Source organism: Streptomyces sp. NPDC006140, from assembly GCF_040628815.1.
Classification (GTDB): Bacteria; Actinomycetota; Actinomycetes; order Streptomycetales; family Streptomycetaceae; genus Streptomyces.
On the sequence record NZ_JBEXTS010000004.1, the window covers coordinates 519,045 to 574,922 of the forward strand.

General features: G+C 71.3%; 48 protein-coding genes, 2 pseudogenes and 1 riboswitch (2 of these 51 running past the window's edge). Of the genes and pseudogenes, 19 read left to right on the forward strand and 31 right to left on the reverse strand.

All coding sequences use genetic code 11. The annotated features are described in order from the left end of the window. From ABZ386_RS14915 to ABZ386_RS14925, 3 genes and pseudogenes are all read left to right on the forward strand, one after another. A pseudogene (locus tag ABZ386_RS14915) lies at positions 1–1,024 on the forward strand (RHS repeat-associated core domain-containing protein); its annotated part reaches 1,774 nt to the left of the window's first position; the annotation flags it as partial. Between the two features lie 51 nt (positions 1,025–1,075). After that, a pseudogene (locus tag ABZ386_RS14920) lies at positions 1,076–1,399 on the forward strand (polymorphic toxin type 30 domain-containing protein); the annotation flags it as partial. 20 nt (positions 1,400–1,419) lie between these two features. Beyond that, positions 1,420–1,740, forward strand: coding sequence for a hypothetical protein (locus ABZ386_RS14925; protein ID WP_356500047.1), 321 nt, complete (start codon positions 1,420–1,422; stop codon positions 1,738–1,740). Positions 1,741–2,123: 383 nt separating this feature from the next. Here ABZ386_RS14925 and ABZ386_RS14930 read toward each other — a convergent pair whose 3' ends face one another. From ABZ386_RS14930 to ABZ386_RS14940, 3 genes are all read right to left on the reverse strand, one after another. Then, positions 2,124–3,452 (reverse strand): class I SAM-dependent RNA methyltransferase, encoded by a 1,329-nt coding sequence (locus ABZ386_RS14930; RefSeq protein ID WP_355716743.1) that lies wholly within the window; start codon positions 3,450–3,452, stop codon positions 2,124–2,126. Positions 3,453–3,572: 120 nt separating this feature from the next. Beyond that, the gene (locus ABZ386_RS14935) at positions 3,573–5,624 is read right to left on the reverse strand and encodes an APC family permease (protein WP_351347705.1); all 2,052 of its coding nucleotides are present in this window, start codon (positions 5,622–5,624) and stop codon (positions 3,573–3,575) included. Between the two features lie 305 nt (positions 5,625–5,929). Further along, on the reverse strand, positions 5,930–6,658 hold the full coding sequence (locus tag ABZ386_RS14940; RefSeq protein ID WP_355716749.1) for a TetR/AcrR family transcriptional regulator: 729 nt from the start codon (positions 6,656–6,658) through the stop codon (positions 5,930–5,932). 349 nt (positions 6,659–7,007) lie between these two features. On the opposite strand from ABZ386_RS14940, the gene ABZ386_RS14945 reads away from it, so the two are divergent. The 3 genes from ABZ386_RS14945 to ABZ386_RS14955 all read left to right on the forward strand — a co-directional run bounded on the left by ABZ386_RS14945 (position 7,008) and on the right by ABZ386_RS14955 (position 9,998). Then, the gene (locus tag ABZ386_RS14945) at positions 7,008–8,402 is read left to right on the forward strand and encodes an MFS transporter (protein WP_358964907.1); all 1,395 of its coding nucleotides are present in this window, start codon (positions 7,008–7,010) and stop codon (positions 8,400–8,402) included. A 247-nt stretch (positions 8,403–8,649) separates the two neighbouring features. Next, positions 8,650–9,321 carry a TrkA family potassium uptake protein gene (locus ABZ386_RS14950; RefSeq protein WP_003993522.1) on the forward strand — a complete coding sequence of 224 codons (672 nt, stop codon included), beginning with the start codon at positions 8,650–8,652 and terminating at the stop codon, positions 9,319–9,321. Continuing rightward, the gene (locus ABZ386_RS14955) at positions 9,321–9,998 is read left to right on the forward strand and encodes a TrkA family potassium uptake protein (protein WP_010035052.1); all 678 of its coding nucleotides are present in this window, start codon (positions 9,321–9,323) and stop codon (positions 9,996–9,998) included. The genes ABZ386_RS14950 and ABZ386_RS14955 overlap by 1 nt, the downstream gene beginning before the upstream one ends. Positions 9,999–10,066: 68 nt before the next feature. On the opposite strand, the gene ABZ386_RS14960 is transcribed toward ABZ386_RS14955, so the two are convergent. The 8 genes from ABZ386_RS14960 to ABZ386_RS14995 all read right to left on the reverse strand — a co-directional run bounded on the left by ABZ386_RS14960 (position 10,067) and on the right by ABZ386_RS14995 (position 17,932). Continuing rightward, positions 10,067–10,795 carry a DUF3159 domain-containing protein gene (locus tag ABZ386_RS14960; protein WP_351347710.1) on the reverse strand — a complete coding sequence of 243 codons (729 nt, stop codon included), beginning with the start codon at positions 10,793–10,795 and terminating at the stop codon, positions 10,067–10,069. Between the two features lie 3 nt (positions 10,796–10,798). Then, entirely contained in the window at positions 10,799–11,197 is a 399-nt protein-coding gene (locus ABZ386_RS14965) for an OB-fold nucleic acid binding domain-containing protein (RefSeq protein ID WP_114255762.1), read from the reverse strand. Positions 11,198–11,251: 54 nt separating this feature from the next. Beyond that, on the reverse strand, positions 11,252–11,935 hold the full coding sequence (locus ABZ386_RS14970) for a response regulator (RefSeq protein ID WP_351347712.1): 684 nt from the start codon (positions 11,933–11,935) through the stop codon (positions 11,252–11,254). After that, a complete protein-coding gene (locus ABZ386_RS14975; protein ID WP_356500049.1) occupies positions 11,932–14,490 on the reverse strand; it encodes a sensor histidine kinase KdpD in 2,559 nt (852 codons plus the stop codon). Before ABZ386_RS14975 ends, ABZ386_RS14970 begins: the two co-directional genes overlap by 4 nt. Before the next feature lie 132 nt (positions 14,491–14,622). Beyond that, entirely contained in the window at positions 14,623–15,798 is a 1,176-nt protein-coding gene (locus ABZ386_RS14980) for an alginate lyase family protein (protein ID WP_358964863.1), read from the reverse strand. Positions 15,799–15,955: 157 nt separating this feature from the next. Beyond that, entirely contained in the window at positions 15,956–16,708 is a 753-nt protein-coding gene (locus ABZ386_RS14985) for a DUF3710 domain-containing protein (RefSeq protein WP_114255758.1), read from the reverse strand. A gap of 1 nt (position 16,709) precedes the next feature. Further along, positions 16,710–17,279 (reverse strand): dUTP diphosphatase, encoded by a 570-nt coding sequence (gene dut / locus ABZ386_RS14990; RefSeq protein WP_351347719.1) that lies wholly within the window; start codon positions 17,277–17,279, stop codon positions 16,710–16,712. Between the two features lie 68 nt (positions 17,280–17,347). Then, the gene (locus tag ABZ386_RS14995; protein WP_356500053.1) at positions 17,348–17,932 is read right to left on the reverse strand and encodes a PaaI family thioesterase; all 585 of its coding nucleotides are present in this window, start codon (positions 17,930–17,932) and stop codon (positions 17,348–17,350) included. 58 nt (positions 17,933–17,990) lie between these two features. On the opposite strand from ABZ386_RS14995, the gene ABZ386_RS15000 reads away from it, so the two are divergent. Next, the gene (locus ABZ386_RS15000) at positions 17,991–18,449 is read left to right on the forward strand and encodes a DUF3093 domain-containing protein (protein ID WP_114255755.1); all 459 of its coding nucleotides are present in this window, start codon (positions 17,991–17,993) and stop codon (positions 18,447–18,449) included. Between the two features lie 42 nt (positions 18,450–18,491). Here ABZ386_RS15000 and ABZ386_RS15005 read toward each other — a convergent pair whose 3' ends face one another. From ABZ386_RS15005 to ABZ386_RS15020, 4 genes are all read right to left on the reverse strand, one after another. After that, on the reverse strand, positions 18,492–19,490 hold the full coding sequence (locus tag ABZ386_RS15005; protein WP_358964864.1) for a hypothetical protein: 999 nt from the start codon (positions 19,488–19,490) through the stop codon (positions 18,492–18,494). A gap of 13 nt (positions 19,491–19,503) precedes the next feature. After that, complete coding sequence (locus ABZ386_RS15010) at positions 19,504–19,800, reverse strand: DUF4193 domain-containing protein (RefSeq protein ID WP_003993510.1); 297 nt, start codon at positions 19,798–19,800, stop codon at positions 19,504–19,506. 405 nt (positions 19,801–20,205) lie between these two features. Further along, positions 20,206–21,438, reverse strand: a complete 1,233-nt coding sequence (locus ABZ386_RS15015; protein WP_031116858.1) for a HAMP domain-containing sensor histidine kinase — start codon at positions 21,436–21,438, stop codon at positions 20,206–20,208. A gap of 6 nt (positions 21,439–21,444) precedes the next feature. Beyond that, positions 21,445–22,098, reverse strand: coding sequence for a response regulator transcription factor (locus ABZ386_RS15020; protein ID WP_003993508.1), 654 nt, complete (start codon positions 22,096–22,098; stop codon positions 21,445–21,447). A gap of 446 nt (positions 22,099–22,544) precedes the next feature. On the opposite strand from ABZ386_RS15020, the gene ABZ386_RS15025 reads away from it, so the two are divergent. Continuing rightward, positions 22,545–22,718: a hypothetical protein gene (locus tag ABZ386_RS15025; protein ID WP_010035018.1), complete on the forward strand. Its 174-nt coding sequence runs from the start codon at positions 22,545–22,547 to the stop codon at positions 22,716–22,718. 143 nt (positions 22,719–22,861) lie between these two features. Here the strand turns inward: ABZ386_RS15025 and ABZ386_RS15030 are convergent, their stop codons facing one another. Further along, positions 22,862–23,677 (reverse strand): inositol monophosphatase family protein, encoded by an 816-nt coding sequence (locus tag ABZ386_RS15030; protein ID WP_358964865.1) that lies wholly within the window; start codon positions 23,675–23,677, stop codon positions 22,862–22,864. Between the two features lie 8 nt (positions 23,678–23,685). Beyond that, positions 23,686–24,813: a ferrochelatase gene (locus ABZ386_RS15035; protein ID WP_351347729.1), complete on the reverse strand. Its 1,128-nt coding sequence runs from the start codon at positions 24,811–24,813 to the stop codon at positions 23,686–23,688. Between the two features lie 161 nt (positions 24,814–24,974). On the opposite strand from ABZ386_RS15035, the gene ABZ386_RS15040 reads away from it, so the two are divergent. From ABZ386_RS15040 to sepH, 3 genes are all read left to right on the forward strand, one after another. Continuing rightward, positions 24,975–26,213 carry an MFS transporter gene (locus tag ABZ386_RS15040; protein WP_351347731.1) on the forward strand — a complete coding sequence of 413 codons (1,239 nt, stop codon included), beginning with the start codon at positions 24,975–24,977 and terminating at the stop codon, positions 26,211–26,213. After that, entirely contained in the window at positions 26,173–27,492 is a 1,320-nt protein-coding gene (locus ABZ386_RS15045) for a D-arabinono-1,4-lactone oxidase (RefSeq protein WP_358964866.1), read from the forward strand. Before ABZ386_RS15040 ends, ABZ386_RS15045 begins: the two co-directional genes overlap by 41 nt. Before the next feature lie 730 nt (positions 27,493–28,222). Further along, positions 28,223–29,260 carry a septation protein SepH gene (gene sepH, locus ABZ386_RS15050; RefSeq protein ID WP_358964867.1) on the forward strand — a complete coding sequence of 346 codons (1,038 nt, stop codon included), beginning with the start codon at positions 28,223–28,225 and terminating at the stop codon, positions 29,258–29,260. A gap of 162 nt (positions 29,261–29,422) precedes the next feature. Here sepH and ABZ386_RS15055 read toward each other — a convergent pair whose 3' ends face one another. Beyond that, the gene (locus tag ABZ386_RS15055; RefSeq protein ID WP_351347737.1) at positions 29,423–30,274 is read right to left on the reverse strand and encodes a sulfurtransferase; all 852 of its coding nucleotides are present in this window, start codon (positions 30,272–30,274) and stop codon (positions 29,423–29,425) included. A 289-nt stretch (positions 30,275–30,563) separates the two neighbouring features. On the opposite strand from ABZ386_RS15055, the gene ABZ386_RS15060 reads away from it, so the two are divergent. After that, complete coding sequence (locus tag ABZ386_RS15060) at positions 30,564–31,367, forward strand: VOC family protein (RefSeq protein ID WP_358964868.1); 804 nt, start codon at positions 30,564–30,566, stop codon at positions 31,365–31,367. Positions 31,368–31,386: 19 nt separating this feature from the next. Here the strand turns inward: ABZ386_RS15060 and ABZ386_RS15065 are convergent, their stop codons facing one another. The 4 genes from ABZ386_RS15065 to ABZ386_RS15080 form a co-directional block, all read right to left on the reverse strand. After that, a complete protein-coding gene (locus ABZ386_RS15065) occupies positions 31,387–32,037 on the reverse strand; it encodes a thymidine kinase (RefSeq protein WP_351347741.1) in 651 nt (216 codons plus the stop codon). Positions 32,038–32,081: 44 nt separating this feature from the next. Continuing rightward, complete coding sequence (locus tag ABZ386_RS15070; protein WP_351347743.1) at positions 32,082–33,278, reverse strand: nucleotide pyrophosphatase/phosphodiesterase family protein; 1,197 nt, start codon at positions 33,276–33,278, stop codon at positions 32,082–32,084. Next, on the reverse strand, positions 33,278–33,865 hold the full coding sequence (locus ABZ386_RS15075; RefSeq protein WP_031116868.1) for a DUF5998 family protein: 588 nt from the start codon (positions 33,863–33,865) through the stop codon (positions 33,278–33,280). Before ABZ386_RS15075 ends, ABZ386_RS15070 begins: the two co-directional genes overlap by 1 nt. A gap of 86 nt (positions 33,866–33,951) precedes the next feature. After that, the gene (locus ABZ386_RS15080; RefSeq protein WP_358964869.1) at positions 33,952–36,936 is read right to left on the reverse strand and encodes a GNAT family N-acetyltransferase; all 2,985 of its coding nucleotides are present in this window, start codon (positions 36,934–36,936) and stop codon (positions 33,952–33,954) included. Between the two features lie 174 nt (positions 36,937–37,110). Here ABZ386_RS15080 and ABZ386_RS15085 point away from each other — a divergent pair, with 174 nt between their 5' ends. After that, the gene (locus ABZ386_RS15085) at positions 37,111–37,392 is read left to right on the forward strand and encodes an HPr family phosphocarrier protein (protein WP_114255742.1); all 282 of its coding nucleotides are present in this window, start codon (positions 37,111–37,113) and stop codon (positions 37,390–37,392) included. 179 nt (positions 37,393–37,571) lie between these two features. Here ABZ386_RS15085 and ABZ386_RS15090 read toward each other — a convergent pair whose 3' ends face one another. From ABZ386_RS15090 to ABZ386_RS15105, 4 genes are all read right to left on the reverse strand, one after another. After that, positions 37,572–38,267 carry a GntR family transcriptional regulator gene (locus ABZ386_RS15090; protein WP_351347747.1) on the reverse strand — a complete coding sequence of 232 codons (696 nt, stop codon included), beginning with the start codon at positions 38,265–38,267 and terminating at the stop codon, positions 37,572–37,574. A gap of 185 nt (positions 38,268–38,452) precedes the next feature. Further along, a complete protein-coding gene (locus ABZ386_RS15095; RefSeq protein ID WP_114255740.1) occupies positions 38,453–39,241 on the reverse strand; it encodes a M23 family metallopeptidase in 789 nt (262 codons plus the stop codon). 13 nt (positions 39,242–39,254) lie between these two features. Further along, a riboswitch (cyclic di-AMP (ydaO/yuaA leader) is annotated at positions 39,255–39,419 on the reverse strand. A 192-nt stretch (positions 39,420–39,611) separates the two neighbouring features. After that, on the reverse strand, positions 39,612–41,000 hold the full coding sequence (locus tag ABZ386_RS15100) for a pitrilysin family protein (RefSeq protein WP_351347749.1): 1,389 nt from the start codon (positions 40,998–41,000) through the stop codon (positions 39,612–39,614). After that, a complete protein-coding gene (locus ABZ386_RS15105; RefSeq protein ID WP_351347829.1) occupies positions 40,997–42,367 on the reverse strand; it encodes a pitrilysin family protein in 1,371 nt (456 codons plus the stop codon). The genes ABZ386_RS15100 and ABZ386_RS15105 overlap by 4 nt, the downstream gene beginning before the upstream one ends. A gap of 244 nt (positions 42,368–42,611) precedes the next feature. On the opposite strand from ABZ386_RS15105, the gene ABZ386_RS15110 reads away from it, so the two are divergent. Then, positions 42,612–45,068 (forward strand): DNA topoisomerase IV subunit A, encoded by a 2,457-nt coding sequence (locus ABZ386_RS15110; RefSeq protein WP_356615516.1) that lies wholly within the window; start codon positions 42,612–42,614, stop codon positions 45,066–45,068. On the opposite strand, the gene ABZ386_RS15115 is transcribed toward ABZ386_RS15110, so the two are convergent. Then, positions 45,065–46,135, reverse strand: a complete 1,071-nt coding sequence (locus ABZ386_RS15115; RefSeq protein ID WP_351347753.1) for a GTP-binding protein — start codon at positions 46,133–46,135, stop codon at positions 45,065–45,067. The two genes, ABZ386_RS15110 and ABZ386_RS15115, sit on opposite strands and share 4 nt — an antisense overlap. A gap of 523 nt (positions 46,136–46,658) precedes the next feature. Between ABZ386_RS15115 and ABZ386_RS15120 the strand changes: the two genes are divergently transcribed. Then, entirely contained in the window at positions 46,659–46,862 is a 204-nt protein-coding gene (locus ABZ386_RS15120) for a DUF6082 family protein (RefSeq protein ID WP_356500068.1), read from the forward strand. Between the two features lie 862 nt (positions 46,863–47,724). Here the strand turns inward: ABZ386_RS15120 and ABZ386_RS15125 are convergent. Next, positions 47,725–48,906, reverse strand: a complete 1,182-nt coding sequence (locus tag ABZ386_RS15125) for a citrate synthase/methylcitrate synthase (protein WP_356500070.1) — start codon at positions 48,904–48,906, stop codon at positions 47,725–47,727. Positions 48,907–49,016: 110 nt separating this feature from the next. On the opposite strand from ABZ386_RS15125, the gene ABZ386_RS15130 reads away from it, so the two are divergent. The 4 genes from ABZ386_RS15130 to ABZ386_RS15145 all read left to right on the forward strand — a co-directional run bounded on the left by ABZ386_RS15130 (position 49,017) and on the right by ABZ386_RS15145 (position 53,765). Beyond that, positions 49,017–50,273, forward strand: a complete 1,257-nt coding sequence (locus ABZ386_RS15130; protein ID WP_356500071.1) for a citrate synthase family protein — start codon at positions 49,017–49,019, stop codon at positions 50,271–50,273. A 53-nt stretch (positions 50,274–50,326) separates the two neighbouring features. Further along, positions 50,327–51,271 (forward strand): sucrase ferredoxin, encoded by a 945-nt coding sequence (locus tag ABZ386_RS15135; RefSeq protein ID WP_351347761.1) that lies wholly within the window; start codon positions 50,327–50,329, stop codon positions 51,269–51,271. Positions 51,272–51,414: 143 nt separating this feature from the next. Further along, positions 51,415–53,085 (forward strand): sensor histidine kinase, encoded by a 1,671-nt coding sequence (locus ABZ386_RS15140; protein WP_356668772.1) that lies wholly within the window; start codon positions 51,415–51,417, stop codon positions 53,083–53,085. Continuing rightward, positions 53,085–53,765, forward strand: a complete 681-nt coding sequence (locus tag ABZ386_RS15145; protein WP_351347831.1) for a response regulator — start codon at positions 53,085–53,087, stop codon at positions 53,763–53,765. The genes ABZ386_RS15140 and ABZ386_RS15145 overlap by 1 nt, the downstream gene beginning before the upstream one ends. A gap of 27 nt (positions 53,766–53,792) precedes the next feature. Here the strand turns inward: ABZ386_RS15145 and ABZ386_RS15150 are convergent, their stop codons facing one another. The 3 genes in view from ABZ386_RS15150 to ABZ386_RS15160 are tightly spaced (at most 54 nt apart) and all read right to left on the reverse strand, a layout consistent with a single transcriptional unit that may run on beyond the window. Next, entirely contained in the window at positions 53,793–54,854 is a 1,062-nt protein-coding gene (locus ABZ386_RS15150; RefSeq protein WP_358964870.1) for an ABC transporter substrate-binding protein, read from the reverse strand. A 54-nt stretch (positions 54,855–54,908) separates the two neighbouring features. Next, positions 54,909–55,772 (reverse strand): ABC transporter permease, encoded by an 864-nt coding sequence (locus ABZ386_RS15155; protein WP_356500077.1) that lies wholly within the window; start codon positions 55,770–55,772, stop codon positions 54,909–54,911. After that, positions 55,762–55,878, reverse strand: the 3' end of a protein-coding gene (locus tag ABZ386_RS15160) for an ABC transporter ATP-binding protein (protein WP_351347769.1). Its footprint extends 699 nt past the window's final position; the window shows 117 of its 816 coding nt (coding positions 700–816); its start codon lies beyond the right edge, outside the window; its stop codon occupies positions 55,762–55,764. The genes ABZ386_RS15155 and ABZ386_RS15160 overlap by 11 nt, the downstream gene beginning before the upstream one ends.

Below are 55,878 nucleotides of genomic sequence, written 5' to 3' on the forward strand. Positions count from 1 at the left end.
GCGGCCGGCTCAACCGAAAGGCGGGGCGGCTGGCCGGCCAGCATCCGACCGCGCACGGCCGCACCCTCAACAGCCGGGCGTACTCCTACCGCGGCGACGGCCACCTCCTCGAGCTCGCCGATCAACTCTCGGGCACGCGCACCTTCGACATCGACCCGGTCGGCCGCGTCACCTCCGTGACCGCTGACGGCTGGAGCGAGCGGTACACCTACGACGGGAGCGGTAACCAGACAGAGGCGTACTGGTCGCCATCCCACCCGGGTCACGAGGCCACCGGTTCCCGGTCGTACATGGGCACCACCCTCACCCGCGCCGGCAACATCCGTTATGAACACGACGCTCTCGGTCGCGTGACGCTGCGCCGGCGGACTCGCCTGTCCCGCAAGGCGGACACGTGGCGCTACACATGGGACATCGCCGCGTGACCTCCGTCGTCACGCCCGACGGGACTCGGTGGCGGTACCGATACGACCCACTGGGCCGCCGCACCGCCAAGCAGCGCCTCGCCGCCGACGGCGAGACGGTCGTCGAGGAAGTCCTGTTCAGCTGGGACGGTGCGGCTCTGTGTGAAGAGACCATGGTGTCTCAGGACATGCTCCATCGGGTGGCCCTCACATGGGACCACCACGGCTTGGCGCCGGTGGCCCAGACCGAGCGCATCCTCTCCTCGGACGCCCCGCAGGAGGAGATGGACCGCCGCTTCTTCGCCATCGCCACCGACCTTGTCGGCGCCCCCACCGAACTGGTCGACGAGAACGGTGACATAGCCTGGCGCACCCGGAGCACGCTGTGGGGTACCACCGCATGGACGAACGCCAGCACTGCCTATACCCCGCTCCGGTTCCCCGGCCAGTACTACGATCCGGAGACCGGCCTCCACTACAACGTCTTCCGCCACTACGATCCCGCGACGGCCCGTTATCTCAGCACGGATCCACTGGGTCTGGAGTGCGCTCCCAATCCGACCGCGTATGTGGTCAACCCACATGTATGGGCCGACCCGCTGGGCCTGTCCCCCTATCCTTCCCGCGTCGAAGGGGGTGGCTGGGATGTGCGCGGTCACAACCCGCTCGACATCGTTCCCGACGGTGCCGATATGCGGGTACTGAAGCCGGACCCCCACGGTGGTGCGCAGAAGGGGGTGGAATACAAGTGGGAAGACCCCGAGACGGGCAATATGGTTCGCCTTCGAGTGCACGACAAGGACGGAACCGCCCCCGCTGGCTCCAACGCGGCAAACGGGGATATCTACCGCATATCGATCGGCGGGAAATACCAGGACGACGCGGGGAACCTGTATCACCGACAGGTCCACAACCCGAACAGTCCCCATTACAATCCGGACGCGGCCCATGCCACACACATCCCCTGGCCGGCTCGATTTCCACTTCCGTACTAGTGACGAACGGGTGTTTCGCATTGAAGTCTCACGACTTCATCGGTATCGCGCGAATGATTTCGGAAGCAGATGCGCAGGCACGAGAACGCGCGGCCGACGAAGTGACCGACCACCTGGGTGCGTACACACCCGCCCAGGCGTCGGCTCTGGCGACACTGCTGGCGGCAACCGCTGTCTGCGAAAAGGAAAACTCCGCCCTGGAAGCCGAACTGCACGCTCTCATCGAACTGACGTCCACCGGCCATGTCGGCCTTGAGCACATCGCACCTCTGCGGGAGATCGTTCTCGCCGACCTTCCTCCTCAACTCCGCGACTATGTCAGCGACCTACTGGAAGGATGAAGACCCAGGGCGGGCAGGCACAGCTACCGGCATGGACCTGGCCCAGCACGGCGCCGTAGTGGGCTGAAGCCTCACCGACGCCGCGCGCCCCCTGCCCACGGCTTTCGCCGCTCGACATCGCACCTGCGTCCGAGGCCACGCGTCAACTGCTCACCGAGCACCAACGAAATCGGTTGGCGCCGCTCTAGGCCGAGCAGGACGCAGGGCTTGCCGCTCGGCGACGTCATCTCCTTCACTCACGACGAGCCGGGCCGTGTCACCTTCAAGGATGCCGCCGGACGGACGAGGATGCCGCGAGCTGAAGTGCCAGCTCCATGTGATGTATTCCGGGAAACAGGTCGAGCCCACCTGGCAGTGCCTGAGCAACTCAGAAGAACCGCAGGTCAGAGTCCTTTCTCAGCAGGCTCCAAAATCGCCACACACTCCACATGCGACGTCATCGGAAACAGATCGAACGCCCGCAGCGTCCGCACCCGGTACCCCCCGTCCCGGAAGTACCCCAGATCCCGCGCCAGCGCCGCCGGATCACACGCCACGTACGCGATCCGCCGGGCCCCCAGCGACGACAGGTGCTCCACCGTCTTGCGGCCCGCTCCGGCGCGGGGCGGGTCCAGGACGATCAGGTCGACCTCCGTGATGCCCGTCCGCGGCAGCACGCTCTCGACCTTGCCCTGCTCGATGCGGACACGGTCGAAGTCGGCGAGGTTGTGGCGGGCGTCCTCCACCGCGCGCTTGCCGGACTCGATGCCGAGGACCGCGCCCTTGTCGCCGACGCGGTCGGCGAGCGCGCCCGCGAAGAGGCCGACTCCGCAGTACAGGTCGAGGGCCATGTCGCCCTTGCGCGGCAGCAGGCCCTGCATGACCGCCGTCACCAGGGTGTCCGCCGCCTTCGGGTGGACCTGCCAGAAGCCGCCGCCCCCCACGCGGTGGGTCCGGCCGTCCGCGCGCTCGCGGACGAAGGGGCGGCCGTGGACGCGGTGGACGCCGCCGGAGCGCTCGTCGACGCGCAGGACGGACACCGGGCGGTCCAGCTCGACCAGCGGCAGGCGCGCGCCCGGCTTCGGCGTGAGGATCACCTGCCGGTCCTGCGAGCCTGTCGCCGCGATCGCCTCGACGGAGTCCATGCCGGTCCAGTCGCGCTTCTCGATGCCCAGCTCGCTGACGCCCTCCGCGGCGATCATGCAGTGGTCGATCGGCTCCACCTCGTGCGAGCGGTGCCGGCGCAGACCGGCCCGGCCGTCGGCCGTGACGGCGTACTGGACGCGCGTGCGCCAGGCCGGGACCTGCCCCGCGGGCACCTTGTCGCCCTCGGCGGGCAGGACCGTGCCGTCCCAGCCGGCCTCCTCCGGGGTGAGCCCGGCGAGCCGCTGGAGCTGCTCGGCGATGACGTCGGCCTTCAGGCGCCGCTGCGCTCCCGGCTTGGCGTGCTGCCAGTCGCAGCCGCCGCAGCGGCCCGGCCCGGCGTAGGGGCAGGGCTCGTCGATCCGGTCCTTGGAGGCGTCGAGCACCCGTACCGCGTCGGCCCGCAGGAACCGCGCGCCCTCCTCGCCCTCGGTCACCCGCGCCACGACCCGCTCACCCGGCAGGGCGTGCCGCACGAACAGCACCTGGCCCTCGGACGTACGGGCGATGCAGTGGCCGCCGTGGGCGACGGGGCCGACCTCGACCTCGTACTCCTCCCCCACCAGCGACTTCCTCGGTTCTGCCTGCATGGCGGGGTGACTCCAAAATACGAGAGGGCGACGGGCCGTACGGAAAACGGCCGGACAACAGCCCACCAGTCTACGTGGCTGCCGCCCGGCCGTTTCACGACCGTTCCACAAGGCCCCGGGTCAGGACTTGGGCTCCGAGGACTCCCGGGTCCGCTCCTGCGCGGGCCCCCGCCGCACCGACCCCGGCGCGTTCCACTCCTGCTGCCTGCGGGCCCGCCGCTTGGCCGCCTCGGAGGACTGCAGCTGGTACGGCACGGAGGTCACCATGATCCCCGGCGTGAACAGCAGCCGGCCCTTCAGGCGCAGGGCGCTCTGGTTGTGCAGCAGGTGCTCGTACCAGTGGCCGACGACGTACTCGGGGATGATCACGGACACCGCGTCCCGCGGCGACTCCTTGCGCAGGCTCTTGACGTACTCGATGATCGGCCGGGTGATCTCGCGGTAGGGCGAGTCGAGGACCTTCAGCGGTACGTCGATGCCGCGGCGCTCCCACTCCTCGCGCAGCGCCTTGGTCTCGGCCGGGTCGACGTTGACGCTGACCGCCTCCAGCGTGTCCGAGCGCATCAGCTTGGCGTAGGCCAGGGCGCGCAGCGTGGGGCGGTGGATCTTGGAGATCAGGACGACGGAGTGGACGCGGGAGGGCCGTACGCTGTCGTCGCTCGGGCCCTCGGGGGCGGCGATCTCCTCGGCGACCCGGTCGTAGTGCTTACGGATGGCCGTCATCGTCGCGTAGAAGATCACCATGCCGAGCAAGGCGACCCAGGCGCCGTGCGTGAACTTGGTGACGAGGACGACGACCAGCACGAGGCCGGTGAAGAAGGCGCCGAAGGCGTTGATGGCGCGCGAGCGGATCATGCGGCGGCGCTTGGCCTGGTCCTGCTCGGTGGCCAGGTGGCGGTTCCAGTGCCGGACCATGCCGGTCTGGCTGAGCGTGAACGACACGAACACGCCGACGATGTACAGCTGGATCAGGCGGGTGGAGTCGGCGCCGTAGATCCACACCAGCAGCCCGGCGGCGCCCGCGAGGAGCACGATGCCGTTGGAGAAGGCCAGCCGGTCGCCGCGGGTGTGCAGCTGGCGCGGCAGGTAGCGGTCCTGGGCGAGGATCGAGCCGAGCAGCGGGAAGCCGTTGTAGGCCGTGTTGGCGGCGAGGAACAGCACCAGCGCGGTGGCCGCGGCCAGCACGATGAACAGGAAGCTGCCCTTGCCGAAGACGGCCTCGGCGACCTGGGAGATCACCGGGTTCTGCACGTAGTCCGCGCCGAGCGGGACGCCGTTGTGGAAGAGGTCGCGGGCCGGGTTCTCGGCCATGCGGACGTCGGTGGCGGCGGCCAGCGCGATGATGCCGCAGAACATGGTGACGGCCAGCAGGCCCATCAGCGCGAGGGTGGTCGCGGCGTTCTTGGACTTGGGCTTGCGGAAGGCCGGGACGCCGTTGGAGATCGCCTCGACGCCGGTGAGCGCGGCGCAGCCGGAGGAGAAGGCGCGCAGCAGCAGGAAGACCAGGGCGAAGCCGGCCAGGCCCTGGTGCTCGGGTTTGATGACGTAGTCAGCGGTGGGTGCCCGCATGGTGTCGTCCAGGACCAGTCCGCGGAAGGCGCCCCAGGCGATCATCGTGAAGACGCCCGCGACGAAGACGTACGTCGGGATGGCGAAGAGGGAGCCCGACTCCTTCACGCCGCGCAGGTTCATCAGCGTCAGCAGCACGATCACGCCGATCGCGCAGAGCACCTTGTGCTCGACCACGAACGGGATCGCCGAGCCGAGGTTCTCGATGCCGGAGGAGATCGACACCGCGACGGTGAGGACGTAGTCGACGAGCAGCGCGCTGGCGACCGTGAGACCCGCCTTGGGGCCGAGGTTGGTGTTCGCCACCTCGTAGTCGCCGCCGCCGCTGGGGTAGGCGTGCACGTTCTGCCGGTACGAGGCCACCACGGTGAACATCAGTACGACGACCGCGACCGCGATCCACGGACTGAAGTGGTACGCCGTCACGCCCGCGATCGACAGGACGAGAAGCACCTCGCCGGGTGCGTACGCCACGGAGGACAGCGGGTCGGAGGCGAAGACGGGGAGTGCGATGCGCTTCGGCAGGAGCGTTTCCCCGAGCCGATCACTGCGCAGTGCGCGCCCGATCAGGATCCGTTTGGGCACGTCGGTCAGTTTGGACACAACAGAGGATCGTAAGCGTTCGATTGCGGGGCCGCCCACCCGCCACCCCCCATCGGCGTTCCCTCTGCTCTCCGAGTGAATTCAGGGGCCTGTGCGGCTGTGGATTCCGCAGGTCATCCGGTTCTCATGCCTATATGACTGAGCCTGCCCGTGACCTGACCCTCGCCACTTCAGGAGCTCTCGTGCACACGTCCGCAGAACTGATCGGTGCCGTAGCCGCACTCGTCGCCCTCGGAATCCTCACACTCGCGAGCGTGCGCAGCATCGGCCGCCGCTGATCCGCCCCGCCCGCCGCGGCCCGGGGCTCAGCCCCCGGTCTGTGCCTCGATCCCGTCAAGCAGCAACTCCAGTCCCACGGTGAAGCTGGTGTCCCAGTCGACATCGGAGATGTAGTTGTTCGCGGCGACGGTCGGATACCGGTCACTGTGGCTCTGCAGGTACTCCTGCCCCAGCCGGGCCTCCTCGGCGGAGAGCTGGAGGCTGGACTGGGTGGCCGTGGCACCCATCACGTGGTTGTACAGGGCCCATGTGGCGGCGTTGAGTTGTCTGCCGGTCAGCCCGGCACGCACCAGCGCGGACTGCAGGAACTCCATCCAGGCCAGGAAGTTCGGACCCATCAGGGGCCGTTGGCGCGCGGGCAGGGTGGCGGCCCAGGGGTGCCGCAGCATCGCCTGCCGCCAGGTGTTGACCAGGATCACGATGTCGTCCCGGGGGTTTTCGGCGCTCCGGTCCGGGAGCGAGGTCTCCCCGAAGATCGCGTCGACCGCCAGATCGATGACGTCGCCCTTGGTGGCCACGTGCCAGTACAGGGTCGTGGCGCCCACCTGGAGCCGTTCGGCCAGGTGACGCATGGTGAGCCGGTCCATCCCCTCCTCGTCCAGCAGGGCGACGGCGGCCCGGACGATGCGTTCCCGCGTCAGTGGCGGCTCTCCCTGCCTGGCCCGCGGGGAGCGCAGCCAGACGTTGCCGACTCCCGCTCCGGCCTGGCCCCTCGAGCGTTCCTTGCCCGCCATGACGTTCACCTCCGGTTTCATGCGGCTCACCCCCGAGGGTGCACATCGCGTCACTCAGCGTTCCGGGCGAGTCTCGCACGCCCGGACGCGCGCCTCGGCGCGAGCGTCCGGCCTTCACCGCCCCTTTCCTCCGGAGCACCGAAACTCCCGTTGTTTTCGGCCACTTGAGGCCACCCATGCCCTCTCCACCGGCTCCTGCGTAAGGGCACGGCTGCGCGGAGTTGCAGTAGAGTCCCTGTCACTAGACCAACGTTCGAGTAACCCGACCATAGTGCGAGTAGCCGTGACAGAGATCCAGCGAGAAGCACCACCGTCGGCGCGGTCCAAGAGGCGCTGGTGGACCCTTCCGGTCGTGAGCCTGGCCCAGCTGATGGTCGTGCTGGACGCGACCATCGTGAACATCGCTCTTCCCTCCGCCCAGGAAGCCCTGGGCATGACCGACACCGACCGCCACTGGGTGATCACGGCCTACGCCCTCGCGTTCGGCGGCCTCCTGCTGGTGGGTGGGCGGGTGTGCGGTGCGATCGGCCACCGGCGGGCCTTCACCATCGGCCTGGCCGGCTTCGCGCTGGCCTCGGCGCTCGGCGGCGCGGCCGGCAACGCGCCCACGCTCTTCGCGGCCCGTGCCGGGCAGGGCGTCTTCGCCGCGCTCCTGGCGCCGGCGGCGCTGTCCCTGCTCATCCTCACCTTCACCGACGGGCGCGAGCGCGGAAAGGCGTTCGGCGTCTTCGCGGGCGTCGGCGCGGGCGGCGCCGCCCTGGGCGTCGTGGCGGGCGGACTGCTCACCGAGTACGCCGACTGGCGCTGGTGCCTCTACATCAACATCCCCATGACCGCCATCGCCCTGATCGGCGTCCCTCTCATCATGCGCGACCGTCCGGGCGGCACCCTGCGCCACCTGGACGTCCCCGGGGTACTGCTCAGCGCCGCGGGCCTGGTCGCCCTGGTCTACGGCTTCACCCAGGCGGAACCGCACGGCTGGGGCGACCCGACGGTGCTGGCCCTGCTCGTCGCCGGGGTGCTCCTGCTGGGCCTGTTCGTCCTGGTCGAGGCCAGGACGCGGCATCCGCTGCTGCCCCTGCGCATCCTCGTGCACCGGGTCCGCGGCACGGCGTTCGTGTCCGTGTGCCTGATGTTCGCCGCGATGTTCGGCTTCTACCTCTTCGTGAGCTACTACACGCAGACGATCCTCGGCTACTCACCGGTCAAGGCGGGCATGACGCTGCTGGTGAATGCCGTGAGCACCACCGTCGGCGCGATGTTCATCGCCGGCAGGCTGCACCGGTGGGTCGCCCCGAACGGCCTGATCGCGGGCAGCCTGCTGTCGTCCGCCGCGGGCATGCTGATCCTCACCCGGCTGGAGGTCGGCAGCTCCCACGTGTTCACGGTGTACCTGACCCCGTCGATGATCCTGACCGGTATCGGCCTCGGCTGTCTGCTCGCCACGGCGACCAATACGGCCACGGTCGAGCTGGACCCGGCCGAGGCCGGCGTCGCGTCGGCGGCCTACAACACGGTCCAGCAAGTGGGAGCCGCGTTCGGCACCGCCCTGCTCAACTCCATCGCCACCAGCGTCACCACGTCGTACCTCGAGGACCACGGGAGCGGCCCGGGCGCGCTCGACGCCGGGACGGTGCACGGCTACACCGTGGCGCTCTGGGTGGCCTTCGGCATCCTCGTCTGCGGCGCGCTGCTCGTCGGTCTGCTCTCCCGGGGCGGTCATCGCACGTCCCGCCCGGAAGCCGTGGTCGAGGTGTCCGGCTGATGCCGGGCCTGGCAACCGGACGTCCGGAGGGCCCTGGTGGGCTCGTCGGGCTTTGCCTATACGTTGGAGACAGGCGACCAGCCGGGCCCCCAGGCGCTGAACGGGATCACGTCAGGCGTGGACCGGCATGATGGTGCCTGGCGGCCCGCACAGAAGGCCGCGACGTGCTGCCCGGCGAGCCGAGAGAGAGACATGAGCAGAGCATTGACGCGGGCCGAAGGGCCTGCGGGAAGCGTGGTGTGAGGCCATGCATATCGTCATCATGGGTTGCGGAAGGGTGGGTTCCGCCCTGGCCCAGAACCTGGAGCAGCAGGGCCACACGGTCGCCGTGGTCGACCAGGACCCCACCGCCTTCCGCCGCCTGGGGTCCTCCTTCGGCGGCCGCCGCGTCACCGGGGTCGGCTTCGACCAGGACACCCTGAGGGAGGCGGGCATCGAGGAGGCCGGCGCCTTCGCCGCCGTCTCCAGCGGTGACAACTCCAACATCATCGCCGCGCGCGTGGCCCGTGAGATGTTCGGCATCGAGAACGTCGCCGCCCGCATCTACGACCCCCGTCGCGCCGAGGTCTACCAGCGCCTGGGCATCCCCACCGTCGCCACCGTCCGCTGGACGGCCGACCAAATGCTGCGCCGCCTGCTCCCCTCCGGCGCCGAGCCGCTGTGGCGCGACCCCACCGGCGGCGTCCAGCTCGCCGAGGTGCACACCTCCACCGCCTGGGTCGGCCACAAGATCAGCCGGATCCAGGAGGAGACGGGCGTGCGCGTGGCGTTCCTGACCCGGCTCGGCGAGGCGGTCCTGCCGACTTCGCAGACGGTGTTGCAGGAGGGCGACCTGGTGCACGTGATGATGCGCACCGACGAGGTCGACACGGTCGAGGCGGCGTTCGCCAAGGGTCCCGAAGAGGAGGGCGGTCACTGATGAGGGTCGCCATTGCCGGTGCCGGCGCGGTCGGCCGCTCGATCGCGGGCGAGCTGCTGGAGAACGGCCACGAGGTCCTGCTGATCGACAAGGCGCCCACCGCCATCTCCGTCGAGCGCGTCCCGCAGGCCGAGTGGCTGCTCGCCGACGCCTGTGAGATCACCTCCCTGGACGAGGCGGCGCTCCAGCGCTGCAATGTCGTCATCGCCGCGACCGGCGACGACAAGGTCAACCTGGTCGTCTCGCTGCTGGCCAAGACGGAGTACGGCGTTCCGCGCGTCGTCGCCCGGGTGAACAACCCGAAGAACGAGTGGCTGTTCAACGAGTCCTGGGGCGTGGACGTCGCCGTCTCCACCCCGCGCCTGATGTCGGCCCTCGTCGAGGAGGCGGTGAGCGTGGGCGACCTGGTCCGCCTGCTCCGCTTCAGCCACGGCGACGCCAACCTCGTCGAGCTGACCCTGCCGGAGGAGTCGGCCCTGGCCGGCACGCAGGTCGGGGACGTGGAGTGGCCGGAGGACACGTCCCTGGTCACGATCATCCGCGGCACGCGCGTCCTGACGCCCTCCCGGGAGGACTCCCTGGAGGCGGGCGACGAGCTGCTCTTCGTGGCCGCGCAGGCCCGCGAGGAGCAGTTGGAGGACCTGCTGTCGGTACGCCGGGACAGCGCGGCGAGCTGAGCGGGCCCCGCGGTCATGCGGAAGGGGCGTCCCGGCTTCCCGGGACGCCCCTTCCTCGCTTCAGGTACCTACTCGGCGGACCGGGCGGCGGCCTGCCGCTCCCTCTCCTCGGCGGCCTTCTCCTCCGCCTCCATCTCCGCGAACACGTCGATGGGCGCGGGCGCCTTCGCCAGGAAGACCCAGGTCAGCCACACCGCGAGCAGGAAGGGCGGGATCTTCAGGGCGACCAGGACCCAGCCCAGCTGCGTGGTGTCGGCCCACCAGTACAGCGGGAAGAGGATCGCGCACTTGGCGAGCAGGATCGCGCCCCAGGCGTAACTGGCCTTGGTGTACGCCTTCTTGCGGCCCGGGTTCCGCGTGCGCCAGGAGAGGTTCTCCTTGAAGACCGGGCCGAGGATCAGCCCGATCAGCGGCACCCCGGCCAGGGCCGTGATCACGTACGCGAGCCCGAGGCCCAGCGTGTAGAGCATGCCGGGCAGGTAGAAGTCCTTGGCGTTGCCGGTCATCATCGCGAAGACGACACCGAAGGCCACGCCGAAGACACCGCTGAAGGCGTGCTTGACGGTGTCCCTCATCACCAGCCGGACCACGACCAGCACCAGCGACACGGCCAGCGCCGCGATCGCCGACAGGTGCAGGTCCTTGTTGATCGTGTAGATGGTGACGAAGAGCAGGCCGGGCACCACCGTCTCGACCATGCCCCGCACGCCGCCGAACGCCTCGAACAGGGCGGCCTCGGTCACCGCCCGGGCGTCGTCCGCAGAATTCTCTTCGGTCGGCTTGTCGAGCGACGTCACCGGCTACTCCCGTCCGAGGGGTCTCAGTTCGTACTTGGGATTGAACAGCACCCGGCGGCCCCGGCTCATCGAGACCCGGCCGGATGCGATCAGCTTGCGTCCCGGCTCTATGCCCACGATGGAGCGCCGGCCGAGCCAGACCACGTCCAGCGCCGCGGATCCGTCGAACAGCTCGGCCTCCAGGGCAGGGACTCCGGCGCGCGGTCGCAGGGTGACCGTGCGCAAGGTACCAGTAACCGTCACTATCTGGCGGTCCTGGCAGTCTCCGATCCGGATACAGCCGGTGGTCTCGGAGTCCTCCCGCAGTTCCTCGGACTCCAGGTCCTCCTGCGACGAGGAGAGCCGGTCGAGCATGCGCCGGAACCGGCCCGCCGGCTTCTGAGAACGAGGAACAGCACTCATATCTGAAGCGTACCGGGGCCCGCCGACATCTCCGTAGCCCTGGGGCGAGGCCCCCTACTTCTCGAACCGGTACCCCATCCCCGGCTCCGTAATGAAGTGCTTCGGGTGCGAAGGGTCCGCCTCCAGCTTCCGCCGCAGCTGCGCCATGTACACGCGCAGATAGTTCGTCTCGGTCCCGTACGACGGGCCCCAGACCTCCTGCAGCAGCTGCTTCTGCCCGACCAGTCGGCCGCTGTTGCGCACGAGGACCTCCAGCAGGTGCCACTCGGTGGGGGTCAGCCGGACGTCCCGGCCGGCGCGGTTGACCTTCTTCGCGGCCAGGTCGACGGTGAACTCGTCGGTCTCCACGACCACGTCGTCCTCACCGCCCCCGCCCGGCTCGGCCCGGCGCACGGCGGCCCGCAGCCGGGCCAGCAGCTCGTCCATGCCGAACGGCTTGGTGACGTAGTCGTCGGCGCCCGCGTCCAGCGCCTCGACCTTCTCGTCGGAGGAGTGCCGGGCGGACAGCACCAGGATCGGCACCCGCGTCCAGCCGCGCAGCCCCCTGATCACCTCGACGCCGTCCATGTCGGGCAGCCCGAGGTCGAGGACGACCACGTCGGGGTGGCGGGCGGCGGCGAGCCGCAGGGCGGTGGCACCGTCGTGGGCCGCGTCGACCTCGTACGTGCGTGCCTTGAGGTTGATCACGAGGGCGCGCACGATCTGCGGCTCGTCGTCGACCACCAGGACGCGGGTCATGAGGCCTGCCTTTCCGGTTCTGCCAGGGGTTCTTCCGCCGGGAGCACAGGCTCCGGGCGCGTTCCCGCCGCGCGGAGCGTGAGGACCATGGTGAGCCCGCCGCCGGGCGTGTCCTCGGCGTTCAGGGTGCCGCCCATGGCCTCGGCGAAGCCGCGCGCCACCGCGAGCCCGAGGCCCACCCCGGCGCCGCGCGGGGCGTCACCGTGGCGCTGGAAGGGTTCGAATATGCGGTCCTTGGCCTCGTCGGGGACGCCCGGCCCCCGGTCGACCACCCGCACCTCGACCCGGTCGCCGAGCGTGCTGGCCGCGACCAGCACGGACGCGTCGGGCGGACTGTACTTGACGGCGTTCTCGACGAGGTTGGCCATCGCCCGCTCCAGCAGCCCGGGATCGACGTCGACCATGGGCAGGGTCTCCGGCACGTCCAGGACGACGCTGCCCTCGGGTACGCCGCCGAGCGCCATCGGCGCCACCTCGTCCAGGTCGATCTCGCGGATCAGCGGGGTGACCGTGCCGGTCTGGAGGCGGGACATGTCGAGCAGGTTGCCGACGAGGTGGTCGAGCCGGTCGGCGCCCTCCTCGATGCCCTCCAGCAGTTCCGCCCGGTCCTCCTCGGACCACTCGACGTCCTCGGAGCGCAGGGAGGACACCGCCGCCTTGATCCCGGCGAGCGGGGTGCGCAGGTCGTGGCTGACGGCGGCCAGCAACGCCGTACGGATGCGGTTGCCCTCGGCGAGCGCGCGGGCCCGGTCGGCCTCCTCGCGCAGCCGGCGGCGGTCCAGGACGACGGCTGCCTGGGCTGCGAAGGCGGCCAGCACGCGGCGGTCCTCGGCGGGCAGGACGCGCCCGGTCAGCGCGAGCGCCATGTGATCCCCGACCGGCACGTCGACGTCCGCCTGGTCGGGCCGCTCCACGGGGCGTCCCTGGCCCACCCGGCCGGCGCAGGTCCACGGCTCGACGTCGCCGGCCCGTTCCAGCAGGGCCGCCGACTCCATGCCGAAGGTCTCCCGGACCCGTTCCAGCAGCTCCTCCAGGCCGGTCTCGCCGCGCAGGACGTTGCCCGCGAGGAACGACAGGATCTCGGACTCGGCGCGCAGCCGGGCCGCCTGGTGGGTGCGGCGGGCGGCGAGGTCGACGACGGAGGCCACCGCCGCGCCGACGGCCACGAAGATCACGATGGCGACGATGTTCTTCGGGTCGGCGATGGTCCACCGGTGCAGGGGCGGTGTGTAGAAGTAGTTCAGCAGCAGGGAGCCGACCGCGGCCGAGGCCAGGGCGGGCAGCAGCCCGCCGAGCAGGGCCGCCGCCACCGTCAGCGCCAGGAACAGCAGCATGTCGTTGGCGAGGCCGAGGTCGACGGCGCTCAGCAGCGCCGCCAGGGCGGGCGGACCGGCGACACCGGCGATCCACCCCCACACCCGCCGGGAGCGTCCGAGGCGCGCGCTCCGGGCCACCGGCAGCCCGCGGCCCTTGGCGACCTCGCCGTGGGTGACGATGTGCACGTCGAGGTCGGGCCCGGACTCCCGGGCGACCGTGGCGCCGACGCCGGGCCCGAAGACGTACTGCCAGGTCTTGCGGCGCGAGGAGCCCAGCACGATCTGGGTGGCGTTCACGCCCCGGGCGAAGGCGAGCAGCGCGGCCGGTATGTCGTCGCCGACGACGTGGTGGAACGTTCCGCCAAGGTCCTCGACCAGGGTTCGCTGCATCGCCAGTTCCTTGGGCGAGGCCGAGGTCAGCCCGTCGCTGCGGGCTATGTAGACGGCCAGCACCTCGCCGCCGGCGCCCTTCTCGGCCAGCCGCGCGGCCCGGCGGATGAGCGTGCGCCCCTCGGGGCCGCCGGTCAGCCCGACCACGATCCGCTCGCGCGAGCCCCAGATCGCCGACACCCGGTGGTCGCTGCGGTAGCGGGTGAGGTAGGCGTCGACCCGGTCGGCCACCCACAGCAGCGCCAGCTCGCGCAGCGCGGTCAGGTTGCCGGGCCGGAAGTAGTTCGACAGCGCGGCGTCGACCTTGTCGGGCCGGTAGATGTTGCCGTGCGCCATCCGCCGCCGCAGCGCCTCGGGCGACATGTCGACCAGCTCGATCTGGTCGGCCCGCCGCACCACCTCGTCCGGCACGGTCTCCTGCTGCCGTACGCCGGTGATCGACTCGACGATGTCGCCGAGGGACTCCAGGTGCTGGATGTTGACGGTGGAGATCACGTCGATGCCCGCCGCGAGCAGTTCCTCCACGTCCTGCCAGCGCTTGGCGTTGCGGGAGCCCGGGACGTTCGTGTGGGCGAGTTCGTCCACCAGGGCGACCTGGGGGCGGCGGGCGAGGACGGCGTCCAGGTCCATCTCGGTGAACGTGCCGCCCCGGTGGTCGATCTCCCGGCGCGGCACCTGCTCCAGGCCGTGCAGCATCACCTCGGTGCGGGGCCGGTCGTGGTGCTCGACGAAGGCCACCACGCAGTCCGTGCCCCGCTCGACGCGACGGTGCGCCTCGGACAGCATCGCGTACGTCTTGCCGACGCCCGGTGCCGCACCGAGGTAGATCCGAAGCTTGCCGCGTCCCATGGCCTCATTGTCTTCCGGTCTGCCGTTCACGCAGCGTCGACCTTACGGCGGGCCGGCACGGCACGGGGGCGCCGGGCCCGGCGGCGGGCCCGTCTTTGACGGAACCCTGACGCGCCCGGGCCGGTCAGGGGGTCACGCGGGGTTGTCGCCGTGGGTGAGGGTCTCCCACGCGACGAAGAGGTGGTTGGAGCCGGCGGGACGGCCGCGCGTCGTCAGCGACTCGGTGTGGGTCATGGCGTGTCCGAGGCGGTTGGCGAGGGCGTTGTGGCCGACCTCGGGTATCGGCCCGAGGCCGGGCTTGAGCGAGCCGCCGCACAGCCAGCTCGGGGCCGCGGTGCCCAGCTCGTACTTGGCATGGAAGCCGAGCCCGTGCCGCAGCCGCTCCCCCACGTCCGTGCCGTAGAGGTCCTGCCCCTGGATCCGGCTGGTCTCGGCGACGTGCGAGATGGCCGAGAGGCCGTAGCCGGTGTGCGTGAAGTCCCGGCAGGTCTCCTGGCTGAGCCCGTTGACGAAGGTCGACTGCCCCTGCCAGTACTTGACGATCTTGTCCCGGGTGTCGAGGTGCTGGCCGGGGACGGTCTTCGGCAGCGCGCCGTCCGACTCCAGGTAGACGTAGGCGGCGGTCCGGGTGCGGAACTTCGCCATGGCCTTGTCGTACGAGGCCTTGTCCTCCAGGAAGACGGAGATGCCGACGGCGGCCTCCATCATCGACAGCTCCCAGTTGCCGTTGGAGTGGGAGCCGTTGATGATCTCGGGCAGGTAGACGGTGCGGAGCATGGTCGCGAAGCGGCCGGAGTTCGCCCAGGTCCCGGTGTACGTGTACTTGATGATCTCGGCGGCCCTCGGCCAGGAGGAGCCGGCCCAGCCGGTCTGCAGGGGCGCGTTGCTGTTGGTGTGGTCCCGGATCACTGCGGACCAGGCGTCCATCAGCTCGATGGCCTTGCGCGCGTGCCGTTCGTCGCGCGTGACGTACCAGGCGAGGGCGTGGGTGTAGGCGGCGATCGCGTCCTCGCGCTCGTCGGTGCAGCCGTGATCGGGGTTGGAGTAGGAGCCGCACTCCACGACCGCCCGGGGCCTGGGCGTGCGGTTCAGGTCGGCGTACTTGCTCGCCGTCATCCGGTCGAAGGCGCCCTTCCAGGGCTGGGCGCCGGCGTTGACCTGGGAGCGGGCGAAGTCCAACTGGCCCTTGGAGACGGTGACTCCGGGGTGGACGAAGGTCGCGGGGGCGCTGGGAGCGGCGTCGGCCGGGCGGGCGAGCACACCGGCGAGGAGGGCGGCCGAGGCCGCGAGGAGAGCGGTTCTGCGCATGTGGGGGGCCTTCCGTTCTGGCATGTGAACGTGAAGCGCCTTTATGAACAGACGCGTTGGTCGGAGAAGGTAGGTACAGACCAATGCGCCGTCAAGGCTCCGCGCACGAGAAAGGGCCGCACCCCCGGTGGGATGCGGCCCTGGTGTCTTCTTCGTCTCAGCGGACCTCGGTGATCTCCGGTCCGCGCTGGAGCTGGCCCATTCCGCCCGCGAAACGGGAGCCCTCCTCCTGCTGGACGCCCTCGGGGACCATCTGGGCGTCGTTCGGCAGCTTCAGGACGATCGGGTCGCGGGGCGCCATCGGGCCCTCGCCGCGGACCACGACCGTGTCCCGGAAGATCTGCTCCAGCAGCCCGGCGGCCTGCGGCTGCACCGCGCCCTGGCCCGAGATGACCCCGCGCAGGAACCAGCGGGGGCCGTCCACACCGACGAACCGCACGACCTGGAAGCCGCCGGTGCCGTCCGGCAGCTGCACCGGCACCTGGGCCCGCAGCTCCCAGCCCAGCGGCCCCTCGACCTCGTCGACGATGCCGCCCTGCTGGGTGATGCCGGTCGCGATCTCCTCGCGCACCTCGCCCCAGATGCCCTCACGCTTGGGCGCGGCGAAGCCCTGCAGCTGGATGGCGCTGTCCCGCAGCACGACCGTCGCCGCCACGATCGCGTCACCCGCGACCTCGACCCGCAGCTCCATGCCGTCGACGCCCGGCACGAACAGGCCTCCCAGGTCGACCCGGCCCTCGGCGGGGTCACGGACCTCGGAGCTGTCCCACGGCCCGTCGGGGCGCGGCGCCGGCTCGAGCCTCAGGCGCTCGCCCTCGTCGCCCGCCTCACTGTCGACACCGTCGACGACCTGCTCGGCCTCGCCGGCCGCGTCCTCGGCGGCATCCCTCTTCTTGCGACGTCCGAACACGTCACTGTCCTTCCCGGTCGGATACGACCGAAGCGTATCGATTCCCACCCGTCCGACCGCCGATGGCGGCCTGACCGCTTGTGCCGCTCGTCCCGTCCACCGCGGCATGGCCTCCGGTGGACCCGAAGCCCCCCTCGGCCCGCGCGGAGTCGGGAAGCTCCGCCACCTCCTGGAAGCGGACCCTCTCGACCTGCTGGACAACCAGTTGGGCAATCCGGTCGAAGCGCTCGAACCGCACGGCCTCGCGCGGGTCGAGATTCACCACGATCACCTTGATCTCCCCACGGTACCCGGCATCAACCGTCCCCGGGGCATTCACCAGGGCGACGCCGCAGCGGGCGGCCAGGCCGGATCGCGGGTGCACGAAGGCCGCGTACCCCTCCGGCAGTGCCACAGACACTCCCGTGGGCAGCACGGCCCGCTCGCCCGGCGCCAGTCGGCACGCCTCGGTGGTGCGCAGATCGGCACCCGCGTCCCCGGGGTGCGCATACGACGGCAGGGGTACGTCCGGATCGACGCGCCGGATCAGTACGTCCACCGGCTGACGGCTCGCGGGGCTCGTGGGAGTCATGGTGCTTTCCGGGCTCGCGGGGCTTGTGGAACTGATGGGACCGGCCGGGCCGGTGCGGCCTCCCGGGCTCACGGGTTCACCTCGAAGGCACGGGCGCGGCGGACCTGGTCCGGGTCGCTCATGGCCGCCTGGATCTCCTCCGGGCGGCCATGGTCGACGAAGTGGTCGACCTTCACCTCGACGAAGAGCGCGTCGGCGCGCACGGCGACGGGTCCGTCGGGGCCGCCGACGCGCCCGGTGGCCGTGGAGTAGATCTTCCGCCCGGCCACCGCCGTCACCTCCGCCTCCAGGTGGAGCGTGGTGCCGACGGGCACGGGCCGTACGAAGTCGGTCTCCAGCCGCCCGGTCACGGCGATCGTGCGCAGCAGCCAGTTCAGCGAGCCGAGGGTCTCGTCCAGGGCACTGGTGAGCACACCGCCGTGCGCGAGGCCCGGGGCGCCCTGGTGGGCGGGCCGCACGGTGAACTCGGCGGTGAGGGACACGCCCTCACCGGCGCGCGCCTCCAGGTGCAGCCCGTGCGGCTGGTCGCCGCCACAGCCGAAGCACTGGCCGTAGTGCGCGCCGAGGAGCTCACCGGGCGCCGGAGCGTCCGGGTGCCGCACCGGTCGCACGGCGTCGGCCGGAGGCTGAAGAGCTGCGGAAGTACGACTCACAGCCGGAGACCTTACCCGCGCGTCGGCCCCTTCCGGACACCGTGTCAAGCTTGGCTCCATGCAGCTCTCCGCCGCCCCGTACGAAGAACGCCTCACCGCCCCGCGGACCTGGTGGCTGATCTCGTTCCTCGTCGGGGTCTCCATGGCCCTGGTCCTGCTCCCGTTCGGCACGCTGCCGATGCTCGGGGGCCTCGCCGGGGGCACCGCGGTCGCGGCCGTCGCCGCGAGTTCGTACGGCTCGGTCCGCATCCGCGTCGTGGGCGACTCCCTGATCGCCGGCGAGGCGAAGATCCCGGTGGCGGCCCTGGGCGAGGCGGAGGTCCTGGACGCGGAGGAGACCCGCGCCTGGCGCACGTACAAGGCCGACCCGCGCGCCTTCATGCTGCTGCGCGCCTACATCCCCACGGCCCTGCGCGTGGAGGTAACGGACCCGGAGGACCCCACTCCGTACCTGTACCTGTCCACGCGCGAGCCGGAGCGCCTGGCGGAGGCACTGCGGGCGGCGAAGTCGGCCTAGCACACCTGCCCGGGACGTCACCCGGCAGAAGAACGGCAGGTCTCAGGGCCCGCCGTCGCCCTTGTCGTCCTGTCCCGCGTCGCGCTGCTCGTCGTGTTCCGCGTCGCGCTTGTCGTCCGCGCGGTGCCCCAGGGGGTCGTGCGTGATCTCGCCCATCTCCAGGGCGTCCGCCGGGCGTTCCAGGGCGGGGAGCGACTCCAGGGCCTCCCAGGGCACCTGGATCTTGCGCAGGTCCTCGCGGATGCGGGCGGCCAGCTTTCTCGTCTCGCTGCGGTTCATGGCCGCGCCCACGGCGGCTCCGACCAGGAACGGCATGAGATTCGGCATGTTGCGGAGCATCCGCTTCATGATCCGCTGGCGCAGATCGCGCTTCATGCGGCTGTTCAGCGCCGTGCTGAACGTCGAGGGCTTGGTCGCGTCGATCCCGCGCTCCCCCGACCACGAGTCGAGGTAGGCGGTGCTGCGCTGCTTGAGGTTGCCGGGCGGTCGTACGCCGTAGACCTCGTGGAGTTCGGCGATCAGCTTCAGCTCGATCGCCGCGACGCCGGTGACCTCGGCGGCCAGTTCCGTGGGCATCGCGGGGGGCACGGGAAGCATCGCCGCCGCGCCGATGCCGGCTCCGACCGTCGCCGTCGCCTTCGCCGCGCCCGCGACGAGCCTGTCCGCGAGCTCTTCGGGCCCGAGGCCCGGGAACTGCCTGCGCAGGGTCGCCAGGTCCCGTACGGGGACCCGGGGTGCCATGTCGATGATCCGGTCGGCGAGGTACGCGAGCCCCGCACGGGCCCGCTCGCCGCCCTTGCGGGCTCCTTCCCTTGCCCGCTCCCGGATCGCCCCCGCACGTCGTCTGGCGACGGGTGCGGGGACGTCCACGGACGCCGGGAGGTCACCCCGGTCCGCGGCCGGTTCGAGCGAGGCCGCCCCCGTACCGGTGGAGCCTCGCCCGTCGTCACGCGCGCCGTGCTTCGGGCCGTCGTCGATCGGCCCTTCGTCCGCCTTCCGCTTGGAGAAGCGGCGCTTCCAGGGAGGGGTCGAGCCAGTCACGGCCGACCCGTCCTCAGTCGCAGTCGCGGCAGATCGGCTGACCGTTCTTCTCCCGGGCCAGCTGGCTGCGGTGGTGCACCAGGAAGCAGCTCATGCAGGTGAACTCGTCCTGCTGCTTCGGGAGCACCCGGACGGCCAGTTCCTCGTTCGAGAGGTCTGCCCCGGGCAGTTCGAGGCCCTCTGCGGCCTCGAACTCGTCGACGTCCACGGCGGAGGCCGACTTGTCGTTCCGCCGAGCCTTCAGCTCTTCGAGGCTGTCCGAGTCGACGTCATCGTCGGTCTTGCGTGGAGTGTCGTAATCGGTTGCCATGTCGCTCTCCCCCTCTGGGTGTCTGCGGTGTCTCCAGCGCACGTAACGCGTGAGAGGCCGGACTTGTGCCCGACCTGAGGCGGAGATTTTGCCTCACATCAAGGTCTGTTACTCAATCGACACCCAACCGGACTCCTCACGAGTGATCGGCTTGGATGGCGATGGGGACCGTACACGGTCCTAATGCCGCACTTCAAAGGCGTCTCACCGTGTACTTCCCGTGATCAAGACCCCCGAAAACCGGGATTTTCCCGACTTTCCGGCAGGAGGCATGATCACGGAGAGTAGATGGCCGGAAAGGCGCCCCTGTGATCGATCACACACGGGGCACGTACGACGATGTCTCGGAAATTCCGCGTAAAGCGAACATCTTCGAGTGCCCGCAAGGTGATCGGCGCCATGATCTCAGATGGGCAGGGTGACCCGCATCACGAGCCCACCCCCTTCGCGCGGCTGGGCGTAGATGTGCCCGCCGTGGGCCCGGGCCACCGACCGGACGATGGACAGACCGAGCCCGACGCCCTTGTCGCTGCCCGTCCGCTCCGTGCGCAGCCGCCGGAACGGCTCGAAGAGGTTGTCGATCTCGTACGCCGGCACGACCGGGCCCGTGTTGGAGACGACCAGGACCGCCTGGCCGTGCTGGACGTCGGTGGTGACCTCGACCCAGCCGTCCTCGGGCACGTTGTAGCGCACGGCGTTCTGCAGCAGGTTCAGGGCGATCCGCTCCAGCAGCACGCCGTTGCCCTGGACGACCGCGGGCTTCTGCTCGCCGCGGATGCGCACGCCCTTGGCCTCGGCCTCGCCGTGCACCTGGTCGATGGCCTGCGAGGCGACCTCGGCGAGATCCACCGGCCCCCGCTCGACGATCTGGTTGTCGCTGCGGGCGAGCAGCAGCAGGCCCTCGACGAGCTGCTCACTGCGCTCGTTGGTGGCCAGCAGGGTCTTGCCGAGCTGCTGGAGCTCCACGGGCGCGTTCGGGTCGGACAGGTGCACCTCCAGGAGCGTGCGGTTGATCGCCAGGGGCGTTCTCAGCTCGTGCGAGGCGTTGCCGACGAAGCGCTGCTGGGCGGTGAAGGCGCGCTGCAAACGCTCCAGCATGTCGTCGAAGGTGTCCGCCAGCTCCTTCAGCTCGTCGTCCGGGCCGTCCAGCTCGATCCGGCGGGACAGGTCCGAGCCCGCCACCGTGCGTGCTGTGCGGGTGATCCGGCCCAGCGGGGACAGGACGCGGCCGGCCATGGCGTAGCCGAAGGCGAAGGCGATGACCGCCAGGCCCAGCAGCGCCAGGAGCGAGCGGCTGAGCAGGTTGTCCAGGGCGTGCTGGCGCTGGTCGTTCACGCACTGGTTCATGGCGTTGTTGAACTCGGCGGGCGAGGCCTGGTCCGGAAGGTTGCAGATGTCGCTGGTGACCTTGCCCTCGACGATCTTGAACGGCAGGTCGCTGCCCACGTTCAGTGCCTGCGCGGCGAGCAGGTAGATGATCGACAGCAGCAGGATGCCGGCGATCAGGAACATGCCGCCGTAGAGCAGCGTGAGCCTTATGCGGATGGTCGGGCGCAGCCACGGGAAGGGCGGCACGGGCCTCCTGGGGTCCCAGGTGGGCTTGGGAGGCGCCTGCGGGGGCGCGGGAGTCGTTGCCACGGGGGATCAGATCCGGTAGCCGGAGCCGGGCACCGTGACGATGACGGGCGGCTCGCCCAGCTTGCGGCGCAGGGTCATGACCGTGACGCGCACGACGTTCGTGAACGGGTCGGTGTTCTCGTCCCAGGCCTTCTCCAGCAGCTGCTCCGCGGAGACGACGGCGCCCTCGCTGCGCATCAGCACCTCGAGGACCGCGAACTCCTTGGGCGCGAGCTGGACCTCCTTGCCGTCGCGGAACACCTCGCGGCGGTTGGGGTCCAGCTTGATCCCGGCGCGCTCCAGGACGGGCGGCAGGGGCACGCTGGTCCGCCGGCCGAGGGCGCGCACGCGGGCGATGAGCTCGCTGAACGCGAAGGGCTTCGGCAGGTAGTCGTCGGCGCCGATCTCCAGGCCCTCCACCCGGTCGCTGACGTCACCGGAAGCCGTGAGCATCAGCACGCGCGTGGGCATGCCGAGTTCGACGATCTTGCGGCAGACGTCGTCGCCGTGCACGAGCGGGAGGTCGCGGTCGAGGACGACCACGTCGTAGTCGTTGACGCCGATGCGCTCCAGGGCGGCCGCACCGTCGTACACGACGTCGACGGCCATGGCCTCCCGGCGCAGTCCGGTGGCCACCGCATCGGCGAGCAGTTGCTCGTCCTCGACGACGAGTACGCGCACGTCCCTAGTCCTTCCTCATGTCCACCCGCGTAGTGCCTTACCGGGCGCACGCGGGCAGGGGTTTTCGGTGGTGTCGGTGTGTTGCCCTCCATCCTGCCCTTTTCGGCCGTAAGTCGGCGGTAAGGCAGGTGAGCGGACGGTGGCGGGCAGGACGGTGCGGGGCGGGGAACCGTGGCCGGAGCGGGAATACGAGATTTTCTCCTCCGGTTAGGTTTCCTCGGAAGGGAGCTTGGGGAGGACGGCTTTACATCCCACGATCACGCTCTGCCGGTACCGCACCACCATGCGGTGCGCATCAATCCGCTTTTCCGCAGGGCGGGCGTGGGTGTCCGGCACCGTCGCCGCCCAGCAGAGCGGCGCTGGGCATCCACATCAGACGTGATCGTCCCTTCCGAACGGCACACCCCCGTGCCATCGACCCACGACCCAGGACGAGGGGGCGCAGCATGGACGCATTCACCGCAGGACTTCTGCAGCGCATAAGGGCGACCGAGTCCGATCTGTCCCGGGCTCGCGACGAGGGCGACGACTTCCTCGTCGAGGTGGAGCAGGGCGAGCTCGACGACCTGCGCCGCCTCGCCGCCGAGCACGGTGTGGAGGTCGGCGCGACGAGCGTCTGATCAGGCCGTACGCAGCGGGCCCCGGCGAATCCAGCGCCGGGGCCCGCTGCGTTGTCCTACGGCGGTGTTCACGCGGTGTTCGGAGTGCCGGCGGCCGTTGTCCGCCGGGCGGCGCGGCTGCCGCCGCCCGGCGGGGGGCGGCCTCAGTCGTGCCAGGCGCCGAAGTCCTCCAGGAGGCGCTGGAGGGGCTCGAAGACGCCCGGGGAGGCCGCCACCGCGAGGTCGCCCGAGGGGCGCTCTCCGGGGCGCCCACCGGTCAGCGCGCCCGCCTCCCGGGCGATCAGGTCCCCGGCGGCGAGGTCCCAGGGGTGCAGACCACGCTCGTAGTAGCCGTCGAGGCGTCCCGCGGCCACGTCGCACAGGTCGACCGCGGCCGAGCCGCCGCGCCGGATGTCGCGCAGCAGCGGGATCAGCCGCTGGGCGACTTCGGCCTGGTGGGTGCGGACGTCGGTGACGTAGTTGAAGCCCGTCGAGACCAACGCCTGGTCCAGGGGCGGCGCCGGGCGGCAGGCCAGCCGGCGCTCGCCGTCCCAGGCCCCGGTGGCCCAGGCACCGCCGCCGCGCACCGCGTGGAACGTCTCGCCGCGCATCGGTGCCGTGACGACCCCGACGACGGTCTCGCCGTCATGCTCGGCGGCGATGGAGACGGCCCAGGTGGGCAGCCCGTACAGGTAGTTGACCGTGCCGTCGAGCGGGTCGATCACCCAGCGGACGCCGCTCGTGCCCTCGGTGGCGGCGCCCTCCTCGCCGAGAATGCCGTCGTCCGGGCGGCGCTCGGCGATCAGGCCCGTGATGAGCTTCTCCGCCGCGATGTCCATCTCCGTGACGACGTCGATCGGGCTGGACTTGGTCGCGGCGACCGCGAGGTCGGCCGGGCGGCCGTCCCGCAGCAGCGCGCCGGCGCGGGCGGCGGCCTCCTGGGCGAGGTCGAGCAGGTCCGTGTGCAGGGGGTCGGTCACAGGGCTCCTCACGCGTAGGGGCTGTCGGCGCCCGCGGCGGCGGGCCGGGGGGCGCGGGCCGGGCAGCAGCCGACGGGGCAGAGCTGGTGGCTCGCCCCGAGGGCGCCGAGGGCGCAGGGGGTGACCTCCTGGCCGCGCTCGACGGCGGCGCGCTCCACGACGAGTTCGCGGACCGCGGCGGCGAACCTCGGGTCGGCCCCGACGGTGGCCGAGCGGCGCATCGGCAGCCCCAGCTCCTCGGCCTTGGCCTTGGCCTCCGTGTCGAGGTCGTAGAGGACCTCCATGTGGTCGGAGACGAAGCCGATGGGGGCGATCACCACGGCCGGGACACCGGCCGCGTGCCGCTCCTGAAGGTGGTCGCAGATGTCGGGCTCCAGCCACGGGATGTGCGGGGCTCCGGAGCGTGACTGGTAGACGAGCTGCCAGGGGTGGTCGACGCCGGTGCGCTCACGGACGGCCTCGGCGATCAGCTTCGCCACGTCCAGGTGCTGCTTCACGTACGCGCCGCCGTCGCCGTGGTCCTCGACGGGCCCGGAGGTGTCGGCGGCGGCCGTCGGGATCGAGTGCGTCGAGAAGGCGATGTGGGCGCCGTCCCGGACGTCCTCGGGGAGCTCCTCGAGGGACCGGATCACCCCGTCGATCATGGGCTCCAGGAAGCCGGGGTGGTTGAAGTAGTGCCGCAGCTTGTCGATCTTCGGCAGCTCCAGGCCCTCGGCCTCCAGGGCCGCGAGCGCGTCGGCGAGGTTCTCGCGGTACTGGCGGCAGCCCGAGTACGAGGCGTAGGCGCTGGTGGCGAGGACCAGGACGCGGCGGCGGCCGTCGCGGACCATCTCGCGCAGGGTGTCGGTCAGGTACGGCGCCCAGTTGCGGTTGCCCCAGTAGACCGGCAGGTCCAGGCCGTGGTCGGCGAAGTCCTTGCGCAGGGCGTCCAGCAGGGCGCGGTTCTGGTCGTTGATGGGGCTGACCCCGCCGAACAGGAAGTAGTGCTGCCCGACTTCCTTGAGGCGTTCCTTGGGGATGCCGCGCCCGCGCGTCACGTTCTCCAGGAACGGGACCACGTCGTCCGGGCCTTCCGGGCCGCCGAAGGAGAGCAGGAGCAGGGCGTCGTAGGGGCTGGCATCGCGCGCGTCTGGCATGACTCCGATCCTGCCACCCTGCACCGACAGCCGGGCAACGGCGGGGTGACACCTGGGCGCGAGCCGCTTCGGGACAGGGCCGGACGGGTGCGTCGGGGCGTGCGGAGCCGTAAGCTGTGTCGACTGCGTTCGCAGCTTACTGAGCCTTTCGGAGACCCCCGTTGCCCAGCCCCTACCGCGCCCTGTTCGCAGCCCCCGGCTCCAAGGGGTTCTCCGCCGCGGGCTTCCTCGGTCGCATCCCGGTGTCGATGATGGGCATCGGCGTGGTCACTATGGTCTCCCAGCTCACCGGGCGGTACGGGCTGGCCGGCGCCCTGTCGGCGACCATCGCGCTGGCCGCCGCGGTGGCCGGGCCGCAGGTCTCGCGGCTGGTGGACCAGTACGGGCAGCGGCGGGTGCTGCGCCCGGCGACGCTGGTGTCACTCGCCGCGGCGGCGCTGCTGCTGTTCGCCGCGCACTACCGGTGGCCGGACTGGGTGCTGTTCGTGGCCTGTGTCGGCGTCGGCTGCGTGCCGAGCGTCGGCGCGATGATCCGGGCCCGCTGGGCGGCCCTGTACCGGGGCACTCCGCAGCTGCACACCGCGTACTCCTTCGAGTCCGTGGTGGACGAGGTGTGCTTCATCTTCGGGCCGATCATCTCCATCGGCCTGTCCACGGCCTGGTTCCCCGAGGCGGGCCCGCTGCTCGCCGCCTGCTTCCTGGCGGTCGGGGTGTTCTGGCTGACCGCGCAGCGCGCCACCGAGCCCGAGCCGCACCCGCGCGAGCACAAGGGCGGCGGCAGCGCGCTGCGCGCGCCGGGGCTGCAGGTCCTGGTGGCCACCTTCGTCGCCACCGGGGCGATCTTCGGGGCGGTCGACGTGGTCACCGTGGCCTTCGCCGACGAGGAGGGGCACAAGGCCGCCGCGAGCGTCGTCCTCGCGCTGTACGCGGCGGGGTCCTGCGTGGCGGGCATGGTTTTCGGGCTCATGCACTTCGCCGGGGCGCCGGAACGTCGGTGGTTGCTGGGCGTGTGCGCCATGGCCGTGAGTATGATCCCACTCCTACTGGTCGGAAACTTGCCGTTCCTGGCCGTGGCGCTGTTCGTTGCGGGTCTGTCCATCGCTCCCACGATGATCACGACCATGTCCCTCATCGAAGAGCACGTACCACGCGCGCAGCTCACCGAAGGCATGACCTGGGTGAGCACCGGGCTCGCGGTGGGGGTCGCGCTCGGCTCCTCCGCGGCCGGCTGGGTGATCGACGCGGCCGGGGCGCGTGCCGGGTACGGGGTTCCGGCGGTGTCCGGGGCCGTCGCGGTCGCGGTGGGTTTCCTCGGGTACCGCCGGCTCAAGCGACCGGCACCGGGTCGGGGAGGCTCCGTTGAGCAGCACAGCGAACGGAAAGAACGGCACGTGGCGTAACTGGGGCGGCAACGTCTCGGCGCGTCCCGCGCGGGAGGTGACCCCGGCCTCCGTCGACGAGCTGGCCGCCGCCGTGCGGCGGGCCGCCGAGGACGGCCTCACGGTGAAGGCCGTCGGGACAGGGCACTCCTTCACGTCCATAGCCGCGACCAACGGGGTATTGATCCGCCCTCAACTGTTGACCGGCATACGCAGCATTGATCGCGAGAACATGACGGTCACCGTGGAGGCCGGCACCCCGCTCAAGAGACTCAACATGGCCCTCGCGCGTGAGGGGCTGTCGCTGACCAACATGGGCGACATCATGGAGCAGACCGTCTCCGGGGCCACCAGCACCGGCACGCACGGCACCGGCCGCGACTCCGGCTCGATCGCCGCCCAGATCAAGGCCCTGGAGCTGGTCACCGCCGACGGCTCGGTCCTCACCTGCTCCGAGAAGGAGAACCCGGAGGTCTTCGCGGCCGCCCGGATCGGCCTCGGCGCGCTGGGCATCGTCACGGCGATCACGTTCGCCGTCGAGCCGGTGTTCCTGCTCACGGCCCGCGAGGAGCCGATGCCGTTCGACCGGGTCCTCGCCGACTTCGAGGAACTGTGGGCCGAGAACGAGCACTTCGAGTTCTACTGGTTCCCGCACACCGGGAACACCAACACCAAGCGCAACAACCGCAGCGCCGGCCCGGAGAAGCCGGTGCCGCAGCTCCAGGGCTGGTTCGAGGACGAGTTCCTCTCCAACGGCGTCTTCCAGGTGGCCAACTGGGTCGGCCGCGCGGTGCCCGCCACGATCCCCGCGATCGCGCAGATCTCCAGCAAGGCCCTGTCCGCGCGGACCTACACCGACATCCCTTACAAGGTCTTCACCTCTCCGCGCCGGGTGCGCTTCGTGGAGATGGAGTACGCCGTTCCGCGTGCGGCCGTCGTCCAGGCGCTGCGCGAGCTGAAGACCATGGTCGACCGCTCCGGGCTGAAGGTCAGCTTCCCCGTGGAGGTGCGCACCGCCCCGGCCGACGACATCACGCTGTCCACCGCCTCCGGCCGCGACAGCGCGTACATCGCCGTCCATATGTTCCAGGGCACGCCCTACCAGCGGTACTTCACCGCGGCCGAACGCATCTTCACCGCCCACGAGGGCCGTCCGCACTGGGGCAAGATCCACACCCGGGACGCCGAGTACTTCTCCCGGGTGTATCCGCGCTTCGGCGAGTTCACGGCACTGCGGGACCGCCTCGACCCCGACCGGCGGTTCCAGAACGACTACTTGCGGAGGGTTCTGGGGGCGTAGACGACACGCCGGGGGTGGTGCGCGCGGGACCCTCACTCCAAGGCGCTCCGGTGGACGGTCCGGCCGTGACTTGGCCGTCACCCAGGGAACCGGAGTCCGAACCTCCGGCCCACAGGCGATGATTCCGGCCATCGTGCCCCGGAGGCGACAGCCGCCGCGCCCACCGGACGCCTCCGGCCCTCGCACCGGCGGCGGAGGACGGTGCCCACGCCGAACTGGCCGGGCGGCGGCGGTACTTGTTCCGCCGGCGGGGCCATCGGCCCGGCGGCCATGACCGTCGCGCCGAGGACCGCGCCGACCTCCCGGAACAGGGGAGGCGCGACCGAAACCCATAGTTCCGATTCTGGCAATTACGTGAAGTTCCCCACGTTCAAGATCGCGGAATCGGGGCAGAGAGCGACCAAGTCCCACCCCTTGCCAGAAGTTGGGCGGCGTGCCAATCCACGCACGTGGCCCAAATGGAGTACTGTTGCGAGCCCTGGGTCCGGTCTCCCGTCAGGGTGTACGGGGCCTTTAAGGACCGCCGGGAGGGGGCTAGTTGCACAGGGTGACAGGGTTCGTCACTTAGCGTTGCGAATAGGTAACCGTGCCATAACGGCGATCCAGGGCCCGCGCCCGACACGCCGGGCAACTCGGCAAGGTTGTGGCAGGCTGCACCCGGGCAGGCCACACTCGACTAGCGGAAGCAGCGACGCACGTGACGTCGGCAGGCACCACCCGGGAGGTCCCCATGCCCGAACTGCGTGTCGTGGCCGTCTCGAATGACGGCACACGGCTGGTGCTGAAGGCTGCGGACAGCACGGAGTACACGCTTCCGATCGACGAACGGCTCCGCGCCGCCGTGCGCGGCGACCGTCCCCGCCTCGGCCAGATCGAGATCGAGGTGGAGAGCCACCTCCGCCCCCGCGACATCCAGGCGCGTATACGTGCCGGCGCGACCGCGGAAGAGGTCGCGCAGATGGCAGGTATCCCCGTCGACCGGGTCCGCCGCTTCGAGGGACCCGTGCTCGCCGAGCGCGCGTTCATGGCCGAGCGGGCCCGCAAGACCCCGGTCCGCCGCCCCGGCGAGAACTCCGGTCCGCCGCTCGGCGAGGCCGTGCAGGAGCGGCTGCTGATGCGCGGGGCCGACAAGGACACCGTCCAGTGGGACTCGTGGCGTCGTGACGACGGCACGTGGGAGGTCCTGCTGGTCTACTGCGTCGCGGGCGAGCCCCACTCGGCGAGCTGGACGTACGACCCGCCCCGGCGGCTCGTCCAGGCCGTCGACGACGAGGCGCGCTCGCTGATCGGCGAGTCCGACGACCTGGCCGCGCCCGAGCCCAGCTTCCCGTTCGTGCCGCGGATCGCCCGGCTCCCCCGCGACAGACCGCTGGACCGTTCCGCCGACCGCGAGCGGCCCAGCCTGCCCGCGGTGGCCTCCGAACCGGTCGAGGAGAGCACCGGCGAGCGGGACTCTCTGACCAGCCTGCTGGAGGCGGTGCCCAGCTTCCGCGGCGACCTGGTGGTTCCCGAGCGCCCGGCGCCGGAGCCCGAGGAGGAGCCCGTCGTCACCGAGGTCGAGGAGGAGGAGCCCCCGGCTCCCGCGGCCTCGGCCGGATCCGCCTACGCGGACGTCCTCATGCCGCGCTCCGTCGGCAGCCACCGCGACCGGCTCATCGGCGCCACCGACCGCCAGGCCGAGGCCGACGGCGTCCGCCCGGGCCGCAGAGCGGCCGTCCCCAGCTGGGACGAGATCGTCTTCGGGACGCGGCGCAAGAAGCAGGAGTAGCAGCCCCACCTGTTCGCACGAGCACGAGTGCCGCGCCGTCCGGGCGCGGCACTCTGCTCAGTCGGACTTCTGGGGATCCCTCGTCTCGGACTTGAGGGGGATCCCTCGCGTCGGGTTACTGGGGATCCCTCGCGTCGGACAACTGGAGATCTCTCACGCCGACTACTGGGGATCCGGCCCCACCGCGACCGGCCGGTCCGGGTCCGAGGACCACTCCGACCACGAGCCGACGTACAGGTCCGCCGGAATGCCCGCGACCGCGAGCGCGAGGACCTCGTGGGCCGCGGAGACGCCCGACCCGCAGTACACGCCGACCCGTGCGCCCTCGGACACGCCGAGCCCCTTGAAGCGTTCCCGCAACTCCTCGGCGGGGAGGAAGCAGCCGTCCGCCCCCACGTTCTCCGTGGTCGGCGCCGACACCGCACCCGGGATGTGCCCGGCCACCGGGTCGATCGGCTCCACCTCGCCCCGGTACCGCTCCCCCGCCCGCGCGTCCAGCAGCACCCCGGACCGCGCCAGCCCCGCGGCGGCATCGGCGTCGAGCAGTCCCGCCGCTCCCGGCTCCGGCACGAAGTCACCCTCCTCAGGCGTCGGCACGGACTTCTCCAACGGCCCCTCCCAGGCCGGCAGCCCGCCGTCGAGGACCCGCACGTCCGGGTGGCCCGTCCAGCGCAGCAGCCACCACGCCCGGGCCGCCGCCCAGCCCTGGCCACCGTCGTAGACGACCACCGGCGTCCCGGACGACACGCCCGCGCGGCGCATCGCCGCCCCGAATCGCGCGAGATCAGGCAGCGGATGGCGGCCGCCCTCGCCCGGCGTGGAGGCCAACTCCCGGTCCAGGTCGACGTAGACGGCACCCGGGAGGTGCCCTGCCTCGTACGCGGCCCGGCCGTCGAACGGCGGCTCACCGGCCGCCTTGGCCGCGGTCAGCTGCCAGCGGACATCGAGCAGGACCGGCGGGTTGGCGCCCGCCAGGACGTTCGCGAGGTCGGATGCGGAGATGATGGCGTTCATGGCCCCATCCTCGCGCACGGATCCGGCCGAGCCGTCCGCCTCCGGCCACTCGGCCCGGCCGCACGACACGATCACCCGTCGTCCAGCCCGGGCCGCACGGCGCGATCACCTGGCGTACGGGAACAGGCACAGGGTGTACAGCTGAACGACACGTGCCGATAAGCGCGCCGCGAGGGACAGCGCCGAGCACATCGGGCATTCTCCCGGACAAGGGTCGCCCGGCAGGGCGCGCCCGCCCCACGAGGGCTGCGGAGAACACGGCCGGCACGAGGCCGGGAAGAGAGTGACGATGACCGACGCACGGGGGTCCACCGGCCCGCACGGCGAAGCACCCGCTCGGCACGCGCCCGGTACGCCCTGCTGGGTGAGCCTGATGGTGCACGGCCTGGCCGCGACCGAGGAGTTCTACGGGGCGCTGTTCGGCTGGGAGTTCCGGCCCGGACCGCAGCAGCTCGGACCGTATGTGCGCGCGCTGCTCGACGGGCGCGAGGTGGCCGGCATCGGTCAACTGCCGCCGGACCGGCACCTGCCCATCGCCTGGACACCGTACTTCGCCTCGCAGAACGCCGATCTGACGGCCGAGACCGCACGCAGCTGCGGCGGCACGATCGGCGTGGGCCCGCTGGACGCCGCCGACGCCGGCCGGCTGGCGATCGGATCCGACCCGGCGGGCGCGGTCTTCGGCATCTGGCAGGCCGCCGCGCACTTCGGCACGGCCGTCTCCGGCATCCCCGGCACCCCCGCCTGGAACGAGCTGCTCACCTTCGAGACGGCGAACATCGCCAAGTTCTACCGGGCGGTGTTCGGCTACGAGGAAGAGCCGGTGGTCTCCGCCGACTTCGACTACGTGGCCCTGCACCTCGGCGGGCGGCCCGTCGCCGGAGTCCACGGCCTGGGGCAGGCCCTGCCCCGCGACCGGGGCCCGCACTGGGTGACGTACTTCCAGGTCGCCGACGTCGACGACGCCCTGGACCAGCTCGTCCACCTGGGCGGACACGTCCTCAAGCCGGCCCACGACACGGCACACGGCCGCGTGGCGACGGTGGCCGACCCGGAGGGAGCGCGGTTCGCGCTGCTGCGACCGACCGGCTGACAGCCCGTCCGACCGCTGGTCAGGCGGACGTCACCGGCAGCACGTCCGGCGACAGGGCCGCCGCCCGGGCCGTCGCCGCGGTCATCCGGCGGCGGTGGTGGCGGCGGCACAGCACCTCGTAACCGACCTCGTCGGCCGAGTGCGTGACATCGCCGACGACCACCTGGGCGCCTTCGACGACCATGACGCCGCCTACCGTGCGGGCGTTGTGCGTGGCCCGGGCGCCGCACCAGCACAGGGCCTCGACCTGGAGCACCTCGACCCGGTCGGCCAGTTCCACCAGCCGCTGGGAGCCTGGGAACAGCTTGGAGCGGAAGTCGGTCGTGATACCGAAGGCGTAGACGTCCAGGCCCAGGTCGTCGACCACGCGCGCGAGTTGGTCGATCTGCTCCGGCGCGAGGAACTGCGCCTCGTCGGCGATCACGTAGTCCGCGCGGCCGCCCTGCGAGAGGCAGTCGACGAGGTAGGCGTACAGGTCCTGCCCGTCCTCGACCTCCACCGCGTCCGTGACCAGGCCGAGGCGCGAGGACAGCTTGCCCTCGCCGGCGCGGTCGTCGCGCGAGAAGATCACGCCCTGCAGGCCGCGCGCCGAGCGGTTGTGCTCGATCTGGAGAGCCAGCGTCGACTTCCCGCAGTCCATCGTTCCGCAGAAGAACACCAGCTCGGGCATGACGAGTTGAGCACCTTTCGGTGGAAGGGGTCGGCGTCTCGGTCTCAGGAGCGTACTTCGAGCAGCGGGACCAACTGCTCGGCAGGGGTCATCGAACCGTGGTTGCCGACCATCGCCGACTCCTTCGGCTCCCGCTCGGAAGCGATGAGCAGGACGTCGTCCCGCGCGGCGGCGACCACGTCGCCGATACGGTTGTACACCCGCTCGTCGATGCGCGGGCCGAACCAGCCCGCCGCGATGGCCTCATCGCGCGAGGCGACCCAGAACTGCTCGCCGAGCACCTCGCGCCAGCAGGTCAGGACGTCGTTCGCGGCACCCGGTACGGCATAGACGTGGCGGGCGCGGCCCTCGCCGCCGAGCAGGGCGACCCCGGCGCTCAGCTCCCAGTCCTCGTCGAAGTCGATGCGGTGCTCCTCGTCGAAGGGCACGTCGATCATGCCGTGGTCGGCGGTGATGTACAGGGCGCTGCGCGGCGGCAGTTGCTCGGCCAGACGCTGGGCCAGGCGGTCGGCGTACATGAGCTGGCCGCGCCAGGTGTCGGAGTCGACGCCGAAGCGGTGGCCGGCGCCGTCGACCTCGGCGAAGTACGTGTAGACCAGGGAGCGGTCGCCCGCGGCCAGTTGCTCGGCCGCCAGGTCCATGCGGTCCTCGCCGGTCAGCCGCCCGAGGAACGTTCCGCCGCTGAGGGCGACCTTGGTGAGCGGGGTGTTCTCGAAGGTCGGGGACGACACCTGCGCCGCGTGCACGCCCGCCTCGTGGGCCAGCTGGAAGACCGTCGGGTACGGCTGCCAGGGGCCCGGCGGGGTCCACGGCTGCCAGCGCAGCTGGTTCATCAGCTCGCCGGTGTCCGGATTGCGCACCGTGTAGCCGGGCAGGCCGTGCGCGCCGGGCGGCAGGCCGGTGCCGACGGAGGCGAGGGAGGTCGCCGTGGTCGCCGGGTATCCGGCGGTGAGCGGACGTCCGGTGCCGCCGCGCGAGGTGGCGAGCAGGGACGTCATGAAGGGGGCGTCCTCGGGATGCGCCTTGAGCTGCTCCCAGCCGAGGCCGTCGATCAGGAACACGCAGTTCCGGTCGGCGGGGGTCAGCTCGGCCATCGTGGCGCTCGTGCCCGGCACGCCCAGGCCGGCGGCCAGGGTGGGCAGGAGGTCGGCGAGCGAGCCGCTGCCGTACTCGGGGGCCGGTGCCGAGGCGATGGTGAGCGGTTCGGGATGGTGGTCCCAGGCCGTGTTCGGCTGTGCCATCAGCGGGCGGTGTCCGCGGTCGCCTCGGAGAGGGCCTGCGCGAAGGCGAGTGCCTGGCGCACGGTCTCCGGTCCGTCCCCGGCCTCGCTGACGCGCAGGCTGAGGTCGTCCGCCGTCGAGTTGCCGGTGTAGCCGTGGTCCGCCTCGCAGTTGGGATCGCCGCAGGCGGCCGGCTCCAGGTCGATGCGGGAGACGGCACCCCAGCCGATGGTGAGCACGACCTCGCGGGGCAGGGTGCCCGGCTTGTACGACTCCGGGTTGGCGACCACGCGGCTGACCACGATCGAGGAGATCCGGCCGATCTTCACGGACTCCGTCGACGTCGTGGCGTACGGCGTCGGGGAGGTGCTGTCGGCGGCCTGTTCGTCGGTGTGGCTGACGATGAAGCGGTTGTCCGTGAGGACGAGCACCGTCACATGCCGGCGCACCTCGTTCTGGTCGAACGTCGTCTCCTGGTGGACCAGGTACGACCGGATGGGCTCGCCGCCCACGGCGGCCTCCACCGCCTCGGCCACGAGGGCCGGGTAGTAGCCGCTGCGCTCGATCGCCGCCCGCAGCCCCTGGGTCGTCGTACTGGTCTTGGCCATGACGCCCATCCTACGGGGGACCACTGACTGCGAGGCACCGCTCGCCCCCTGTCCGTACGCGGGGAGGGCCCGCGGGGAGGGTCCGCTCAGTACGCGGGGAGGGTCCGCGGGCCGAGGTCGTCGCGGGCGGGCGGTGGTGCGAGGCGCACGGAGGCGCCCAGGACGCTCAGTCCGTGCGAGGCGACGACGACCGGTTCGAGCGTGACCGCGACGACCTCGGGGTGGTCGTCCACCAGCCGGGACACCCGCAGCAGCAGTTCCTCCAGGGCGCGGGTGTCGGCCGGTGCGGAGCCGCGCCAGCCGAACAGCAGGGGTGCCGTGCGGATCGACCGCACCAGCGAGGCCGCCTCGCGGTCGGTGACCGGGATCAGCCGGTGGGCCGTGTCCCCGAGCAGCTGGGAGGCGGCTCCGGCCAGCCCGAAGGAGAGCACCGCGCCGGCCGCGGGGTCGATGACGGCCCGTACGACGACGTCCACGCCGCGCGGTGCCATGCGCTGCACGACGGGCCGCAGCTCGTCCGGTGAGCCGAACAGGTCGGTCAACTCGGCGTAGGAGCGGCGGAGTTGGTCCTCGTCGGCGAGGTCGAGGCGGACGCCGCCCAGGTCGGCGCGGTGCCTGAGGTGCGGGGCGGTGGCCTTGAGGGCGACGGGGTAACCGAGGGTGCGGGCGGCCTCGGCGGCGGCGTCGGCGGTCGGGGCGGGCAGGGCGCGGTGGACGTGGATGCCGTAGTGGCCGAGCAGGTCGCAGGTCTCTTCCGTGCCGAGCGTGAGTCCCTGCCCGCGCGCGAGGAGCCCGTCGATCAGTGCGGCGGCGCCCTTCTCGTCGATGTCCTCGTACTCGGGCACCTTGCCCGGGTCGGCGGCGTCGCGGCGCCACTGCGCGTAGGTGACGGCCTGGGCGAGGGCACGGACGGCGCGCTCGGCCGCGGGGTAGGCGGGGATGAGGTGGGCTCCTTCGGGGGTCTCGGCGGTGGGCGGTCGTTCCGCGGTGGGCGGTCGTTCCGCGGTGGGACGTCGTTCCGCGGTGGGACGTCGTTCCGCGGTGGGCGACCCTTCCTCGGCAGGCGCTCGTTCTTCGCCGGGAGGCCGTTCCGCGGTGGGCGGTCGTTCTTCGCCACGAGGCCGTTCTTCGCCGCGCGGTCGTTCCTCGGTGGGCGCCGGGCCGGGGGCGGTGGGTGCGGGTTCGCCCGCGTCGACCTGTGGTGCCGTGCTCGCCGCCGCCGACAGGGCCTCGGCCAGACCGCCCAGCTCCACGTGCACCACCAGGACCGGCTTGGCCGGGGCGGCGGCCGCAGCGGACCTCAGGGCCTCGGCGAGGGCCGCGTCGGCGACCGAGTCCTCCCCCACCGCCGGTATGGCCGTGACGACGACCGCGTCGCACCGGTCGTCGGCCAGCGCGCGCGACAGGGCCGTGTGGAAGTCGGCCGCGGAGGCGGCCGTGGTCAGGTCCTGCGGCGGGTGCGGCCGGAGCCCCTCGGCGAGGCACGCGTCGTACGTGAGCAGGCCGAGCGACTCCGAGTTGCCGAGGATCGCCACCCGGGGACCGGCGGGCAGGGGCTGGCGCGCGAGCAGGAGGCCGGCGTCCACCAGCTCGGTGATCGTGTCGACCCGGATCACGCCGGCCTGCCGCAGCAGCGCCGAGACCGTCGCGTGCGGCAGCCGGGTCGCCCGTACGGCGTGCCCCTGGGGAGCGGCTCCGTGGCGCGCGCCCTGGACGACGACCAGCGGCTTCGCCGCGGCCGTCCGGCGGGCGAGGCGCGTGAACTTGCGGGGGTTGCCGATGGACTCCAGGTACATGAGGACGACGTCGGTGTCCGGGTCCTCGTACCAGTACTGGAGGACGTCGTTGCCCGAGACGTCGGCCCGGTTGCCGGAGGAGACGAAGGTCGAGACGCCTGTCACGCCCGTGACGCCCCCACCGCGGCGGTGCAGCCGGGACAGCAGGGCGATGCCGATGGCGCCGGACTGGGCGAAGAGTCCGATCCGGCCCGGGCGCGGGGTCTCGGGGGCGAGGGAGGCGTTGAGGCGCACCCGGGGGGAGGTGTTGATGATGCCGAAGGCGTTCGGCCCGATGATCCGCATGCCGTACGTGCGCGCGTGCCGCACGAGGGCGCGCTGGCGTTCGCGCCCGTCGGGGCCGCTCTCGGCGTATCCGGCGGAGACCACGACGAGCCCTTGCACGCCGTGTTCCCCGCACTCGGTGACGACCTCCGGGACGTGCTCGGCCGGCACGGCGACGACCGCGAGGTCCACGGGGCCGTCGATGTCCCGCACCGAGCGGTGGGCGGGCACCCCGTCGAGTTCCTTCTGCTCCTCAGGGAGGGCCTTGTTCACGGCGTACAGCCGGCCGGTGAAGCCGGCGTCCCGGATGTTGCCGAGGACACTGCGGCCCACCCCGCCCGGGGCGCGTCCGGCGCCGATGACGGCGACCGAGCCGGGGGCGAGCAGCCGCTGCACGGACCGGGCCTCGGCGCGGTGTTCGCGCGCGTACTGCACGGCGAGGGAGCGGTCGGTGGGTTCGAGGTCGAACTCCAGACGGACGACGCCGTCCTCGAAGCTGCGCTTCTGGGTGTACCCGGCGTCCGTGAACACCTTGATCATCTTGGTGTTGGCGGGCAGGACTTCGGCGGCGAAGCGGCGGATGCCGCGCTCGCGGGCGACGGCGGCGATGTGTTCGAGCAGGGCGGAGGCGACCCCGCGGCCCTGGTGGGCGTCCTGCACCAGGAAGGCGACCTCGGCCTCGTCGGCCGGTGCGGACGCGGGCGTTCCGTCCGCGCCGATCCGGTCGTAGCGTACGGTGGCGATGAACTCGCCGCCGACCGTGGCCGCGAGTCCCACCCGGTCCACAAAGTCGTGGTGCGTGAAGCGGTGGACGTCCTTGGCGGACAGGCGAGGGTACGGCGCGAAGAAGCGGTAGTACTTCGACTCGTCGGAGACCTGCTCGTAGAAGCTGACCAGGCGATCGGCGTCATCAACGGTGATGGGCCGGATGCGCGCGGTGCCCCCGTCGCGCAGCACCACGTCGGCTTCCCAGTGGGCGGGATACTCGTGCCGGTCCGGCGAGGTCTGCATGGGCCCCAGAGTACGGCTAGCGTCCGACAACGGCGCGAGGCAGTCTGTGGAGGGCGTCAGTCGGGTCGAGGCCGCGATCCGACGGCACCCCCGGAGTGGAGCGACAGGACCGCTCCGGGCTTCACGTATGGAAAACTGGTCTAGACAACCCTGAACACCGAAGGGCAGCAACACATGGCTGAGCGCCGCGTCAACGTCGGCTGGGCCGAGGGCCTCCACGCCCGCCCCGCCTCCATCTTCGTCCGAGCCGCCACGGCCGCAGGCGTCCCGGTGACGATCGCCAAGGCTGACGGCACCCCCGTCAACGCGGCCTCCATGCTGGCCGTCCTGGGCCTCGGCGCCCAGGGCGGCGAGGAGATCGTCCTCGCCTCCGACGCCGAGGGCGCGGACGCCGCCCTGGACCGGCTGGCGAAGCTGGTCTCCGAGGGTCTGGAAGAACTGCCCGAGACCGTCTGAGCATTCTTCCGCGCCTGATCCGGCGCTCCTGAAGGGCTCGCCCGGCTTTCCGGGCGGGCCCTTCGCTTTCCCCGGCCGCGGGCCGCCGGAATTTCCGCTCAGCGGGAACTGAATTCTCGTTCAAGGGCAGCAGAAATAAACCCCCGGGAATTAGCCACTCTTTGTATACGGCTCCCGTGTTAATGCCGCAGGCTCGCCGTGTTTACGGGATGTTGCGAGTTCCTCACACGGTCGGCGCGCTCCCCGGCGGAGCCGAATCGGAGCCGGTGCGCGGCCGTCGCGCGCTCGGTGTGCAGCGCCGTGACCGCCCGCGCGCGCTCGCTGTCACCGCGCGCCACCGCGTCCACGATCGCGCCGTGCTCGTTCCAGGACTCCACGGGACCGGCCGGCGCCTCCACGGTGTACATCCAGGCGATCTTGTGGCGGAGCTGGGTGAGCACCGAGGTCAGCGCGGGGCTCCCGGAGGCCTGGGCGAGCGTCTCGTGGAACCAGCCGCCCAGAGAGCGCAGGTCGTCGCTGTTGCCCCGGCGGGCGCGCTCCTGGCCCAGCCGGACCAGGCCGCGCAGGACCTTCAGATGGGCCTCGGTGCGGCGCTGGGCGGCGCGGGCGGCGCCGAGCGGCTCCAGCAGCATGCGCATCTCCAGCAGGTCGGCGGCCTCCTGCTCGGTGGGTTCGGCGACGCACGCGCCCGCGTGCCGCCGGGTCACCACGAAGCCCTCGGCCTCCAGAGTGCGCAGAGCCTCCCGGACGGGGACCCGCGAGACGCCGTAGCGGCGCGCGAGGAGTTCCTCGGTGAGCCGGCTGCCGCGTTCGTAGACACCCGCGACGATGTCGTCCCGGATGGCCGTGCACACCGAGTGCGCGGGAATGCGCATGACCGACCTCCGTTTAATCCCCGTGAAACGTCGACGAGTGACGCGTGTCCGTGACTCTATTGCAATGAGCCGGAATTTCCGACGGGAGCCCGGAATCCATGGATATTTTTTGGACAGTCGGCCGTCGTAAACGCCGAAAGCCCCGGCTCGGTGAGCCGGGGCCTCGGGAAGCGGGGCGGGTGCCGTCAGACGTTCACGCCGTGCGAGCGGAGGTAGGCGACGGGGTCGATGTCCGAGCCGTACTCGGGGCTCGTCCGGGCCTCGAAGTGCAGGTGCGGGCCGGTGACGTTGCCGGTCGCGCCGGACAGGCCGATCTGCTGGCCGGGGGTGACCTGCTGGCCCACAGAGACGCCGATGGACGACAGGTGGCCGTACTGCGTGTACGTCCCGTCGTTCATCTTGATCACGACCTGGTTGCCGTAGGCACCGCCCCAGCCCGCCTCGACGACCGTGCCCATGCCGACCGAGTGGACGGCGGTGCCGCTGGCGGCGTGGAAGTCGATGCCGGTGTGGCTGCCGGAGGACCAGACGGCGCCGCCGGCCTTGTAGCCGGTGGAGACGTAGGAACCCGGGATCGGGGAGACGAAGCTGTTGAGGCGCTTGCGCTCGGCCTCGCGGGCGGCGCGCTCCTTGGCCTCGCGGGCCTTCTCGGCCGCCTCCTTGGCCTTCTTGGCCGCTTCGGCGGCCCGCTCGCGGGCGGCCTCCTCGGCCTTCTTCCTGGCGGCGGCCTCCTCGGCCGCGTGCTTCTGCGCGACGGCCTGGGCGTCGATCTGCTGGGCGACGGTGTCGCCCATGGTGACGACGGGGGTGAGACCGGTCTGCTCGGGGGCGGGCTCGGCGGCGAAGGCGGCCGGAGCGGCCACGGTGCCGATGACGCCGGTGGTGGCGAGGGCCGCGACCCCCGCCGCGCGGGCCGTGCCGCGCTGGATCCTGCTGGGACGACGATGCTTCCCGGTGGCGCGGGTGAACGCCATGGAGTGCCTGGTCCTTTCCTTCCTTCTCGCCTACCGGGTTAGCTGACGGGTTCGGAGCAGGAAGGTCTCCTACGGACCCCCTCGCGGCTCGCGCGGGCGTCCGATTCACCCCAGGGACTGCGGTTGGGTCCCCGGCTCCCCTGGCTCGCGCCGTACGGGGACTCGGCGATGACTGTCCGGTGCCGCGGGTGCGGCGCACTGCCTGACGAACAGCCCGGACGACGCTAAGCGGGGCCACTTTCAATTCCCAAACGGATCCGGCCTTTTGTAGCGCATCCCACAGGGCAGACAGGCAACCTCCGTATCAATTCGGGCATAAAGGAGCCCTGGTGCCTTAGGAAGACAACCAGGGCTCCTCGCGCGCGTGCCCCTACTCGGCGGCCACGACCGTGACTTCGCCGATGCCGAGGGCCTCCACCGGGTCCTTGATCTGCGCCGCGTCACCCACGAGCACGGTCACCAGACGGTCCACCGGGAAGGCGCTGACGGCCGCCGCGGTGGCCTCCACGGTGCCGGTCGCGGCGAGCTGCCGGTACAGCGTGGCCTGGTAGTCGTCGGGCAGGTGCTGCTCGACCTGGTCGGCCAGCGTGCTCGCGACGGCCGCCGCCGTCTCGTACTTCAGCGGCGCGACCCCGACCAGGTTCTGCACGGCGACGTCCCGCTCGGCGTCGGTCAGCCCCTGGGCGGCGAGGGTGCGCAGCACCGTCCAGAGGTCCTGCAGGGCGGGGCCGGTGTTGGGGGTGTCCACGGAACCGCTGATGGCGAGCATCGCGGCGCCGGTCCCGTCCGGGGCGGACCTGAGGACCTGGGCGAACGAGCGCACCCCGTAGGTGTAGCCCTTCTCCTCGCGCAGGACGCGGTCCAGGCGCGAGGTGAGGGTGCCGCCGAGGCAGTACGTGCCGAGCACCTGGGCGGGCCACACGCGGTCGTGCCGGTCCGGGCCGATGCGGCCGATCAGCAGCTGCGTCTGGACGGCGCCCGGGCGGTCCACGATGACGACGCGGCCCGTGTCGTCGGCGGTCACCGGCGGCACCGGGCGGGGCTCGGCCGAGGAGCCGGTCCAGGTGCCCAGCGTGTCGCCGAGCAGGGCGTCGAGATCGATGCCGGTGAGGTCGCCGACCACCACGGCGGTGGCCGTGGCGGGCCGGACGTGCTTCTCGTAGAAGCCGCGCACGGCCGTGGAGTCGATCGCGGCGACCGTCTTCTCGGTGCCCTGGCGGGGGCGCGACATGCGCGAGTCGGCGGGGAACAGCTCCTTGGAGAGCTCCTTGGCGGCACGGCGGGAGGGGTTGGCCAGCTCGTGCGGGATCTCGTCGAGGCGGTTGCGGACCAGCCGCTCGACCTCGCTGTCGGCGAACGCGGGCGCCCTGAGGGCGTCGGCGATCAGGCCGAGCCCCTTGGCGAGCCGGGAGGCCGGCACCTCCAGGCTCAGCCGGACGCCCGGGTGGTCGGCGTGCGCGTCGAGGGTGGCGCCGGCGCGCTCCAGCTCGGCGGCGAACTCCTCGGCGGAGTGCTTGTCGGTGCCCTCGGAGAAGGCCCGGGCCATGATCGTGGCCACACCGTCGAGGCCGGCCGGCTCGGCGTCCAGGGGCGCGTCCAGCAGCACCTCCACGGCGACGACCTGCTGGCCGGGGCGGTGGCAGCGCAGCACCGTCAGGCCGTTGTCGAGCGTGCCGCGCTCGGGGGCCGGGAAGGCCCACGGCCTGGCCTCGCCCGCCTGCGGCTGGGGGTGGAATTCCATCGTGGCGAGCTCGGTCACTTGGCCGCCTCCTCGTTCTCGTCGCCGGCCGCGGCTGCGGTGTCCCCGGCTTCGTCGGTCTCGTCGGCGACGGGCTCGTAGACGAGCACCGCGCGGTTGTCGGGGCGCAGTCGGGCCTTGGCGACCTCCTGGACCTCCTCGGCTGTCACCTCCAGCACGCGCTGGACGGCGGTCAGGGCGAGCTGCGGGTCGCCGAACAGCACGGCGTACCGGCACAGTTCGTCGGCGCGGCCCGCGACCGTGCCGAGCCGGTCCAGCCACTCGCGCTCCAACTGGGCCTGGGCGCGCTCCATCTCCTCGGCTGTGGGGCCCTCCTCGGCGAACCGGGCGAGCTCCTCGTCGATGGCGGCCTCGATGACCGGCACCTCCACGTCACCGGACGTCTTCACGTCCAGCCACCCCAGGGAGGGCGCCCCGGCGAGCCGCAGCAGGCCGAAGCCGGCGGCGACGGCCGTACGGTCCCGGCGCACCAGGCGGTTGTAGAGGCGGGAGGACTCGCCGCCGCCGAGGACGGTGAGGGCCAGGTCGGCCGCGTCGCACGCGCGCGTGCCGTCGTGCGGCAGGCGGTAGGCGGCCATCAGGGCGCGGGCCGGGACCTCCTCCTCGACGACCTCGCGCAGCTGCTCGCCGATGATCTCGGGCAGCGAGCCGTCGCGCGGCGCGGGCTTGCCGTCGTGACCGGGGATGGAGCCGAAGTACTTCTCGATCCAGGCCAGGGTCTGCTCCGGGTCGATGTCGCCGACCACGGAGAGCACGGCGTTGTTCGGCGCGTAGTAGGTGCGGAAGAAGGCCCGCGCGTCCTCCAGGGTGGCCGCGTCCAGGTCGGCCATGGAGCCGATGGGGGTGTGGTGGTAGGGGTGGCCCTCGGGGTAGGCGAGGGCGGTGAGCTTCTCGAAGGCGGTGCCGTAGGGGACGTTGTCGTAGCGCTGGCGGCGCTCGTTCTTCACGACGTCCCGCTGGTTCTCCATCGACTCGTCGTCGAGGGCCGCGAGCAGGGAGCCCATGCGGTCGGCCTCCAGCCAGAGGGCGAGCTCCAGCTGGTGGGCGGGCATGGTCTCGAAGTAGTTGGTCCGCTCGAAGCTGGTGGTGCCGTTCAGCGAGCCGCCGGCGCCCTGGACGAGCTCGAAGTGGCCGTTGCCCTTCACCTGCGCGGAACCCTGGAACATCAAGTGCTCGAAAAGGTGAGCCAGGCCGGTACGGCCCTTGACTTCGTGGCGCGAGCCGACGTCGTACCAGAGGCACACCGCCGCGACCGGGGTCAGGTGGTCCTCGGAGAGCACCACGCGCAGGCCGTTGGCCAGGCGGTGCTCGGTCGCTGTCAGGCCCCCGGAGCCTGCCTGGGCTGTGGCCGTGTGACCCATGGGCATGTACGTCCCTTCGATCGCGGAGCGGTCGTTCACAACCGCGGTTTCCTGCCGGTCCTGCCACTGTATGCAAGCGTGCGAACCGCCGGTGAAGTTCCCGGGCGGGGTACGCGGAGAGCGAGACCCGGTGACGTGTGCGGACGGGGTGCGGCGGCCGGAGACCGGGTCCTGGTCCCGGTTGTCAGTGCGGCGGTCCACAATGGTCGGCGTCAGATCTCGTTCACGCTTCAGCAAGGAGCCGGCAGCGATGGCCCGCCGCAGCACGAAGACCCCGCCGCCCGACGACTCGTACGAGGAGAGGATCCTCGACATCGACGTCGTCGACGAGATGCAGGGCTCCTTCCTCGAGTACGCGTACTCGGTCATCTACTCCCGCGCCCTGCCGGACGCCCGTGACGGCCTCAAGCCGGTGCACCGCCGGATCGTCTACCAGATGAACGAGATGGGCCTGCGCCCCGAGCGGGGGTACGTCAAGTGCGCCCGTGTCGTCGGCGAGGTGATGGGCAAGCTGCACCCGCACGGCGACGCGTCGATCTACGACGCCCTGGTGCGCATGGCCCAGCCCTTCTCGATGCGCGTCCCCCTGGTCGACGGTCACGGCAACTTCGGCTCGCTGGGCAACGACGACCCGCCGGCCGCCATGCGGTACACCGAGTGCCGGATGGCCGAGGCGACCAGCCTGATGACGGAGTCGATCGACGAGGACACGGTCGACTTCAACCCCAACTACGACGGCCAGGAGCGGGAACCGGTGGCGCTGCCCGCCGCCTTCCCGAACCTCCTGGTCAACGGCGCCTCGGGCATCGCGGTCGGGATGGCGACGAACATGCCGCCGCACAACCTGCGCGAGGTCATCGCCGCCGCCCGCCACCTGATCAGGCACCCGAACGCCGATCTCGACGCCCTGATGAAGCACGTCCCCGGCCCGGACCTGCCCACGGGCGGCCGCATCGTCGGCCTGTCCGGCATCCGGGACGCCTATGAGACAGGCCGTGGCACGTTCAAGATCCGGGCGACGGTCTCCGTGGAGCCGGTGACGGCCCGCCGCAAGGGCCTCGTCGTCACGGAGCTGCCCTTCACGGTCGGCCCCGAGAAGGTCATCGCCAAGATCAAGGACCTGGTCGGCTCGAAGAAGCTCCAGGGCATCGCCGACGTCAAGGACCTCACCGACCGCGAGCACGGCCTGCGCCTGGTCATCGAGATCAAGAACGGCTTCGTGCCGGAGGCGGTCCTGGAGCAGCTGTACAAGCTGACGCCGATGGAGGAGTCCTTCGGCATCAACAACGTCGCCCTGGTGGACGGCCAGCCGCTCACGCTGGGGCTGAAGGAGCTGCTGGAGGTCTATCTCGACCACCGGTTCACCGTCGTCCGGCGGCGTTCGGAGTTCCGCCGGGGCAAGAAGCGCGACCGGCTGCACCTGGTCGAGGGTCTGCTCACGGCCCTGCTGGACATCGACGAGGTCATCCGGCTGATCCGCTCCAGCGAGAACTCCGCGCAGGCGAAGCAGCGCCTGATGGAGCAGTTCTCGCTGAGCGAGGTGCAGACGCAGTACATCCTCGACACACCGCTGCGCCGTCTGACCAAGTACGACCGCATCGAACTGGAGACGGAGAAGGACCGGCTCAACGCGGAGATCGAGGAGCTGACCCGGATCCTCGACTCGGACGCGGAGCTGCGCAAGCTGGTCTCCTCCGAACTGGCCACGGTCGCCAAGAAGTTCGGCACCGACCGGCGTACGGTCCTGCTGGAGTCGGGTGGCGCCCCGGTCGCCGCCGTGCCGCTGCAGGTGGCCGACGACCCGTGCCGGGTGCTGCTGTCCTCGACGGGTCTGCTGGCCCGTACGGCCAACGGCGAGCCGTTCGCCGAGGACGCCGCCGCCAAGCGCGTGAAGCACGACGTGATCGTCTCGGCGGTGCCGGCCACCGCGCGCGGCGAGATCGGCGCGGTCACCTCGGCGGGCCGGCTGCTGCGGCTGAACGTCGTCGACCTGCCCCAGCTCCCGGAGTCGATGTCGACGCCGAACCTCGCGGGGGGCGCCCCGCTGGCCGAGTTCGTCTCCCTGGAGGACGACGAGACGGTGGTGTGCCTGACGACGCTCGACGAGTCGTCGCCGGGCCTGGCGCTCGGCACGGCCCAGGGGGTCGTGAAGCGCGTCGTGCCGGACTACCCGGCCAACAAGGAAGAGTTGGAAGTGATCACCCTCAAGGAGGGCGACCGGATCGTCGGCGCGGTCGAGCTGCGCACCGGTGAGGAGGATCTGGTCTTCATCACCGACGACGCCCAGCTGCTGCGCTTCCAGGCGTCCCAGGTCCGCCCGCAGGGCCGCCCGGCCGGCGGTGTGGCCGGCATCAAGCTCTCCGAGGGCGCGAAGGTCATCTCCTTCACGGCGGTGGACCCGGCGGCGGACGCCGTCGTCTTCACCGTCGCGGGCTCGCGGGGCACGCTGGACGACTCCGTCCAGACGACGGCCAAGATGACCCCGTTCGACCAGTACCCGCGCAAGGGCCGAGCCACCGGTGGCGTCCGCTGCCAGCGGTTCCTGAAGGGCGAGGACTGCCTGTCCCTGGCCTGGGCGGGCCCCGCTCCCGCTCTCGCCGCCCAGAAGAACGGCAGCCCGGCCGAGCTGCCGGAGATCGACCCGCGCCGCGACGGCTCGGGTGTCTCGCTGGCCAAGACGGTGGCGGTGGTGGCCGGGCCGGTCTAGGCCGGCCCGGCGGGATCCTCGTCGGGGTCCCGCACGTACCGCAGGACGCCCCACATGCCGTGCTCGTCGGCGTGCGGGGCGTCGCTGCGGCACGCGTCGAGTTCCTTGTCGAGAGCGGGTGCGTCGATGCCGGAGCCGATGAGGACCAGCTGGGTGAGGCGTTCCTCGCCCGCCGGCCAGGGTTCCGGGTAGAAGCGCAGGAACCGCCCGACGGCATGCACGCCGTAGCGGTTGCGGACGTCGTACGGGCCGAAGTCGACGTATCCCTTGATCCGGTACAGCCCCTCGGGACGGCTGTCGAGGAACTCCATCAGCCGGCGCGGGTCGAGGGGCTGCGTCGAGGTGAACGACAGGCTGTCGTAGGAGCTGTGCAGGTGCCCGGCGTGGTCGTCGTGCTCGCCGTGACCGCCGTGCTCGTGCAGGTCGTCGAAGGACAGCTGCCCGATGCGCTCCTCGCTCGGCCGGCAGTCGAAGAGGAACTCGGGGTCGATCCGGCCGTAGGTGGCCGGGACGACGGCGGCGCGGTCGACGAGGGACCGGACGAGCCCGAGGACGCGTTCGCCGTCCGCCGCCCGGTCCACCTTGTTGACCACGGCGAGGTCGGCCAGCGCGAGATGCCGGTCGATCTCGGGATGCCGGGCCCGGGTGTCGTCGAACTCGGCGGCGTCGACGACTTCGACGAGCCCGCCGTAGACGATCCCCGGATGCTCGCTGGCGAGCACCATCCGCACCAGTTCCTGCGGCTCGGCGAGACCGCTGGCCTCGATGACGATGACGTCGATGCCGAGGGAGGGCGCCGCGAGCCGCTCCAGGTACTGGTCCAGCTCGCTCGCGTCGACGGCACAGCACAGGCACCCGTTGCCGAGCGAGACCGTCGAGTCGCCGAGCGCTCCGGCCACGGCCATCGCGTCGATCTCGATGGCCCCGAAGTCGTTGACGATGGCGCCGATCCGGCTGCCTCCGCTGCGGTGCAGGAGGTGGTTGAGCAGCGTGGTCTTTCCCGAGCCGAGGAATCCGGCCAGGACGACGACCGGGATCTGCTGCGGTTCCGGGCTCCGCTGACTCACCGTGCGACCTCTCTCACGCCGATGCGTGCACCGGCTCACGTTCCCGGCACACGGAGGAAATGGGGATGCCGCCCCAGGATACGAGCCCCAGAACGCGACGAAGTGAACGATTGTTAGCAGCACTCGCGGGGCAGACGTTGGGCATGGCGCCGGTTTGTGCGACCCTCGCTTCCCTCCGTGCGCCTCTCCTCCGCCTCCCCGCCGATCAGAGCCGCTCGGCACTCTGGGAGACGGAAAGCGCCGCCCACCGCGCGCCGGTCCCCTCCAGTCGACCCGCACCCCGACGACCGGCGGACGGCCGTCTGAATGTGGGGGTTGGCATGGCCACACAGAGGTTCGGGTCCCGAGGACTGAGGGCCACCGCCTCGCCAGGGAGGGGTCTCGCGGCGGGCGCCGCCGCTGTCCTGGCCCTGCTGTAGCCACCCGCGTTCCACGCGTTGCGTCCCCGGATTCAGCACCTGGAGCAGGCCGCGCAGTCGCGGCGCCGGGCCAGCCTCGCGCACCGGCAGCGGCTGCACTGGAGGTGCTGAGCGAAGCTGTGGACGACCCGGAGCTGACCGAGGTGCTGGACGCCTGCGACGGGACCGTGCCTTCGCGGAAGCAGCGCCAGTTCCTGTTCGCCAACACTCGTGACGCCAACCACCCCGTTTTCCGGGCGTACTGGTACGCCGCCCGCACGCACAGGGCGCTCCTCGTCGCCAGGTCCGAGGAGCTCGGACGGGGCTGATTTCCGACGACCTCATGACGCAACTGGAGGAGTCAGCCATCGAGTGGTGGGTGTTATCGCCAATCACTCCCCGGAACGCGTCACATGCCTGGGCGGTAACGAACCCATAAACCGGCGCGTTTCTCTAGACGCCAACCAGGTTGACTACAGCGCGTCCGGCGAGCTGGAGCAACCATCCTCGACCTCTCCACACTCGACCTCCCCACACTCGGGAGGCTGCGGTGACCACCGTGCGGCACGTTCCTGACACCAGTCACATCTCGAGCGCCCGGGTCCCGAGATGGACAAGTCCTGACACCCAGTCAGAGCGCATGAAGAAAGGCGGGTTTCGCAGTGGAAGAGCGTAGGCGGAAGGTGTGGCGCAGGTTTCGTGCTGGTTGCGTCCTCGTGGCCGGCGGAATGGCCGCCACATACTGGACGCTGCGCGCCGTGCAGGCCGCAGTAGACCTGTACGGGGCTACCGGGTTGTGATGGGCGCCCACGCCGACAGCTAGCCGAATCGTGGGGTCCCCTCTGGGTATCGCTCAGCGGGGCCCCACTGTGACCGGGCGAGGCAGCTGCTTCGCCGCCACCTTCGTACAGGATGAACTCTCGGTCACTGAACACCGCTGGGGAAGCCGTTGGCCTGTAGGGCCTACCGGCGTCGCCGCTCGCCGCCATCGGTACGGAGGGCACGGCCGCACTCAACAGGCATCCCACCAGCGGTCGCTGCCCGAGTGGACTGCGAACGCATCGTCGTCAGCGACTTCCAGACCGCGATCAGGAAGGAGCGCGACCTCCTGGCCGTGTGACCGGCTCGCCCTCGGTCCGGCACCTTGCGGTGCCGGACCTTTGCCCCGTCAGGCCTCGCCTTGCCCATGCTTCATCGCTGCGAGACGTCCTGCTCAGGCGGCACCGGCACCGGCGCCTCAGGCCCCACGTACCGCGCCACCGGGCGGATGATCTTCGTGTCCTCCGCCTGCTCCAGGATGTTGGCGCTCCAGCCCACCACGCGCGCGGCGGCGAACGTCGGTGTGAACATCTCGCGGGGCAGGCCGCAGAGCTCCATGACCACGCCCGCGTAGTACTCGACGTTGGTGTGGAGTTCGCGGCCGGGCTTCAGCTCCGCCAGTATCGCCTCGACGTGACGCTCGACCTCGACGGCAAAGTCCACCCGGGGGCCGCCGAACTGCCGGGCGACCTCGCGCAGCATCCGGGACCGGGGGTCCTCCGTGCGGTAGATCGCGTGCCCGAAGCCCATGATGCGCTCACCGGCGAGCACCCGCTGACGCACCCACGAGTCGATACGGTCCGGGGTGCCGATCGCATCCAGGGTGTCCAGCGCCCGGCTGGGCGCGCCACCGTGCAGCGGCCCGGACAGCGCCGCCACCGCACCGGCGAGGCACGCCGCCACGTCCGCGCCCGTGGAGGCGATGACCCGGGCCGTGAACGTGGATGCATTGAATCCATGATCAATGGTTGAGATCAGGTATTGCTCGATCGCCCGGGCGTGCTGTTCGGTCGGCACTGACCCCGTCAACATGTACAGGTAGTTCGCCGCGTACGACAGGTCCTCGCGCGGCTCCACCGGTTCGAGCCCTTTCCCCAGCCGGTGCAGGGCGGTGAGCAGGGTGGGCACGGCGGCGGCCGCCTCGAGCGTGTCCTGCCGACGCCGCTCGGCGTCGATGTCGTACACGGGGCAAAAGCCCTTGGCCGCGCCCAGCAGCGACAGCGCCGTGCGCATCCCGGCGAGCGGACCGGAGCGCCCGCCGGCGGCCGCGATGGCCGGCAGAGCCGCTCGCACCTCGTCGGGCAGCCGTCGCAGCGCGGCGGTCTCGGCGGCGAAGGCCGCGCTGCGCCCGGCGTCGGGCAGGTCGCCGTGCACGAGCAGGTGCCAGACGTCCTCGAACCCACGGGTGCGCGCGAGATCGACGGCCGAGTACTGCCGGTAGTGGTAGAAGCCCTCGAGACCGCGGACGTCACCGATCCGGGTGTCGGTGACGACGACCCCGGCGAGCCCCCGCGGTGCTTCGAGGAGAGTGGCTGCGGACCTGTTGACGGACATGTCTTCCTCCCTGGACTTGATTCGACTGTCCATGCTTGACTTGAGTTGTGTCAATATTGATTCGATCAACATGTCAGTCAATGGTCTGCTAGCCGGATACGGTGACCCCCATGCGCGATCAAGAGCCCGCCCCCCTCGACGCGGAACGGCGGCTGAGCACCAAGGAGGCCGCCGAGCTGCTCGGCGTGAAACCGGAGACCGTGTACGCGTACGTGAGCCGCGGCCAGCTCAGCAGCCGTCGCGTGTCCGGCGGCCGGGGCAGCACCTTCGACGCCCGGGAGGTCGAGGCGCTCGCCCGGCGCAACCGGCGGGAGAGCGCGGGCGGTTCCGGCTCCGGCGGCGAACTCTCCGTACGGACCCGCCTCACGCTCATCGAGAGCGACCGCTACTACTACCGCGGCGTGGACGCGGTCGAGCTGGCCACCCGGCACAGCTACGAGGAGGTCGCCGAGTGGCTGTGGACCGGCAGGATGCGCCCGGGCAGCACCTTCACCGCACCCGCCGCCTCCGTCGCCGTCGCCCGCCGTGCCGTCGAGGCCCTGCCCGAACACGCCGCCCCCGCCGACCTGCTGCGGGTCGCGACGACGGCTGCCGCGACCGCCGACCCACTGCGCTTCGACCTGTCCGAGGACGCCGTCCTCGGCACCGCGCGCACCCTCATCCCCACGCTCGTCGCCGCCCTGCCGGTGGTGGGCCGCGACCGCAGCGACACGGGCCCGCTGGCCCACCGCCTGTGGTCCCGGCTGTCCCGCCGGGAACCCGGCGAGGCGTCCCTGCGCGCCCTCGACACCGCCCTCGCCCTCCTGGTCGATCACGACCTGGCCGCCTCCACGCTCGCGGTGCGGGTCGCCGCGTCGGCCCGGGCCCATGCCTACGCGGCGGTCTCCGCCGGGCTCGGCGTCATCGAGGGGCCGCTGCACGGCGCGGCCAGCGGACTCGCCCACCGGCTTCTCAGGGACGTCCTCGATCAGGGCGACCCGGCCCCCGTGATCGCGGGCGAACTGCGCGCCGGACGCCGCATCCCGGGACTCGGCCACCGGCTCTACCCCGGTGAGGACCCACGCGCGCGTGCCCTCTTCGCCGCCCTGGAGGACATCCCCAAGGCAGAGCCCGCCCTCCTCGCGGCCCGCGAGATCGTCGAGACCACGGCCCGCCACGCCCCGCTGCACGCCAACGTCGACCTGGCGCTCGCCGTGCTCACGACGTCCTGCGGCATGCCCGCTACCGCGGGCGAGACGATCTTCGCCGTGGCCCGTACGGCGGGCTGGATCGCCCACGCCCTGGAGGAGTACGGCGAACGCCCGCTGCGCATGCGCCCGAGCGGTCTCTACACGGGCGCCAAGCCGCCTCAGCCACTCCCGGAGTAGGAGAGGGCGGGCCCGGGAGGAGCCGTGAGCCAACTCAGGTTAGGCTCACCTCTGTGAGTACGTGCTCAAGCGTCTCGCGGGACCTCGACGAGCCCGTTGCGGGGACCGCGGCCACCGCCAGGACCTGGCTGTTGCTGGAACAGCCCGGCCCGTGGGGTGCCAAAGCGCTCACCTCGAGCCACCTGGACCCCACGCTCGGACGTGCCCTGGAGGCGGCCGCGAAGGACACGGGCGTACGGATCGTGCTCATCCGCCGCCCCGGGCGCCACGCGGACCGCCGCATGCCCGCCACGCGCCGGGTGTACGCGGCCCACACCGTGCCGGGGAACGTGTGGCTGCACAGCGCCACGACCTCGGACCCGGGGCAACTGCTCGATCTCGACTTCGCCGCACTCGGCCGTGGCGACCACCGCTCCTTCGACGCGCTGCTCGGCGGACGCCCGCACGACGGTGACCCGCTCGCGCTCGTCTGCACCAACGGCAAGCGCGACCGCTGCTGCGCCCTCCTCGGCCGGCCTCTCGCGGCCGAACTCGCCACGTCGGGGGTCGAGGGCGTCTGGGAGGTCACCCATCTGGGTGGTCACCGCTTCTCCCCGACGGTGCTCGTGCTGCCGTACGGCTACGCGTACGGCCGGGCCGAGGCGCACACCCTCAAAGAGGTGCTGCACGGTGCGCGCGAGGGACGGATCGTCCTGGAGGGGTGCCGGGGCAGCTCGGCCTGGGAACGGCCCGGCCAGGCCGCCGAGCTCGCCGTGCGCACCAGGATCGGCGACTACGCGGCCGAGGCGCTGAGCGTCGTCCGCACGGCCGGTGCCGCTCCGCGCTGGGAGGTGACCGTCGCCCATGCCGACGGGCGCCACTGGCACGTCGACGTGGCCCAGGCCGCGGGTCTGCCGCCCCGCCCGGAGAGCTGCGGCGCGGCGGTCCTCGGATCACCCGCGCGGATGGACGTGGTGGCGGTGCGCGAGGCCAGGCTGACGACGGCCCTGGCGAGCTGACGGCCGGCGCCAGGGGCGGTGCCGTCACCATCCACCCTTGACGCCGACTGCCCGGACGTCGATGCAGCCTCTGCACGCATTGATCAAGAGATCCACGCCACACCCGTTACGGCAGCCAGGCAGCCGCACGTACCTTCTTGGGTATGAGCCCCACTCCCCCCGCACGCCGCCTGCGCCTCGGTCTGCCGCGGCGGGTCTTCTCGCAGGTGCTGCTGATGCAGGTGGCGATCGCCGCGGGAGTCGCGGTCCTCGCGACCGGGTTGTTCCTCGCGCCCCTCAGCGACCAGCTCGACGACCAGGCGATGCGCCGCGCGCTCGCGATCGCGCAGACGACCGCGCAGCAGCCGGACCTCGTGAAGGACCTGAGGGACACGCCGCCCTCGCCGGACGGTCCGGTGCAGAAGGAGGCGGAGCGGATCCGTAAGGCCACCAAGGCCGAGTACATCGTCGTGATGGACTGGCGGGGCGTGCGCTGGTCGCACACCGACCCGAGCCAGATCGGCGGCATCGTCTCGACCGACCCCGGCCAGGCCCTGGCCGGCCACGAGGTCATGGAGATCGACAGCGGCACCCTCGGCCGCTCCGCCCGGGGCAAGGTGCCGCTGCGCGACAGCGACGGCACCGTCGTCGGCGCCGTCTCGGTCGGCATCGCCTACGACAGCGTCCGGGCCCGGCTGATCCACGCCATCCCGGGGCTGCTCGCGTACGCCGGAGGCGCCCTGGCCGTCGGCGCGCTGGCGGCCTGGCTCATCTCCCGGCGCGTCCACCGGCAGACCAGGGACCTCGCCTTCTCGGACATCGCCGCGCTCCTGTCGGAACGCGAGGCGATGCTGCACGGCATCCGGGAGGGCGTCGTCGCCCTGGACCGCACCGGCCGCATCCGTCTGGTCAACGACGAAGCCCAGCGTCTGCTCGGCCTCGGGGACGCTGTGGTGGGCCTCACGCCCGACGAGGCGCTCGGCGCGGGCCGCACGGCCGACGTGCTGGCCGGGCGCGTCGCCGGCACGGACCTGCTGACCGTCCGCGGTCAGCGCGTGCTCGTCGCCAACCGCATGCCCACGGACGACGGCGGCGCCGTGGCCACCCTGCGCGACCGCACCGAACTGGAGCAGCTGGGACGCGAACTCGACTCCACCCGGGGTCTGATCGACGCCCTGCGCGCCCAGGACCACGAACACGCCAACCGGATGCACACACTGCTGGGGCTGCTCGAACTGGAGATGTACGACGACGCCGTGGAGTTCGTCGGCGAGGTGGTCGGTGACCACCGGGCCACCGCTGAGCAGGTCACCGAGCGGATCGAGGACCCGCTGCTCGCCGCCCTGCTGGTCGGCAAGGCGACCGTCGCGGCCGAGCGGGGCGTCGCCCTGTGGGTGTCGGACCGGACCCGCCTGCCCGACCGGCTGATCGACCCCCAGGGGCTCGTCACCGTCGTCGGCAACCTGGTCGACAACGCCCTGGACGCCGTCGCGGGCAAGCCGCACGCGCGCGTGGAGGTCGAACTCCGCGCGGAGGGACGTACGGTGGTGCTCCGCGTCCGTGACACGGGGCCGGGGATTCCGCCGGAGCACCGGGAGTTGGTCTTCAACGAGGGATGGTCCACGAAGAAGCCGCCGGCCCATCGGGAGCGGGGCATCGGGCTGTCCCTGGTGCGCAGGCTCGCCGAGCGGCAGGGGGGCAGCGCGACCGTCGGCGGGGCGCACGGCGGGGGCGCGGAGTTCACCGTCGTGCTGCCCGAGGCGCTGGCCGAGCCGGGCCCGGAACCGGCCCTGAGCGTGCCGTCGGCTCCGCGGGCCGCCAAGGAGGAGTCGTGATGATCGAGGTCCTGGTCGTGGACGACGACACGAGGGTCGCGCGGGTCAATGCCGCCTACGTCGAGAAGGTGCCCGGCTTCCATGTCGCGGGCGAGGCGCACAGCGCCGCTGACGCGCTGCGCCAGCTGGAGACGCTGCCCCGGCTGGACCTGGTCCTCATGGACCACTACCTGCCCGACGAGACGGGGCTCGCGGTCGTCCAGGAGATGCGGCGGCGCGGCCACCAGACCGACGTGATCATGGTGACGGCGGCACGGGACGTGTCCACGGTGCAGGCGGCCATGCGGCACGGCGCGCTGCAGTACCTGGTCAAGCCGTTCGCCTTCGCCGGGCTGCGCTCCAAGCTGGAGGCCTACGCCCAGCTGCGCCGCACCCTCGACGGCGGCGGGGAGGCCGAGCAGGCCGAGGTGGACCGCATCTTCGGGGCGCTGTCGGCACCGTCGGAGCCCGATCTGCCCAAAGGGCACTCCCCCACCACGGCGGAGCTGGTCCGTCAGTCCCTGATGAGCGCCGACGGCCCCCTGTCCGCCCAGGAGATCGCCGAGCGCACCGGGGTGAGCCGCCAGACGGCCCAGCGGTACCTGAAGCTCCTGGAACGCACGGGACGGGCCAGGCTGACCCTCAAGTACGGCGACGCGGGCCGCCCGGAACACCGTTACGTGTGGGCGACCCGCGCCTAGGCGGCCGGCTCGGGGCGGTCTCGGCTGTCAGCCCGCGGCCTTCTTCGCGAACTCGGTCGTGTAGGTCTGGTCGAGGTCGATCTTGGCGTTCTTGATGTTGGGATTGAACGCCTTGAGCACCTTCTCGACCGTCTCGGGACCGCCCGCGGGCATCACGCCGTCCTTGGTGAACATCGGCAGCGTGCTCTTGATCGCCTGCGCGTAGAGCGCCTTGTCGCCCTGCGAGTAGTCGGCCGGCATCTTGTCGGCGATCTGGGACGCGCTGTGTGTGGACATCCACGTGAGTGTCTTGACGAATGCGTTGACCAGCTTCTGGACCGTGCTCTTGTGGCTGTTCACCCAGTCCGTCTGCATGTACAGACTCGACGACGGATACGGACCTCCGAGCGCCTCCTGGGACCCTTGCGGCGTCCGCATGTCGAGGAGGATCTTGCCCGCCTTCTTGTCGAGGACCTGGGCGACGGTCGGGTCGGTCGTCATGCCGCCGTCGATCGAGCCCTTCTGCAGCGCGGAGATGAACGTCGGCCCGGCGCCCACCGCGACGGACGTGAAGTCGCTGATCTTCACGCCGTTCTTCACGGCGAGGTACTTGGTGAGGAAGTCGGTCGAGGAACCCAGCCCGGTGATGCCCAGCTTCTTGCCCTTGAAGTCCTTGGGTGAGGTGATGTCGCCCGCCGCCTTGTCGGAGACCAGCTCGACCTCACCGGGAGCGCGTGAGAACTGCACCACCGACTCGATGTGCTTGCCCTTGGTCTGGAGGTCGAGGGTGTGGTCGTAGAAGCCGACGGCTCCCTGGACCTGCCCGGAGACGAGCGCGGTCTCGGCCTGGACGCCGGCGGGCTCGGACAGCAACTGCACGTCGAGCCCCTCGGCGTCGAAGTAGCCGAGCCGCTGGGTGAGCATCGCGGGCAGGTAGATGACCTTGTCCAGGCCACCGACCATGATCTTCACCTTCTCGCCCTTGCCGTCGCCCGTGCTGCCGGAGCCGGTCGACGTCGTACCGGCGGCGTCGTTGGCACAGGCGGTGAGCGAGGAGAGGGCGAGCAGGCCGGTGGCGGCCAGGGCGGCGTAGCGGGCGGTCTTGCGCATGGCGGTTCACGTCCTTGTGAAGGGGAGGAACGGGAAGGGGGCGTGCAGAGAGCGTCAGTGCCCGGAATCCGCGGGCTTCCAGCGGAAGATCCGGCGCTCGGCGAAGGTGAGCAGCCCTTCGGCGAGGAGCGCGACGACGGCGAGGATGACCATCGCCGCGTACACCCCGGCCGCGTTGAAGGTGCCCTGGGACTGCGCGACGAGCAGGCCGATGCCCTTGGTGGCGCCGATGTACTCGCCCACGATGGCGCCGATGAGGGCGAAGCCGAAGCTGACGTGGAGGCTGGTGAAGATCCACGAGGTGGCGGACGGGACGACCACCTGGAGGGTCACCCTGCGGTCGCTCGCGCCCAGGATCCGGGCGTTGGAGACGAGGTTGCGGTCCACCTCGCGTGCGCCCTGGAAGGCGTTGAAGAACACCGGGAAGAAGACCAGGACGACGGCCGACGCGACCTTGGAGGCGGGGCCGAGCCCGAACCAGATCACGAAGATCGGCGCGAGGACGATCCTGGGGATCGAGTTGAGCACCTTGATGTATGGACCAAGAACATCGGCGAGCAAGGTGATCCGTCCCAGCGCGATACCGAGGACGACACCGGTGGCCACACCGAGGACCCAGCCGAGCAGCGCTTCGTAGAGCGTGTACCAGATCTGCTCGCCCAGGGAGCCGAGCGCGGTCCCGTGCGTCACCCAGGTGTAGATCTGGTCCCAGATCTGGGAGGGCATGGAGAAGTTGAACGGATCGATGACCTTGGCCCGGGACAACGCCTCCCACAAACCGAGGACACCGACCAGCAGCAGTACCCGGACGACGTTGATGAGGACTTTCCGCCGGCGCGCGGCGCGGGCCCGCGAGTGGGCGCGGTCCGGTGCCTTGGCCGTCTCCACGACCGTGGTGCTGATCACCTCAGGCGACATGGGCGGCACCCCTCTCGCGGGTGATGCGCACCTCTTCGCCGAGGGACTCCCAGATCTCGCGGTAGATCTCGATGAAACGCGGTTCCAGGCGCACCGCCTCGACCTT

What these genes read in the sequence shown, in the direction of transcription:
- ABZ386_RS14970 (WP_351347712.1), bottom strand. Translation starts at nt 11,935, where the DNA reads ATGACCCGCGTCCTGGTGGTCGACGACGAGCCGCAGATCGTGCGCGCC.
- sepH (WP_358964867.1), top strand. Translation starts at nt 28,223, where the DNA reads ATGCCCGAACTGCGTGTCGTGGCCGTCTCGAATGACGGCACACGGCTG.
- ABZ386_RS15065 (WP_351347741.1), bottom strand. Translation starts at nt 32,037, where the DNA reads ATGCCCGAGCTGGTGTTCTTCTGCGGAACGATGGACTGCGGGAAGTCG.
- ABZ386_RS15150 (WP_358964870.1), bottom strand. Translation starts at nt 54,854, where the DNA reads ATGCGCAAGACCGCCCGCTACGCCGCCCTGGCCGCCACCGGCCTGCTC.
- ABZ386_RS15010 (WP_003993510.1), bottom strand. Translation starts at nt 19,800, where the DNA reads ATGGCAACCGATTACGACACTCCACGCAAGACCGACGATGACGTCGAC.
- ABZ386_RS15140 (WP_356668772.1), top strand. Translation starts at nt 51,415, where the DNA reads ATGAGCCCCACTCCCCCCGCACGCCGCCTGCGCCTCGGTCTGCCGCGG.
- ABZ386_RS15025 (WP_010035018.1), top strand. Translation starts at nt 22,545, where the DNA reads ATGGACGCATTCACCGCAGGACTTCTGCAGCGCATAAGGGCGACCGAG.
- ABZ386_RS15075 (WP_031116868.1), bottom strand. Translation starts at nt 33,865, where the DNA reads ATGGCCAAGACCAGTACGACGACCCAGGGGCTGCGGGCGGCGATCGAG.
- dut (WP_351347719.1), bottom strand. Translation starts at nt 17,279, where the DNA reads ATGACTCCCACGAGCCCCGCGAGCCGTCAGCCGGTGGACGTACTGATC.
- ABZ386_RS15060 (WP_358964868.1), top strand. Translation starts at nt 30,564, where the DNA reads ATGACCGACGCACGGGGGTCCACCGGCCCGCACGGCGAAGCACCCGCT.
- ABZ386_RS14955 (WP_010035052.1), top strand. Translation starts at nt 9,321, where the DNA reads ATGAGGGTCGCCATTGCCGGTGCCGGCGCGGTCGGCCGCTCGATCGCG.
- ABZ386_RS14945 (WP_358964907.1), top strand. Translation starts at nt 7,008, where the DNA reads ATGGTCGTGCTGGACGCGACCATCGTGAACATCGCTCTTCCCTCCGCC.
- ABZ386_RS14930 (WP_355716743.1), bottom strand. Translation starts at nt 3,452, where the DNA reads ATGCAGGCAGAACCGAGGAAGTCGCTGGTGGGGGAGGAGTACGAGGTC.
- ABZ386_RS15090 (WP_351347747.1), bottom strand. Translation starts at nt 38,267, where the DNA reads ATGCGCATTCCCGCGCACTCGGTGTGCACGGCCATCCGGGACGACATC.
- ABZ386_RS15070 (WP_351347743.1), bottom strand. Translation starts at nt 33,278, where the DNA reads ATGGCACAGCCGAACACGGCCTGGGACCACCATCCCGAACCGCTCACC.
- ABZ386_RS15055 (WP_351347737.1), bottom strand. Translation starts at nt 30,274, where the DNA reads ATGAACGCCATCATCTCCGCATCCGACCTCGCGAACGTCCTGGCGGGC.
- ABZ386_RS14980 (WP_358964863.1), bottom strand. Translation starts at nt 15,798, where the DNA reads ATGCGCAGAACCGCTCTCCTCGCGGCCTCGGCCGCCCTCCTCGCCGGT.
- ABZ386_RS14975 (WP_356500049.1), bottom strand. Translation starts at nt 14,490, where the DNA reads ATGGGACGCGGCAAGCTTCGGATCTACCTCGGTGCGGCACCGGGCGTC.
- ABZ386_RS14950 (WP_003993522.1), top strand. Translation starts at nt 8,650, where the DNA reads ATGCATATCGTCATCATGGGTTGCGGAAGGGTGGGTTCCGCCCTGGCC.
- ABZ386_RS15095 (WP_114255740.1), bottom strand. Translation starts at nt 39,241, where the DNA reads ATGGCGTTCACCCGCGCCACCGGGAAGCATCGTCGTCCCAGCAGGATC.
- ABZ386_RS15080 (WP_358964869.1), bottom strand. Translation starts at nt 36,936, where the DNA reads ATGCAGACCTCGCCGGACCGGCACGAGTATCCCGCCCACTGGGAAGCC.
- ABZ386_RS15145 (WP_351347831.1), top strand. Translation starts at nt 53,085, where the DNA reads ATGATCGAGGTCCTGGTCGTGGACGACGACACGAGGGTCGCGCGGGTC.
- ABZ386_RS15035 (WP_351347729.1), bottom strand. Translation starts at nt 24,813, where the DNA reads ATGCCAGACGCGCGCGATGCCAGCCCCTACGACGCCCTGCTCCTGCTC.
- ABZ386_RS15110 (WP_356615516.1), top strand. Translation starts at nt 42,612, where the DNA reads ATGGCCCGCCGCAGCACGAAGACCCCGCCGCCCGACGACTCGTACGAG.
- ABZ386_RS15000 (WP_114255755.1), top strand. Translation starts at nt 17,991, where the DNA reads ATGCAGCTCTCCGCCGCCCCGTACGAAGAACGCCTCACCGCCCCGCGG.
- ABZ386_RS14965 (WP_114255762.1), bottom strand. Translation starts at nt 11,197, where the DNA reads ATGAGTGCTGTTCCTCGTTCTCAGAAGCCGGCGGGCCGGTTCCGGCGC.
- ABZ386_RS14940 (WP_355716749.1), bottom strand. Translation starts at nt 6,658, where the DNA reads ATGAAACCGGAGGTGAACGTCATGGCGGGCAAGGAACGCTCGAGGGGC.
- ABZ386_RS15105 (WP_351347829.1), bottom strand. Translation starts at nt 42,367, where the DNA reads ATGCCCATGGGTCACACGGCCACAGCCCAGGCAGGCTCCGGGGGCCTG.
- ABZ386_RS15130 (WP_356500071.1), top strand. Translation starts at nt 49,017, where the DNA reads ATGCGCGATCAAGAGCCCGCCCCCCTCGACGCGGAACGGCGGCTGAGC.
- ABZ386_RS15125 (WP_356500070.1), bottom strand. Translation starts at nt 48,906, where the DNA reads ATGTCCGTCAACAGGTCCGCAGCCACTCTCCTCGAAGCACCGCGGGGG.
- ABZ386_RS15085 (WP_114255742.1), top strand. Translation starts at nt 37,111, where the DNA reads ATGGCTGAGCGCCGCGTCAACGTCGGCTGGGCCGAGGGCCTCCACGCC.
- ABZ386_RS15155 (WP_356500077.1), bottom strand. Translation starts at nt 55,772, where the DNA reads ATGTCGCCTGAGGTGATCAGCACCACGGTCGTGGAGACGGCCAAGGCA.